This window comes from Gracilibacillus xinjiangensis, assembly GCF_042651765.1.
Classification (GTDB): domain Bacteria; phylum Bacillota; class Bacilli; order Bacillales; family Amphibacillaceae; genus Gracilibacillus; species Gracilibacillus xinjiangensis.
In genome coordinates, this window is the sequence record NZ_JBHSDT010000008.1 from 1 (window position 1) to 57671 (window position 57671).

Sequence of the window (57671 nt, forward strand, 5' to 3'; positions counted from 1 at the left end):
GTAGTTAAGCTCTCCAGCGCCCATGGTAGTTGGGGCTTTGCCCCTGCAAGAGTAGGACGTTGCCAGGCGGAAAATACTTTTTAGAGTTCACTTCTAAAAAGTATTTTTTTTCATATATAATTATAAATCGTTAAAATATACAAATTTATACTTCACAGTGTTTTTTTGTGTTAATATTGCTTAGTAAAACTAGAGAGATAAAATAACAAATACATAAAAGGGGATGAGAAAATGGAGGACAACCTTATTCTTACATATTGGTCTAACTATAAGAAAAAACATCCTCAAGCACCAAATGTTTATGAAGCATGGAGCTTCGGGAGTAATAAACAACATGCAGATGAATTGGGCCAACTCGTATTAGAAGGTAAAAAAACAGCAACTGCATCCAACTATAGGTTATACGAATTACACTCAGAACCTTTACCATACCCGGGATTACATAATATCATTCTAAATGGTAACGGAGAACCTATGGCGATAATTAAAACCACTTCTATTGAGGTAAGACCGTTTGATGAAGTGGGAGAGGAACATGCTTATCTAGAAGGTGAAGGAGACAGGACACTGGCTTACTGGCGAAATGTTCATGAAGACTTTTTTAAAAGAGAGTATGACGAGATAAATGAAGACTTTCATTATAAGATTCCGGTTGTTTGTGAGCGATTTGAATTAATCTATACTAAGTAAGGTTAAAAAGGATAATGCTTTTATTTATCCTTTTTAACCTGCTCTGATATTGGTAGTAGGTTATGACGTTACCCAAGGCTTTCCCACGCAGCATGCATTCCGGCCACTCTGCCAGTTACTAAAGCAGCAGTAATATTATACCCACCTGTATATCCATGTATATCAAGAACTTCTCCACAGAAGTATAAACCATGCATAAGTTTTGATTGCATGGTATTTGGGATAATTTCCTTTATAGAAATCCCTCCACCAGTAACAAATGCTTTCTCTAATGGTAAACTCCCATGTACATAAAAAGAAAATGCTTTGAAATTTTTAACGATTGAGTTAATCTTTTCCCTGGAAATATTTGCACTATTTGTTTGGGAGTCAATTCCGCAGTTTTTTAATATGAAGTCTAAAAATCTTTCTGGAACATATCCTTTAAGTACATTCTTAATACTTTTCTTAGGGTATTGATTAGTACTCTTCAATATTTCTTCTAATAGGTCCTCATGTTTATAATCTGGTTTAGTATCGATCGATACATGGACAGAGTTTTCTCCTTTCATCAGCAGTTTAACAATAAATTGTGAACATCTCAAAACTGCAGGTCCGGAAATGCCGAAGTGAGTGAATAACATGTCCATTTGGTGTGTAACTACTTTTTTATTTTTCTTATCATATACAGACAGGGCAACATTTCTAAGTGCTAAACCTTGAAGTTCTTTATTTCGAATAAATGGTTCATTAGATGTAATAGGTACTTCAGTTGGATATAACTCTGTAACTGTGTGTCCTGCTTTTTTTGCCCACGGGTAGGCATCACCAGTGGAACCCGTATGGGGAACAGAAGCTCCACCAGCAGCAATTATTACAGATCTCGTAATAATTTTCTCCTTGTTTTCTAAAATTACTGTATGTAATTCCTCTCCATAGTCAATTGCTTCCACTTTAGTTTTCGTTCTAATTTCAACATTTAATTTCGTTAACTGATTTAATAATGATTGCACAACATCTTGCGCTTTGTTACTAATTGGAAACATTCTTCCATGGTCTTCTTCTTTTAAACCGACACCCAGCCCTTCAAAAAAATCAATTATATCAAAATTATTAAAAGTAGAGAAAGCACTATATAAGAACTTTCCGTTACCGGGTATATGTTTAATTACTTCGTCCTCTGGTAACCGGTTGGTGACGTTGCATCTGCCACCACCAGATATCGCTAATTTCTTTCCTAGCTTCTTTCCTTTATCGATTAGCAACGTTTTGGCACCCTGTTCAGCTGCAGCAATTGCAGCCATTAAGCCAGATGGTCCTCCACCAATTACTACAACTTGATATGTCATGAAAAACCCTCTTTTCTAAAATTTTTACTTTCCAATCATAAACTATTTTTAATCGTGAGTAAAACTACAATTAACACCTTATTATGACATCTTTCGATAACAATCAATTAGAACTTATGATAAAATAGGTACGTTATATGAATAAGAAGAATATAGGTGAAAATATGTCAAGTTCAAATTTTATTCGTGGAACGATGCTATTAACTGGAGCTAGTTTCTTATCGAAATTTCTCGGGATGATTTATATGATCCCTTTTACAAATCTTGTTGGAGAAGAAGGGATGACGCTGTATGGTTATGCTTATACTCCTTATAATATAATGTTAAGTATTTCGACAGTTGGTGTGCCTTTAGCAGTTTCAAAATTTGTTTCTAAGTATAATTCTATTGATGATTACTATACAAGTATGAGAATTTTCAAAGTAGGAACTCTCATGATGTTTTTTACAGGGATTATAGCATTCGTATTAATGTATTTTGGAGCAGATATTTACGCTAATCTGACATGGGATGATCGTACGGAAAGTTTAGTAACGAAAGAGGATCTCATTAATACAATAAAAATGATCAGTTTTGCGTTAATCATTATTCCAAGTATGTCCATAATGAGAGGATTCTTTCAAGGAAATCAATCAATGGGCCCTACTGCAGTATCCCAAGTTATTGAACAAGTTATTCGTATTCTATTTCTTTTAGTATCAGTTTTTATTGTAATAAAAGTATATGATGGAACGATCTCTACAGCAATAGGATTTGCAACCTTTGCAGCATTTATCGGCGGGATAGCATCTTGGATTGTCCTTGCTGGTTATTGGGTAAAGCGGAAAAGATATCTATCCAGAAAAGTGGGCGAGCAAAAAGACAAAAGAAAGATACCTATCAATAAATTGCTTTTTGAATTGTTTACATATGCCGGTCCGTTTGTTTTAGTAGGTATCGCTACATCTTTATATCAATTTATTGATCAGTTAACGTTTCAATATGCAATGGCAGAAGTAGGGCTGAATGATATTTCCGATGTAGCTTATTCAAGTTTTAATGTCCAAGGTCATAAACTTGTAATTATCCCTGTGACCATTGCAACAGGCTTATCTCTAGCATTAATACCACAAATTACGAGTGCTTATCAAAAGAGTGAACTTAATCATGTTAAAAAACTTATAAATCAGGCGATGCATATAATTATGTTTTTTGTATTACCTGCTGTGTTCGGTTTAGTTATACTTTCACATGAAATTTACACTTCTTTATTTGGGGGAGACCATATTGATATTACTGGTCCGTTATTTGCGTGGTATTCACCTGCCGCGTTAACGTTTGCCTTTTTTACGGTGACAGCAGCGATACTGCAAGGGATTGAGAGACAACAATTTACTATAATTAGCCTTTCAGCTGGTATATTGGTTAAACTGCTTTTAAATTCAGTTTTGATCCAGACATTTGGAGCGAAGGGAGCAATTATAACAACGTTACTTGCAACATTAATAGCTGTGCTAATGAATCTTTGGCAAATTCGTGTGACATTAAAGCTTTCATATAAGAAATTTGTTAAGCTTTCTATACTAATGTTTATATTTACTTTAATAATGTCAGGAATTCTCTTATTGATGAAATGGCTTGCCGGGTACTTCATTACATATGAGGATGGTCGTTTTGAAGCATTGATTATTACATTAGTTGGAGTCGCTTTAGGCGGGGGAGTATATTTGTACCTAGGGTATACCTCTACATTGTTCGAGCGAATAGTAGGTAGACGTATTAAGATACTTGATCGAATATTTAATCGATAGGAGGATGAACTTGCGTTTAGATAAGTTACTCGCAAACACTGGATATGGCAGCAGGAAAGATGTTAAGCAATTGATAAAAAAAAAGCTAGTAAAAGTAAATGATGAAATCGCAAAGAAAGCAGATGTAAATATTAATCCAGAGGAAGATATTATTATTTGCAATGGAGAGAAAGTTAATTATAAGGAATATGTGTATTTTATGCTGAACAAACCACCTGGCTATCTATCCGCAACAGAAGATACAGTTCAGAAGACAGTTTTGGATCTTTTAGATCAAAAGGATAAAGTATTACATCCATTTCCTGTTGGGAGGTTGGATAAAGATACTGAAGGTTTATTATTACTAACTAATGATGGTCAATTAGCACATGATTTGCTATCACCGAAAAAACATATCCAGAAAAAATATTATGCTAAAATTGACGGAATGGTTACTAACTCTGATATTGATTCCTTTAAAAAAGGTGTAGATATAGGAGGATATATAACCAAACCGTCAGAATTAGCTATTTTATCTTCAGATAATGTTTCTGAAATAGAGCTAACAATTACTGAAGGGAAGTTCCATCAAGTAAAACGGATGTTTGAAGCTGTTGGTAAAAAAGTAACTTATTTAAAAAGGCTTTCAATGGGCTCATTAATTCTCGATCCTGATTTATCTATTGGGAAATATAGACAGATCACCCCTGATGAGTTATCCTTATTAAAGGAAAGTAAATCGTAAAAAAACCAGCATGACTATGCTGGTTTATAAATATATTCATTCAATTTTTCATAAGCTTCTTTACCTAAGATATCTTTACCTTTTTCTTTGTGATTTCCCAACTTCCCCGATTTGGGCTATTGACGAGCCCGTTGTAAGCTAACAAATGTAAATCTCGTTGTGCTGTACGGTCTGTAATACCAAATTCTTCTGCTATTTCGCTGGTCGTGACAGCACCATTTTCTTTAATAAATAAATAAACGGCTTTGGCACGAGATAGCATGCGGGTGGTTGATTGACTCAAAGAATCACTCCTTAAAAGTTATCGGTAACCATATAAAAGCATATTCAAGTTGTTACTTCTATTTTACACTTGTTTCTTATATTTATCTAGTTTTAAAATTAAGAATTTACAGACAATTAAAATTGCAGGGGGATCAATTTATGCTAATTCTGAAAATATTAATTAGAAAGGCGATTCATGTTTCAAACTATTTACTATTTACTTCAAGCATTCTACTAGTACTGGTAACATCAGCATTAATTGTATTGGCAGAACCAGAAACTTTTCCAACATTTTTTGACGCTTTCTGGTGGGTAATGACTACTGTGACAACAGTTGGTTATGGTGATCTTTATCCTGTTACGGTCAGTGGTAGAATCATTGCTTTATTTCTATACATATTCGGGATTGGCTTAATTGGGATCGTAATTGGAAAAATTATTGATACATTTGCCGTTTACCGAAAAAAAAGACAGGAGGGCGATATTGTGTTTAATGGAAAAGGGCATTATATTATTATTGGGTGGTCACAAAAGGCTAGTTTTGCGATTAAGGAGATGCTGGCAACAGACGAAACAATTGACATTATTATTATAGATCAATTAGATAAAGCACCAATTCTTGATACGAATATTTTTTATATAAAAGGAAATGCTTCTGAAATAGATACATTGGAAAAAGCGAATATAAAAGAAGCGAAATCTGTGCTGGTTTTTGCAAATGATAAAATTAGTAATGGTCAGTTAGCTGATGGCCAGACCCTATTGATTGTTTCAACTATCGAGTCTATTGCGCCAGAAGTGCATACAATTGTAGAGATTATGGAGGAAAATCATCTGAAAAATTTCCAATATATCAATATCGACGAATTCATCCTTTCTGATGAAACGATATCTTCCTTATTTGTTCGATCAGCATTCAGAAAAGGTGTATCAAGTATTTTCTCACAATTATTAAGACGCTCACAAGGTGATGATTTGTATTATGTTCCGACCAAACCAGAATGGCAAACATATCGAGAAGCGTTTAATGATTTACTCCAAAATGGTGCAACACTCGTTGCAGATAGGGATCAGTTGAACATTAATCGAATGTTAGATAATCCGATTCCAAAAGAGGCAGAATTATATGTGATTTGTGATGTAAATACACATAAGAAGTTACTAAATGGAGGAGAATAAATGAAAAGTGACCCACATTATTTTATTGCGATAAAAATTGACGATACAACGAAAAAATCTATTGCTTCGATCCAAGCAATAGTAAATGCTAAGTCAATCCCATTTAAAATATGGGTTCACGAACAAGATTTACATATTACTTTGCAGTTTCTCGGTGCTGTTAATGAAAAAAAGTTGGAAGTACTACAAGAAAAATTAAGAGTTGTTGAGGAAATACAACCATTTACAACAAAGATCGGTGGTCTCCAAACATTTGGAAAAAAAGCTCAGCCCAGAGTTTTATGGGCAGATGTTGAAAAAAAGTCTGAAATAATGAAGCTGTATAAAAAGGTCACTAATGAATGTAGAGAACTTGAAATACAGACAGATACCAGAAGTTATCAGCCACATATTACATTAGCTAAAAAATGGAACGACAGAAATATACAGTTAGATGAGACGGTTTTCGAAAATGAGCTAAACATAAAACTTGAGATCAGAGAAGTTGCTATTTATAGAATAAATTTGGGTAACAAGGTTAAGTATGAGCCAATAGCCATATACAGACTCCAAGGGGAAAAGAGGGGATAAAAATGGCCCAATTGATTAAATTAAAAAACTATATTTCCCGATATGAAAGAGATATTTATCATTATCCTAGTCAATTTTCACGATTGAAAATAGAGAATTGGAACAGGTTAAAAGCTTTATGGATCAAACAACAAGAAAATGTTGAAATAGTTCATAAAGAAGTGGAAGTTAAAGAAGAGTCCAAATGGCGGAGTATCTTTAAAAGGCAAAAAGAACCGGAATTGGATGAAATAAAAGAAGAACAAAGTCATTTACCAAGCACGGAATTAGAACTTAAACATTTTTTTTTAGATCGGTTACTGATGTTTCAATTGAAGTGGGCATCCACTACTATAAGCGAAATGTCCTTTTTGGATAAGGATTATAAAAGAGATACGTTATTAAAATATTTACTCCAAAGACTACCTGATAACTTTTTATTATTATACTTTCCTATTTTTACACTGAAGAATCATCTGGTTGATGGAGAAGTAATCCTTATCAGTCCGTTAGAGATTGAAGTAATTACAGTATTTGAGAAGCCTGCTGGTAAAGAAATCATAGCAAATGATGATAGAGTTTGGTATATGGAAGAAAATAATATCCAGTCAAAAGTATTAAGCCCAGTTATTTCTTTAAAAAGGACAGAGAAAATCATCCAGTCCATTTTAAAAAAACATGAACTGGACTTTCCGATTATAAGGACAATACTATCCAGAGAGAATAATATCAAATATAAATCAGAGCCGTTTCGGATTAATTATATTGGAAAATCGGAGCATGAGGAATGGATTAAGCAGAAACAGAACTTAAAATCTCCATTAAAACATAGTCAATTAAAAGTAGCTAATGTCATTCTGCAGAATTGCGAAACAACAGCATTTGCAAGACCAGAATGGGAAAGAAAAAGAGAGACAAATGAAGACAATAATAGACACAATTTCTATGAATTTTAGAAAAATATAAATTAATACTTGAAATTATGTCTGGTTTTGCGGTAATCTATTATTACTATTCCCTATTTTAAATATATTAAAATTATAATATTATAGTGATAGAGAAAATGGAATGTTAATTATTAGATTATGTGAGGAATTGAGGGTGACAACTGTGGAACATATTTTAGGAAATGACTGGACAATCGAACCAGCTGGTGGCTCGACAGGTGCAGCATATTATGCACAATCAAATAAAAAACGGTTGTTTTTAAAACGTAACTCTTCCCCTTTCTTAGCAGTGTTATCCGCACAAGGAATTGTACCAAAACTTGTCTGGACGAAACGTTTAGAAAATGGTGATGTCGTGACTGCACAACAATGGCTTGATGGTAAAGCATTAAATGTGGAAGAAATGCAACATCCTAAAGTAGCTTCATTGCTTAGCAAAATTCACCGTTCCTCAGAACTTTTAGATATGCTTTTAAGAATAGAGAAAACTACAGTAACACCTGATAACAGTTTAGCAATGGTTAGAGAAATCTTTGAACATACAGATGAAATGAAAGAATCTTTCTTATTATATAAAGCTTATAAATATTTGGAAAGTCGTATACACCTGATGCCAATTAATGAAACAGTTGTATGTCACTGTGATTTAAATCATCATAATTGGATGCTTTCCCAAAATGGTGAACTATATCTCATTGATTGGGATAACGCTCGTGTAGGAGACCCTGCAATGGACATCGGCAGGATTTTACAGTCCTATATTCCAAAAGATGATTGGAACTTGTGGCTAGGTTATTATGGCATGGAAAACAGTCATCATTTAATGCAAAGAATGCACTGGTATTTAATTATTGATGAAATAGTTGGCATTGCATGGTCTGTCCAACAAAACAGGGAGAAAGAAGCTATTAGTCACTTTAAAGAACTAAATCAGCTTCTTCACCAAGTTAATGATTGGAATCTTTAATTGACTGTAACCATTGATCAAATGATGCTTGGTGACTTAAAATATGTTGTTCGATCTCAGAACTATTCGCACCGTTTACTCCATACTGTCTTATATTTTCCATATGCTCAGCTATTGGGAAATGTAAGGCATTTTGCTGTTGCATGGAATCAATTAGTCTTGCGATTTGTTCGCATTCCGAGTTACTTCCACACCCTTCTTCTGCATGTAAGCTAAGCAAATCATGGAGAAGATCTAATTGGTTCTGTATGTTTAAAGCCATATTTTATCACCTCATTTATAGCTTTGTCATTTTGTTAAAAACTATACCGATTCGTTTTTTTGTAAGAAAAGAATTTTCGAGTATAATGATTGTGTGTAAAAAGTATGTAAAAGGAGAGTACCTTTAATGAGAGCAAGGCATAAACCATGGGCAGATGATTATTTAAAAGAAAATACAGATATAATTGAACAAACACCAACAGAACGAAAAGGAATGTGGAAAGATGTATTTCAAGATAATCAACCCCTTCAGCTAGAAATAGGAACAGGGAAAGGCCAGTTTATTTCTGGAATGGCTAAACAGTCGCCAAACAAAAATTTCATCGGAATGGAAGTTGTAAAAAGTATTATCGTCTCGGCAGTTGAGAAAGTAAAAGAATCCGGGTGTGAAAATATTCGTTTAATTAATGAAGATGCTGAAGATTTATTAGATTTATTTGAGCCAAATGAAGTGGAAACGATATACTTGAATTTTTCTGACCCCTGGCCAAAAAATCGCCACGAAAAAAGACGTCTAACCTACAAGACGTTTTTGGAAAAGTACAAGAAAATTCTTAAAGAAAATGGAAAGCTTGTTTTAAAGACAGATAATCAAGGATTATTTGAATATTCACTAGTAAGTTTTTCACAATTTGGATGCAAATTAGAAGAAGTAACGCTTGATTTACATGCAGTGGATGACCCTGCAAATATTATGACGGAATATGAGGAAAAGTTTTCCGCAAAAGGACAACCTATTTATCGATGTGTAATTAGTTTCACATAAAAAAACTGCCTGATTACTACGGCAGTTTTTTTGTGTGGACACAACCCCTGATTCAGGATGTATTCGATCAAGACTATCTATGGGGAGTTTATATTTCCATAGAAATTTATTTACTCTCCGACAATTTTGTTTTAATTACTGTTCCTGTCTTAGCATCAACAAAAAACTCCAGAGGTATGTGCTCTCCATCAACATGTTTTGTAATGCCCCCATGATATACTTCATAGCTTAAACCATTTTGAAAGAACTGTTCTCTTTTCATATAAATCCATGAGCCACTAACATCGTAGTGTTGCTGAAACTTTTGTTTTGTTAGTTTTAGAGCATTTTCAGGCTTTATCCATAAATCCTCTTGCTTTGTACGCAGTGTATACCCAATTAAAATACCTATACCTAATGCTGATACTAATTGCTTGGTTTTCATAAAATCACCTCAATATGCAAATTTTCAGATATTATGCCTCTAGTGTAAAAATAAACAATCATAAATTGCAAGTATTTTTACTAGTAATAAAAAAGTGTTATAGTAAAAAAAACAATAAAAGTAGGTGTTTAAATGAACCAAGATACATTACAATTATTTAAAAAGTTAACGGAACTTCCTGGTGCACCAGGAAATGAGCATGAAGTGCGTCAATTTATGAGACAGGAATTACATAAATATGCGGACGATGTAATACAAGATCGTCTAGGTGGTGTATTCGGCGTAAAAAATGGTAATGGACCTAAAGTATTAGTTGCAGGCCATATGGATGAAGTAGCATTTATGGTAACACAAATTACTGAGAATGGTATGGTCAGATTCCAACCATTAGGTGGTTGGTGGTCGCAAGTTCTTCTCTCTCAACGGGTTGAAATTCATACAGACACTGGGAAGGTGATTGGTGTTGTTGGATCAATTCCCCCCCATAATTTAACACCGGAAGAGAGAAGAAAACCAATGGAGCAAAAAAATATGTTAATTGACGTTGGAGCAGATGATAAAGCGGATGCTCTGAAGATGGGGATTAAGCCAGGTCAATCAATCATTCCTTTCTCACCATTCACACCAATGGCCAATGATAAAAAAATTTTAGCAAAGGCCTGGGATAATAGATATGGCTGTGGCTTGGCGATTGAATTATTAAAGGAACTGGAAGGTGAAAATTTAAATAACCAATTATTTTCTGGTGCAACTGTCCAAGAAGAAGTAGGTTTACGAGGAGCGAAAGTTGCAGCGAATTTCATCAAACCAGATATATTCTATGCATTAGATGCATCCCCAGCAAATGATATGTCCGGTGATAAAAAAGAATTCGGTCAGTTAGGTAAAGGTGCACTATTACGAATATTTGATCGATCAATGATCACACACAGGGGAGTACGCGAATTCGTTCTGGATACAGCGGAAAGTCATGATATCCCTTACCAATATTTTGTCTCACAGGGTGGAACTGATGCGGGAGCAGTTCACGTAGCAAATCAAGGCATTCCTTCTGCTGTCATTGGCATCTGTTCACGTTACATTCATACACATGCTTCTATTATCCATGTAGACGATTATGCGGCAGCAAAAGAGTTATTAGTCCGGTTAGTAAGAGCGACAGATCAAACAACTGTCAATACAATTTTAGAAAAAGGATAATCTTTTCAATGAAGATAATTATAGGCTCATCTAATAAAGCAAAAGTTCATGCAGTTAAAGCTGTTTTTACAGAAAATGAGGTAACCAGTGCTGAGGTACAGTCTAATATTAATGAACAGCCTATGTCTGATGAAGAAACAATGGAAGGTGCAGTTAACCGTGCCTTGAATTGCCAGTATATGTTTCCCCAAGCCATATGTATAGGGCTGGAAGGCGGAGTAACTCGTATTAAAGATCGGTTATATTTATGTAATTGGGGTGCTCTAGTAACACCTAACGGAGAGATATATGTGGCTAGTGGTGCAAGAATTCCACTACCTGAAACAATTGAAGAGAAAATAAATGCAGGAATAGAACTAGGAAAAATTATGCAGTCAATCACAAAAATGGAGGATATTCGCCACCATTTAGGTGCTATAGGCATCCTGACAAATAGCTATATTTCGAGAGAAGACATGTTTATTCATGTAGTAAGATTGTTGAAAGGTCAAATGGGATACTATAAGGAATAGAGATTATTCCTTGTAGAATTAGAGAAAAAAAAGTATGATATAAAAGGGGGAAAATAGGACTAAAATATCAGGAGGATTACGATGAAACAGGAAAAGGCTGGGCTAGTAGTTATTATAATATTACTAGCAGCATTTATAGGTATCAGCGTATGGAGTATTGTCCCAACTGAGCAAGTCTTAGAGGAAGCTGTGAAGATCGCGGAAGAACAATTTCAGCAAGAGAAAGAAGCTGCTACACATGAAGTGACAGACTTCTCATTATATTTGCCAGAAGGATATGAGATAGAAGAAGAGACATCGAATAATTTGTTATTAAAACAAGAAGATCAGACTTATATTCTTTTTTATAATTCATTTGAGAATGAGACAAGTCAATTAAATTATGAAGCAATTCAGGATTCCGATAACCAATTAAAATTAGAAGCTTTTGAGGACGATAATCGCTTTGCCTATATTAGTATCATTGAGCATGATGGTCACTCCTACCAGTTACAAATCGGTGTTGGCGGGGTAAAGATAACAACAATTAGTGATATGGATAATCTTGTCCATGATGCAGAGCAAATGATGAAGATGGCTAACTCAGTAGCATATGAAAATCATACGTAAAATTACTAGGAGTTGATTAAGATGGAACAATTACAGTCAGAAGAACAATTCGAACAATTGAAAGACTCAGAAAAAGTAGTCTTTCTATTTACGGCGGGATGGTGTCCGGATTGCCGTGTAATCGAGCCAATCTTACCAGAGATAGAGGAACAATTTTCAAGCTATCAGTTCGTGTCGGTTGATCGTGATCAATTTATCGACATCTGTGCTAATTATGGTATCTTCGGTATCCCAAGCTTTTTAGCATTTCATAGAGGAAATGAAGTAGATCGATTTGTTAGTAAAGATCGTAAGACGAAGGAAGAGATAGAAAAATTTTTGACAAATTTATTTTCATGACGGGAAAGAGCTTATCAACAAAGGTAAGCTCTTTTCATGTGAAGTGTCTGCTAGTTTCTTGCTTTACGATAAACGAAAATGATAAAATATATTTTGATTGTTTTCTTCCTAAAAGGAGGACGTAAAAATGAAAATGACGACAATAAAAATGAAAAAGAAATTAGACGAACTTTTTCAGAGAGATGATTGGCGAGTATCATTTATACGAGATAAAGATACTTATCGAGTAGAATGGAAAGATACAAAACAAGGGGTAACAATAAAAATACCTAATGTTATTGCAAAATATGAACACAGAGGGGAAGCTGCTTTAGAAGAGCTTCAATATCATGTCAGTGAATCATTAAAGATGATGAATCAACAACACCATCTAGATGGAAAGGAAAAACATATTTTTCCAGTCATACGTGCAACTTCGTTTCCGAAAAAGACAAAAGCAGGGGTTAAGTTAATTTACACAGAACATACAGCTGAAACTAGTGTCTATTATGCATTAGATCTAGGCTCAACATATCAATTAATTGATGAGACGATGCTTCAGGAACAAGAATGGACGATAGATAGATTAAAGGAAATTTCCCTTTTTAATGTACGCTCTCTACCAATCGATCCAAATAAAGACACTGTTGCCGGTAATGATTTCTACTTTGTATCACCACAAGACGGGTATGATGCAAGTCGTATTTTAAATGAATCATTCTTAGAAGAGATGAAGGCAAATGCTATTGGGGAATTAGTTGTCGCAGTACCACATCAAGATGTATTGATTGTTGCGGACATAAAAAATGAGACAGGCTATGATATAATAGCTCAAATGACGATGAAGTTTTTCGCAGAAGGACGTGTTCCGATCACTTCGTTACCATTTGTTTATGATGAGAAGAAACTGGAACCAGTATTTATACTGGCTAAGAATAGACCAAAAGAATAATAAGTGAAAGGAAGAATCGGATAGATGTATGTATTCTATAATAATAAAGGGGTAGGGGACGTTTTACTTATTCCGATTAAATCGATTGACCATGCTAAGTTTAGTTTTGAAACATTTAATGATGTGGTGAAGATATTCGACAAGGAAACAAATGAAATTATCGGATATAACCTCTTTCATGCTTCCAGCTATTTTTCTACACTAGAGGATGGAAAATTAAAGCTCGATAACCTATTGTTAGACCGGTTAAAACAAGTATTTGAGGAAAATAAGGTTGAAACTGCATTAGATATTGATATATCACCAAAGTTTCTTGTAGGGCATGTAGTAGATATTGCTCCCCATGAGAATGCGGATAAACTCCGTGTATGTCAAGTTGATGTAGGTAATGAAAAATTACAAATCGTATGTGGGGCACCAAATGTCGATAAAGACCAAAAAGTCGTCGTTGCTAAAATTGGTGCAATTATGCCTAGCGGGTTAGAAATTAAACCATCCAATTTACGTGGGGTTGACTCATTTGGTATGATTTGTTCTCAAAAAGAACTTGGATTGCCAAATGCACCTAAAGAAAAAGGTATTTACGTTTTGCCACCAAGTACCCCAATAGGTGAAGAGTTTACAATATAAACCTTTGTCGTCTGACAAAGGTTTTTCTTTTTCATTTGTCAACTATTCATACATGAAGATTCATGATAAAATAAATAAGATGAGAACAAATCGTACCATTTATTAAGTAGGAAGTGAGAGTGAAGTACGATGTGGAAAAATATCAAAAATAAATGGGAACATTTATTTGAGGAAGATTCAGAAGGTACTACCGAAGATGAAAACAACTTAGATTCCAATCGTATATATGGAACAAAGTCTATTGAGACGAAAATAGCTTATCAGTATCCTAAAAACAATCGACCTGTATATCACAAAAAACGTGAGAAGACTGAAGAAAGAAACATTATTCCTGATCGGGAAGATAACTCTGATAAGGAACTGTCTGTAAATAAGCCATTTAAGGTTAGTCATGTTCCTTCACCAATTCATGGTTTTAATCTTAATAATGATAAAATAGATCATAATCGTAATAAAAAGACTGAAACAAAACTAGAAACAAATACAGAGAACGATAGGGTTTATGAAGAGAAAAATACAGAGATAAAAGAAGAAAAGATTGAAAATCCTGCGCCATATTCAGATATTAATCATAATACCGAACCGGAACTTGTTAAACCTTTACATAAGCAAGAGGATGAAACACCTAACTCCCAAGTGAATACAGATAAAAAGAAATTTAGCAGACCAATTAATGTGATGATGACACCACGTGATAAAAGAAAAAGAATGGAAAAAATGCAACAAACTCAAGCTCAACCAGACAACACTGTTGTAACCAAGAAAGTCCCGTATCATTTGCTGAATGATACTCCAAGTCATCCTGTTACTGAGCAAACTAGCTGGGTAAAACAGCAATCAGAAACTTTGCAATTAACATTAAACCATTTTAATATTAAAGCTACTGTGGTTGGAGTAACGCAAGGGCCATCTGTAACTAGATTCGAAATTCAACCAGAACCAGGTGTGAAAGTTAGTAAGATAAAAAATTTAAGTGATGATATAAAATTGAATTTAGCTGCGAAGGATATTCGTATGGAAGCACCAATCCCTGGTAAAAATACGATTGGCATAGAAGTTCCAAATGAGGTAGCCCAACCTGTTTTTTTACAAAAAATGCTTGAATCTGATACCTTTCAGAATCCGGCGTCACCTCTAACTGTAGCATTAGGGGCGGATATTGAAGGCAGCCCAATTGTTACGGATTTACAAAAAATGCCGCATGGACTTATAGCTGGTGCTACTGGGTCAGGGAAAAGTGTTTGTATTAATACTATCCTGGTTAGTTTACTCTATAAAGCCAATTATGAAGAAGTTAAATTCTTATTAATTGATCCAAAGATGGTGGAACTTACACCATATAACGATATTCCTCATTTAGTTGCACCAGTCATAACAGACGTGAAAGCAGCTACGTCTGCATTAAAATGGGCAGTAAATGAAATGGAAGAAAGGTATCAAAAGTTTGTCAAAGAAAGTGTACGTGACTTATCCAGATACAATGAAAAAATGGAACGTTCCCGTCGTTATGAAGATAAACTACCATATTTAGTTATCGTTATAGATGAGCTGGCAGACTTGATGATGACTTCTCCGCAAGATGTTGAGGATGCAATATGTCGTATTGCACAAAAAGCAAGAGCATGTGGGATGCATCTTTTAATTGCAACTCAGCGCCCTTCTGTTGATGTTATTACAGGGCTAATTAAAGCTAACGTTCCAACCAGAATCGCTTTTAGTGTTTCTTCCCAAGTTGATTCAAGGACGATATTAGATACTGCAGGTGCTGAGAAATTACTAGGTAAAGGCGATATGCTCTTCGTGGAAAACGGATCTGGCGAGATGAAGAGGATTCAAGGAGCATTTGTCTCAGATGAAGAAATCGAAAGAATAACGAACTTTGTAAAACAAATTGCTGAGCCAAATTATTTATTTGAACAAGAGCAATTAATAGAACAAGTATCCTCTTCATCAGAGGTTGATGAGTTATACAATGAGGCGATAGAGTTTGTTTTAGAACATAATGGAGCTAGTGCATCTTTATTACAGCGCCGTTTTAAAATTGGCTACAATCGTGCTGCAAGACTTATCGACACAATGGAGCAAGATGGTATTATCTCAGGTCAAAATGGAAGTAGACAAAGAGAGGTATTGATTAATCGACAGGAATTAAATATGTAACCACCATTGGTTGATTTTCATTTTATCTTGTTATATATAAGGTACTATGAATTCCTGATTAGTTAAAATACTTTCTGTATTAGAAACAGCTACTTGTCGATTGATGATTATTGATTTATGATAGACAGAGGAATTTATATCTTTGTACCAATACATGTTAAATATTGGTTAAGAAACGAAGCTTTACTATAATATTTGTGGTAAGCTATGTTTTTCTAGTGATAAGTGAACATATGCTGATATTCTTGAATAGAATGGGATAACTGTTTTGGTCCATTCGATACATGAGAAATCTATTTTTACAACCAATATATATAGAAATTGAATATGTTATTCGTTCATGAATAAATGCTTAAAGTATGACTAAATTACTTAATGATTAGATTTTGGAGGTTCATTTTATGAAAGTTTACCATTTCATTGGTATTAAAGGAACTGGTATGAGTGCATTAGCTCAAATTCTTGCTGATACTGGTATGAGTGTGCAAGGATCAGATATTGATAAATATATATTTACACAACAATCGCTTGAAGAGAAAAATATTCCGATATTTCCCTTCTCGAAGGATAACATTACAGACGACTTGATTATTATAGCTGGGAATGCTTTTAAAGATGATCATGAGGAGATTCAAGAAGCGAAACGTCTGGGTTTACCTTTTTACAGATATCATGAATTTCTTGGTGAGTGGTTAAAACAATATACTAGTATTGCAGTCACAGGTGCCCACGGGAAGACATCAACGACAGGGTTATTAGCACATGTGCTGAAACAGACTTTTCCAATATCTTACTTAATTGGTGACGGGACAGGTAGTGGTAATGCAAATAGTGAGTACTTTATATTCGAAGCATGTGAATATAGAAGACATTTCCTGGCATATCATCCAGATTATGCGATAATGACTAATATCGATTTTGATCATCCGGATTATTTTACAGATATTGACGATGTCTTTTCTTCTTTCCAAGAAATGGCTGATAATGTTAAAAAGGGTATTGTTGCTTGTGGTGATGATGAGTATTTACAATCAATTCAAGCAAAAGTACCTGTTGTTTACTATGGATTAAATGAAAATAATGATTTTCAAGCGAAGAATATTCGAGTGGAAGATCAAAAAACAACTTTTGATGTCCATGTACGCAATGATTATTATGATACCTTCCAAATTAATGGATTTGGTACACATAACATATTAAATGCGCTAGCAGTGATTGCCATTTGTCAGTACGAAGATATGAATCCGGAAGATATTAAAAAAATGGTTTCATTCCAAGGAGTCAAACGCAGGTTCTCGGAAAAAAACTATAATGATCAAATATTAATTGATGATTATGCCCATCACCCTAAAGAGATCGAAGCAACAATAGAAGCAGCTAGTAAAAAGTACCCGGATAAAGAAATTGTAGCTATTTTTCAGCCGCATACGTATACTCGCACCAAAACTTTCTTAAAAGAATTTGGCCAATCTCTATCGCAAGCAGATGCCGTATATTTGTGTGAGATCTTTGGGTCGGCCCGCGAAAAAGAATCAGATTTAACGATTCATGATTTACAAACCCTTATTATAAATAGTGAGATTCTTGAAATAGATGAAGTAGAGGTTCTTAAAAAGCATAAAAATAGTGTTTTAGTATTTATGGGAGCTGGAGATATCCAGAAATATCAAGAAGCATATGAAGGAAATTTTGATTAAACCGAAAAGAAAAAAAGGAAAAATACATCTTCTTGTAGAATTACATTAAAGAAGGGGTCATTTTTCCTTCTTTTATTGTTTAGAAATGGTGAGATCGGGTATACCATAATTATAATCAACTAATATTTAGAATGATACATATTAAGGAGTGATATTGTGGAAATAATAGGATACCTAGCAGCGATAATAGCAGCGATAGCATTTGCAGTATTAGTTGTCTATTTGGTAAAAGTACTGAAAGAAACGCAGCGAACAATGTCTAATGTTGCTGATACTTTAGAAGGATTAGAAAAACAGATGGAGGGTATAACTGTAGAGACAACAGCCCTGCTTCATAAGACAAATACACTAGCAGACGATATCAATGACAAAACAACACGTTTGAATACACTTGTTGACGGTATTAAGAATATTGGGGAAAGTGTGAAAGGCTTTAGCCAGTCCATTAACACTGTTTCACAATCTGTTAACAAAGTTGCAGAAGAGAATAAAGAAGCTACAGCACAAGCGGTAAAATGGAGTACTGTAGTGTTTGAAATGTTTAAAAGAAATAAAAATAAATAATAAACTGGAGGAATGAGAAATGACAAATCAACAAAATAACAATGAGGAAAATCAAAATATTAACAGTAAAGATTTTCTGATTGGTTCACTAATTGGCGGAATTGTAGGAGCTTCTTTAGCCTTAATCTTTGCCCCTAAGTCAGGGAAAGAGCTCCGCGGTGACATCAATCAAGGAGCAAACTATGTAAAAGACCGTGCTTATGAGTGGAAAGATGTTGCCTATGAAAAAGGCAATGAATGGAAAGGATATGCGAAAGATCAGTCTAATCAGTTAGGACAAGTTGTATCTGAAAAATCACAAAACTTAACAAATAAATTAAAAGAAACTACTTCAACTATTCAAGATAAAATGAAAGGTCAACAAGACCCAGAAGAAGCAGCAGAGGAAGTTGCAAAAGCTATTGACGATGCTGCAAAAGCATTTGATGAATCAGATGACGATAGGGTAACAAATATCTAAATTTAAAAAACTGCCCTTAACTTTGGGCAGTTTTTTCATATAAACACTAACAGGAGGCATATCCATGATAAAAGATATAAACGATATAACAACATTTCAGGAGATCGAACAACAATATGAAAATTTCCTATTGCTAAAACACAGCTTAACATGTCCAATAAGTGCAGCGGCGAATCAAGCGTATGAAAACTTTGACAACCAATCAGATAAGTCTTTATTTCGATTATATGTACAAACTTCCCGTGAACTGTCTGATTATATTGCCAAGAGATATAATCATAAGCATGAATCTCCTCAAGTTTTAAAGATTGAAAACACCAAAGTAACTTGGAGCGCAACTCATTATGATATAACAGAGAATGCACTAACGGAGAATAGTTAATTAGCTTTCAATGGATAGTTTAATCGAATCACCTGGCTGTAATTGATCAAAAAATGAAACAGGCTCATTGTTTTTTAGCATGATTACTTTACCTCTAACTTTTGATAGATCGAGAGAAATAAAACGGAAAATATCCTGAAAGATAAATGATTCGTTCTTCAGTTTTTTTATTTGTAATTTATCTTGATGATTAATTGTATCATCAAATTTTAGTTCTACTCCATTTCGAAAAATCTGAACTAATGGTTTAGAAATCTTTAATGGTTGATCATTATAAATGATATCAATGGATGATTCCAAGGACATACTGAGTCTTTCACTTAGATCAAACAATTTTGGAGGGTTTTCGCTAATCATTTCAAGCTTATCCCCATCTTTTAGGAGATAGTGATCAGATACTTCCTTTCCATTTACTACTAATTTTTTTCCGTAATCATTTAATATGACTTTCTGATCATCTACCCACACTGTAAATGGTTGCTTCCATTTGGCGATATGGTCCATTGCTTTTAAATTTAACTTCTGATCAAAGTATATACTGTCCCCATCTTCTAATAAATAATCCATATCAATATTTGTATTGTTATTTACGGTAATAGTTGGTTGGATTACTTTCTCTTCTCCATTAATTATAATTGTAACAGATTTAAAATCCCCGATAAATTCCGCTAATGACATTTTCGGGCTTTTACCATCCTTCCCGTGCATAACCTCTACAGTGTCCCCATTTTTTATTGAGGAGTCAACGGAAGCTTTCTTACCGTTAATTAATATGGTTGGAGCTGTACCGAAACTTCCCGGGATTGTTACATTCTTGCCATTAAACTTGACAATATAAGCCATTCCGGGACGCCCGTACAATTTTTGTATTTTTATTCCTGCAGCAAGAAGAGCATCAGCAATTGTTAATTGTTTCATTTCAAACAAGCGGATCATTCTTTCATTAACAGTAACACTAATATAATGAACAGGGTTTTGTTTTGCTGCAATTGCTATACCAATTGGTGTTACAAATTCGGGGCCAACAGGCATATCTGTATTTGGCCTCAGCAGTTGAATTGCATCGACACCACGAATTGCTACGCGATTTGCTGGCAATTGCAACTTTATTGCTAAACGTTTGGCTAATTCAGGTGTTTGACTTCCTCCACCTACTAACATTACTGCTTTGGGCGCTTCCCCATTTAGTACAAAAATCTCTTCAGCAATTGCTGAAGCTAGGCTATCAACAGATGGTAAGACGACGTCAATTATCTCTTCATAGGTTACAGCTTGTTCAAAACCTAATATATCTTGTACAGTTGCTGTTTTATTTAATGTGATTTCTTTTTTAAATTGTTCGGCCTGATTAAAGTCCAATAAATAATGATCACTTAGCGCCTCTGTAATTTCATCCCCTGCTTTAGGTACCATACCGTAAGCTGTAACTGTTCCTTCAGATGTAATTGCTATATCACTCGTCCCTGCTCCGATATCCACTAATGCGACATTTAACCTCCTCATAGAGGGTGGAATTAGTACATGGATTGCAGCAATAGGTTCTAGTGTTAGCGCTTCTAACTGCAAATCAGCACGATTAAGTGCAGCGAGCAATGATTCAACTACTACTTTAGGTAAGAAAGTAGCTATGATTTCTGCGTCTGCTTTATTTCCCTGCTGATCTATTAATGATCCAATAGGTTCTCCATCAAGTGTATACTTTAAAACAGAATAACCAACACAATAATAGTGAGAACTCTTTTCAAGATTCTCTTCCTTTGCTAATTCATACTGAGCTTTTTGAACTGCTTCTAGTTCTAAAAACAGGATATCTTCGTCATTCATTAATGGCTGCTTTTCTATTTCCTTCGAAGTATGTATTCTTTTTGTTTTTAATGCTCTACCTGCTGCTGCTACACACACTTTATCTAATAAAATTTCATGTTTTCGCTCTAAATGAAGTTTGACTCGCTGGATCACCTTAGAAACAGAGACCACATCATGGATTTGGCCGTCGAGCATGGAACGTTCATCATGCTCGATAACATAGTAGTCTAAAACTTTGTACTTATCGCCATCTTTATCAATCAATAATCCGACAACAGATCTAGTACCAATATCCAGTGCAAACATTTGTTCAGACATAGTCTAATTCCTCTCTCGTGGTAAAAAATTTTAATTTTATATAAAATATTATAACTAACTGGTGACAAGACGAAAAATATTAGCTATAATTATCCCTAATATATAGAAAGTATAACACTTTTGAGTAATTTAAAATAGGAGTAGGGGGATTTATAATGAGTAATGAACAATTAGATCAGCTTCGTGATAAGCTTGACCAGATAAATTTAGAAATTTTAGAGTTAATTAATAAACGCGCTGAGTTAGTAAAAGAAACTGGTCAGGTCAAAGAAAAGCAAGGAGCTAATCGCAGCTATGACCCTGTTAGAGAACGTGATATGTTAAATCTAATCACGAAAAACAATAATGGTCCATTTGAGAATTCTACAATTGTTCATTTGTTCAAAGAAATTTTCAAAGCTGGTCTGGAATTACAAGAAGACGATCATTCAAAAGCATTACTAGTATCTCGGAAGAAGAAAGCGGAAGATACAGTAATTAATATAAATGGAGATAAATTCGGTGACGGAAACCAACATTTCATTTTTGGTCCGTGTGCTGTTGAAAGCTATGAGCAAGTAGCAGAAGTAGCTGGAGCAATCAAAAAAGAAGGCTTAAAACTTATTCGCGGCGGGGCATTTAAACCTAGAACTTCACCATATGATTTCCAAGGGTTAGGTTTTGAAGGATTGGAAATTTTAAAACGCGTATCTGAAGAGTATGGACTAGCAGTTGTAAGTGAAATTGTAAATCCGGCACATATTGAGGAAGCTATTAATTATATTGATGTTATCCAAATTGGTGCGAGAAATATGCAGAACTTCGAACTATTGAAAGCTGCTGGTGAAACGAACAAGCCTGTATTACTAAAACGCGGTATGTCTGCAACAATTTCTGATTTTATCAATGCTGCAGAGTATATTAATTCAAAAGGTAATGGACAGATCATCCTTTGTGAGCGCGGTATTAGAACATACGAGAAGGCAACAAGAAATACATTAGATATTACGGCAGTTCCAATTTTAAAACAAGAAACTCATTTACCTGTAATGGTAGACGTAACTCACTCTACTGGAAGAAGAGATTTGTTACTACCTGCTGCTAAAGCGGCATTGGCAATTGGTGCAGATGGTGTAATGGCAGAAGTACACCCAGACCCAGCTGTTGCTTTATCTGATGCAGCACAGCAAATGGATATTCCAACATTCCACAACTTTATGGATGAGTTATTGAAAAGAAATTAATCTCATTTAATATAAAATTAGTAAAAATCTGCCCCTTGCATTGTTGCAGGGGCGTTTTTCTTTTGATTTTTTATTATAAATGGCTGAATTTCGAGATAAATTATAAAAAAAGTAGAATTTTAATGGTTGTAATGTAAAAATAAACACGATTTTTGTTATAATAGTAATGATATACATATTGATTAAATTATTAAGACAATGAAAAATCGTAATGTATGCTGAAAAAAATAAACTATTTGATTGAAATAATAGATGGAGGTTTTAATAATGAATGTAACAATTTATGATGTAGCAAGGGAAGCAAATGTATCGATGGCTACGGTTTCCCGTGTGGTAAACGGAAATCCCAATGTAAAACCAGCAACACGTAAAAAAGTGTTAAATACGATCGAACGTTTAGGGTACCGCCCCAATGCTGTGGCAAGAGGGTTGGCTAGTAAGAAAACAACAACTGTTGGTGTGATCATCCCTGATATCTCCAGTATTTTCTTCTCAGAATTAGCCAGAGGAATTGATGATATTGCGACAATGTATAAATACAATATTATCTTAAGTAACTCAGATCAAAATAAGGAAAAAGAATTACGTTTAATTAATACAATGTTTGAAAAACAAGTTGATGGACTTATTTATATGGGGGCGAGTATTACAGAGGACCATGTCCAACAGTTAAAGACATCTCCAGTTCCTGTTGCGCTTGCAGCAACGATTGACCCTTCAGAAACAATACCATCTGTTAATATTGATTATGAGCAGGCAGCTTATGAAGCTACGTCATTTCTAATAACTAATGGTACAAAGCAACCAGTTTATGTAACAGGTGTAGAAGACTCTGCTGTTAGTGAAAAGAAATACCAGGGCTACGTACGCGCAATTGAAGAGTCCAATGGCTCTGTAAATGAAGAATATGTTATCAACGTAGACTTTTCTTATGAATCAGGTATAGATGCAGCTAATCAAATCCTTGAAATGAATGAACCTCCTAAAGCTATATTTGCTGCTACAGATGAATTGGCATTAGGCGTAATTCATGGACTGCAAGACAAAGGTGTAAAAGTACCTGAAGATATAGAGGTGTTCGGTTTCGATAATACACGTTTAGCTACTATGGTCCGACCGACCCTGACAACAGTTGTACAACCAATGTATGATATTGGTGCTGTGGCAATGCGTTTATTGACTAAGTTTATGAACAAGGAAAATGTTGAAGAGAAAAATGTCGTTTTACCACATCAAATTGTAAAAAGAAACTCAACAAAAGAGAATTAATGCCGATAATTTAATTGTAGGGTTTTTATACTATATAATATGGTGTTAGTATATTAAAACTAGGTATTTTGGATAAAATTTTCACAAAAGCCCTGGTTTTTACCCATAACAATGAATGTTTTTCATACATTAGGGAGAGAGAACAGATGAAGAAGAGAGATATTTTTACTCCAATCGGTATTACAGTTGGGTTTCTTATGATCATGTTTGGGATCATTTCTAGTGGTGGTATGGGAGGATTTGCTGGCTTCTTACAAGTATCTTCTATATTTATTGTACTTGGTGGTTTAGTGGCAGCATTGCTCGTTAACTTTAATATGCAACAAATAAAATCATTGAAAGATGTCTTCCAAGAAGCTTTCAAAAAAAATGAACATGACCTTCCAGAGTTGATTGCATTATTCGAGAAACTGTCAGAAAGAGCAAGGCGTGAAGGGTTACTTGCATTAGAAAATGAACTGGAAGAAGTAGACGATCCTTTTATCAAGAAAGGTGTACTGCTTGCGATCGATGGTATTGAGCCTGAAGTAATCAATGATATTATGAATGCCGAAATTGAAGCAATGGAAGAAAGGCATTTCCGTGGCAGACAAATTTTGGACAAGTCAGGGGAATATGCCCCAGCATGGGGGATGATTGGTACATTGATTGGTTTAATTTTAATGTTACGAAATTTAGAAGACCCCGCAACGTTAGGACCGAGTATGGCAGTAGCTCTGTTAACTACTTTCTACGGATCTGTTCTGGCTAACTTAGTATTTATTCCTATGTCTGGAAAGCTGGAAGCTAAAACTAATGAAGAGATATTCATAAAACAGGTAATTATTGAAGGAGTTATTGGGGTACAGTCTGGACAAAACCCCCGAATCTTAAAAGAAAAACTTAGTGCCTTTTTATCTAATAAGGTGAAAACGAAACGAAATGAAGAACAAGAAGAATTGGTGGAGGAAACGTTGAATGAGGCGTAGAAAGATAAAACAACGTTCAGAACCGAAGGGTGCGCCAAAATGGATGGTAACATATTCTGATATGATAACATTAATCCTCGTTTTTTTTATTCTGCTTTTCACAATGTCACAAATAGATGCAGAAAAGTTTAAAGAAGTGGCAGTTGCACTAAGAAGTAGTAATATCTTTGATTCAATGCCTGCTATCATGGAAGAGCAGACGATAATCAATGATGAGGCACAAGATGTTACGAAAAACAACCAGAACAACCAAGAAAATCAAAACACCACAGATAACATAGTTACTGAAAGTAGAGAAACGAATAATAATGCGACTGTAAGGGAAGAGCAAGACACACTGGACGAGCTTTTAGCAGAAGTAGATGCATATTTAAATGAAAACAATTTAAATAATGTAATATCAGCAACTAGAACAGATGAGGGAGTAGTTCTTGTGCTGCAGGAAAATGTTCTATTTGATTCAGGTGAAGCGGAAGTCTTGGACCCGGCTAAACCTTTCTTAGATAAAGTAAGTACACTTCTATCAAATATTTCGAATCAAGTCAGGGTGGAGGGACATACAGATAATCGACCGATTTCCAATTATCGTTATCCATCCAACTGGGAGTTATCTGGAGCCAGGGCGAGTAGTGTAATACGATATATACTGGAAACAAATGTATTTGATCAATCCCGTTTTATAGCAACAGGTTTTGGTGATACAAGACCAGTAGTCCCTAATGATACAGCTGAAAATTGGAGTAAAAATAGAAGAGTCGAGATTGTGATTTTAGAAGAAAATTAAATCTAAAGTGCTGATTGTTAATAGTCAGCACTTTTTCATTGTCTGAATTGATTTTTTTTGGCGAGTTTTATAAATTGAAGTACTTGGCTTAGCATTATTTCATTATTTTCTGTAATTTCTTTTCTCCTAGGTATTGGCTTATAATTATCCATAACATCATTCCAACTTTCAGGCAAAGGACAAGGTGAATCATTTTGCCATATATTTTGCCACTGTGAATTAATTATACCAGTAAATGGCTTGTTATCATTCATTATTTGCCATAATTGCGCCCATGCTCTTGGAACAACACGCCAAATATCATACCCGCCACCACCTAATGCTACCCATTTTCCGTAACAATATTGATGTGCTAATTGATGAATCTTCTTAGGAATTTCTTCATAGATTTTAGTGGTACAGTGCATGTGAGTTAGTGGATCTAAATAATGGTTGTCAACCCCATGCTGGCTAATAATAATATCTGGTTGAAAAAAATCGCAAATTTGATCTATAGAAGAGAGAAATATACTTAGAAAAGATTCATCTTCTGTAAAAGCATCAAGAGGAAAATTAAAACTATATCCGAAACCTTCTTTGATTCCTCGTTCATTTACTTTACCTGTCCCGGGATATAAGTATCTTCCAGTTTCATGGAAGGAAACAGTACAAACATTAGGATCATCATAAAAACAATGCTGTACACCATCCCCATGATGAGCATCTGTATCAATGTATAGTATTTTCCAATTATAATTTGTTCGAAGATATTTTATAGCAATAGCAATATCATTAAAGATACAAAATCCTGAAGCATGGCCAGGGAAGCCGTGATGCAGTCCTCCACCTAGATTTAATGCATGGATAACCACCTTATTCGCGACAAGCTCACAAGCTTTAATTGTTCCTTCTACCAGTGACTTTGAAGCAAAAAACATCCCTTCAAAGATCGGCGTATCCGCTGTTCCAACCCCGTATCTCTCTGGATCCTTTATCTCTTTGAGATCACTAGCCTTTTTTACAATATTTATATATTCAGCCGAGTGAACAAGTTCTAGAATTGCTTCATCCATTATGTCTGGTGCAACTATTTTTTCTTTTGGCAGTGCTTCATGGGTTTGTAATAAATCTTTCGTTAACAGAATTCTTTTCTGATTAAATGGGTGATGATCGTGGAAGGAATAGTGTAAATAATGATCTGAATAAACAAAAGCTGTTTTACATAAACTCATTATCTTCCTCCCTGGTTGGAAATATAATCTCATACTCTGTCTTTTCTATGTCTTTCATTATAATAAGTGGATTCATTGTTTGAATTCGAAATACTAACTATCTTGTATTCGCTTTGATTGGGAGAAGGGTATGTGTAAACAGATACAATTTTTATTCTTCTCCTGGAGAACAGGTTACTAACATCAGAGAGAACACCAACACGGTCAGGTACTTTTATTTCTATTTGTGTGCTGGGGCTATGAGTTCCAGTTAATTGAATAAAAGTATAAAGCATATCTTTTTCCGTTATGATTCCAACTAACTTTTTATTGGTGACAGGTAAGCAAGCAATTTCTTTTTCATAGAAAATTGCAGCAACATCCTCAAAATACTCACTTGGGTGTGTCGTTATAACTGGGCTAGTCATAATATTGTCAATTGATTGATTAAATAAGGACTGATCAACTTCTTTATCCAGCACAGAAGGACTGGCATCACGGACATCCCGATCAGAAATAATTCCAATAACATGTTGTGATTTATTAACTACAGGAATATGACGGATATGGTGTTCTTTAAATAATTTTATAGCGTCTGCAATAGAATTATTTTTACGCAAAGTAAAAACTTGTCGTTTCATTATCTCTTTTACTAACATAAGCTATACTCCTTATGAAATCTTAGTCATTTAGAAACCTAAGTTTATCAAAAAGCTGCCGGTCTTCTTCCTTTACATTTTTTCCTATTCTTACCATCAGACAGTTGGCTGGATGTGACATAATCTCTGGATCGTTGGTAGGGGCAGGTTGTAATCCACCGGCATTCATCATTTTCTCCATTATTTTTCTATATTCCCACACACTTAATTTCGTTTCATTAATATCCCAATGCCAATAGTATTCTGTTGAGATAATAATATAATTATCCATAAATGGATCCCTAACCGACAATTCAATGAGTTTAGAGCCAAGGTGTAAACCTCGGTAATCTTTTGCTATTTCAATCGCTCCGAGTTCAATTAAGTTTTTCATTTTAAAGGTTGACCATCTTTCAATTGGATCAGGGTAGAGAAAGGTAACATAACCGATGATGTTATTATCTTTTAATGCAACAATTATTCGTCCTTCATCAAGTGAAGCTATCTCTTTTAATGCTTCTAACTGTTGTAACGGCGGACGAAAAGCATCCAATTGATCATAAATCTCTAATTCATCTAATTGTTCAGGTGTAACAGGACCTTTAAGTAATATAGTACCAAAATCAGTATTCATCCTTAAAGTTAGCGCTTTCTTTTTGTGCAACAAATCGAACTATCACCTCACTTTCTTACAGTATACAATATGTAAGAAGGAAAAGAAAAGGAAGACTTCATTAATCCTGAAGTCTTCCTATCAACCTGCTATGCACTGTCATCATCAGTATTACTGTCATCATTGTCCTGATCATCACTTGGTTGTTCTTGATCATTATTTCCACTGTTATTATCAGGGGTATTGCTGCTTCCGTTATTGCCGCTATTATTACCATTATTACGGCTGTCATTATTACCATTATTACTGTTATTGTTGTTATTACCACTGCTGTTGTTGTCACCAGTATTGCTGTTGTCATTGTTCCTGTCATCATTCGTTTCTTTATTTGACGAGCTTGTCTCATCTTCTTCCACGGGAGAGAAGTTTCCAAAGGTCACTTTCTGAGATGCGGCAGATTCATTGCCATAATAATCAACTGATTTTACAATATAAACCGCATCTCGGTTAGGGACAGTAAAGCCTAGTTCAGCTGTACTGCCTATCCGTTGAAAATTCTCATCATCAGGGTTATTTGCACGATAGATTCTATATCCTACGACATCCGGACTTCCGGACCTGGACCAACTTAATGTTTGATTCGTAATCGATACATTACTAGGTGGTGTAGGAGATTTGCCATCATTAATGATGCTACTGCTGTTGATTGAATTCTGGAATTGGATCTTTAACCAACCACCAGAAGCATTAAATGGGATTAATTGTCTCATATTACTCAATCGATCATATCCCATATCTTTTAGCCATTCAGGATTAAAGATATAGCCATCACCTGCTGTGAATTCTGTTGGAGTATTATCTCCTGCCTGAAGCGCATTATCACCAACCATTACATAATTTCCTCTTAACAAGCTGTAGTCTTGTTTTGTTGGAACAAAGTTAGCATTGTATATATCAGATCTAACTAAACCTAGCTGACTGCATTCCTCAGATGGCAGCAAACCTGATGTTGCACAATAACTTCTTGAAACGATGCCGCCAGGTTGCTGGAACGGTTGTGAAGGGGCTAATAATTCAGGTCTTATCTCTGTTGCTGCATTGACCAGTTGGGCCCAAAACACATTGTTTCTAGCACTATATCCATCATCTAATGTCTGGTTATAATCATAACCCATCCAACTGCCTAATGTTACGTTTGGATTGGTTGCAACAAACCATGTATCTCGCCAATCATTCGATGTACCTGTTTTACCAGCCCAATCTACACTTGGGTTAGTGAGGGCTGATCTTGCTGCAGTAGCAGTGCCTGTTGTTAATACATCGCGCATCATATCAATCATTAAATAACTAGTTTGTGGACTGAACACTTCTACTGGGGTAGATTCGTGTTCGTATAAAACCTCGCCGTCTTTTGTTTCAATTTTTTCAATCATGTAACCATCCACGAATTTACCATTATTACCAAATGTAGCATAGGCATTGGTATTTTCCTCTACTGTCACGCCGTATAACGTACTGCCTAGTGTTACCGACATATTTTCATAATCGCTAGCGCCATCTTCGTGAGATAGTGCTTCAAATCCCATTTTTTCTAGATATTTTTCAACAGGATTTTGGTCGATAATTTTAGAGTATACCTGTAATGCGGATATGTTATGTGATTTGTATAAGGCTTCTCTAACAGATACTAGACCGTAATATCTGCCAGGGACATAGTTGTTTGGAGGAGTATCATAGCCTCGGAATGTCGTCGCCACATCTGCGACAACAGACCCCGGCTGAACAACACCCAGATCCATTGCCGGCGCGTAAGTAACAAGTGGCTTCATCGTACTCCCATTTGGTCTCCTTACATCTGTTGCATGGTTCTTTTGTGAAATAGAGAAATCTCTGCCGCCAACAAAGCTTAGTATCTTACCAGTACTATTTTCTATAAGCACACCACCGACTTGAACAGGTTGATTCCCTAAAGGAACTTCTTCGCCGGTTTCAGGGTCAATTACCATAATTGGTTTGTTATTCCGTTCATTTCTCGCTGGCTTATCGACACCGTAATTGTTATATTCTTTGGATACACGCTGGAACACATCATACAATTCTTTATCAATAGTTGAGTGAATTCTTAATCCGCTGCTTGCCAGTTCTCTAACTGCTCTAATTTCGTATTCTTCTAATAATATAGAACTATTTTTCAAGTCATCTAATGTATAACCATCTTGTTCTGCTAATGTCTCAACTAAAATGTCAGTTGCACGTTTTTTTAATTCATTAACTAAGTATGGATATTCTTCTAGAACAGATTCTTCTGGTGATTTAAAGTCTGCGATTATGTCGTAATTAATTGCTTCATCATATTCAGCTTGTGTTATATATCCTGCTTCTAACATTCTGCCTAAAACAGACTTCATTCTTGTTAAGCCAGGTTCTAACCCTTCTTCATCTTTTAGTCCGCCGCCATTTAAAAAAGGTGTGTAATAGGAGGGACTTTGGGGTAAACCAGCAATATATGCAGCCTGTGCTAAATTCAAGTCAATCGCATTGACACCGAATATCCCCTGAGCTGCTGTTTGAACTCCAGCAATGTTTTGACCGGATGAGTTGCGGCCAAATGGTACAATATTCAAGTATGCTTCTAATATTTCATCTTTTTCAAAAAATTGTTCCAAACGCAAAGCTAGAAGGATTTCTTTCGCTTTTCGTTCAAAAGATACTTCATTTGTTAAAATTTGATTTTTAATAATCTGCTGGGTAAGTGTACTACCACCTGTTTTTGTTGCTGAGTTTGTTACTTCCTGAAACACAGCGCGTAAAATTGCTTTTGGTACAATTCCATTATGTGTTTCAAAATATTCGTCCTCTGTCGCAATAACTGCATCTTGAACATATTTATTAACTTGATCTAAAGATGTTTCATCGCGCAGGAGGTCTGTACTGACTTCAGATAGAAACTGATTGTTTGCAAAATAAAACTCTGAAGTTTCTTCATAGTTATAAATAGCTGAAGTCATTTCATCTTTTGTTTGAACTTGTTCTTCATCAACTAATGATGCAAAATATCCCGCACCCAGACCACCAACAAAGAATGCTCCGATTATTGCAATAGTAATAAATAGTAACGTTATATTCCATATTATATGATAACCAATTCTGGATGTTTTCTGTATTGTCTGCTTTTTCCAAGTTGACTTTATATAATCCCAACATTTTCGCATAAGTTCTTTTATATTCATAGGTAAAACCTCCATTTCCCCAATAGATATTATATCATAACAGTCAATAAGTGGATCAATTTTCTAGCAGAAAATCATTGCATAACCATACATTTTATGTTAATAATGTATTAATAACTGCATAGTAAAATACGTTGATTGATTGAAGTAGTTACATGATTCCCTTTTACAGAGAGCTAGTGGTCGGTGGAAACTAGTAAAAAATCATGGAATGAATTACGGTCAGGAGTTTCTTCATTTGTATGAAGACGGTGTTGGTGCATCGTTAGTTCCTTAAGTGGCAATGTTTACTCATTGCAACAAGGGTGGTACCGCGAGCAATCTCGTCCCTTATTGATATGGGAGGAGTTTTTTTATGTTCTTAAAAAGCTTATATTGATAAAAGGAGTGATTATTGTGCATATTTTAGATGATTTAGCACAACGTGATTTAATACAACAAACAACTGATGATGAAGGATTAAGAAAGCATTTAGAAGATAATGTGGTCACATTGTATTGTGGGTTCGACCCAACTGCAGACAGTTTGCATATCGGTCACCTCTTACCTGTGCTAATGCTGAAAAGATTTCAAAAAGCAGGTCACAGACCAATTGCATTAATTGGCGGTGGCACTGGAATGATAGGAGATCCAAGTGGTCGTTCAACGGAAAGGTCACTCAATAGTGCAGAAGTGGTAAAAGGCTATAGTGATAGTATTAAAAAACAACTAGCGAGCATCTTGTTTTTTGATGATAGCGAAAATGGTGCGGTAGCAAGAAACAATCATGAATGGCTGTCTACCTTAACAATTATTGACTTCTTGCGGGATGTTGGGAAACATTTCAGTATTAATTACATGCTTGCAAAAGATTCGGTTGAATCCCGATTAGAAAATGGCATCTCGTTCACTGAATTTACTTACATGATCTTACAATCTTATGATTTTATGAATTTATATGAGAAAGAAAACTGTACATTACAAATTGGCGGCAGTGACCAATGGGGAAATATTACAGCAGGGATGGAATTGATCCGTCGAACTAGATCAGAACAAGGTGAAGAAGAGGCAGAAGTATATGGACTTACTGTTCCGCTTATTACAAAAAGCGATGGAACAAAATTCGGTAAGACCGCTGGAGGAGCGGTGTGGTTAGATCCTGAAAAAACAACACCATATGAATTTTATCAATTCTGGATTAATACAGATGATCGTGATGTGATCCGCTTTGTCAAATATTTTACATTCCTGGAAATGGAAGAAATTAATGAATTGGAAAAAGAGTTGGAAAGTGCTCCAGAGAAACGTGTTGCACATCGCCGTTTAGCAGAAGAAATGACGAAGCTTGTCCACGGAGAAGAAGCTTTGCAGCAAGCAGAGAAAATTACGGAAGCTTTGTTTAGCGGTGACTTAAAACGTTTAAATGCTGCAGAAATGGAGCAAGGATTTAAAGATGTGCCTTCAACAACGATGGAGGAAAAAGATATAGCTTTAGTAGATTTACTTGTTAATGCAGGAATTTCACCATCTAAACGCCAGGCACGTGAAGATATTAAAAATGGTGCAGTTTATATTAATGGGGAAAGAAACACAGAAATCAGTTATCAGATGCAAGAGACAGATCGAGTCGAAGACAGATTTACAATTATCCGCCGTGGTAAGAAAAAATACTACTTAATCCGTTACAAATAAAAAGAGAGAGGGTACAGTGATAATTGTACCCCCTCTCTTCTTTTCATTCATCAAAAGTATCATTTTGCAGGACAAACCAAAAGCAGAATATAATGGATATGATAACGACAAGAAATGGTGCGTAGAAATAAATAAACTGTTCCAAATGGTGTCCTCCTTTCTTTATTACGAAGATACCGTCCCCTAAATATCTTCTGTGATGAAATACTCACTTCATTTTATCCTTCCTTGCACATATTCTTTATTAAATAAAAACAGCTTCAGTATTAAAAACAAAGATGGAATTAATAAACAAAAACCAGCAATGAATGCAATAATTAAAGCAATTGCCATCGCTTCACTTGTAAAGCCTTCTGTAATCGTTAAGTGCGGATATAGTAAAAAAGGGTAATGGGAAATTCCATAAGCAAAGAAGGCGATCAAAAATTGACAGACTAAAACAATGAAAGCTATGCCGTAACTTTTCCTTAACCAAATAAGCAGTAATGTAATCAGGAAAAGAACAAACGAGATGGCAAACATCCACCAAAGATCCAGTAATCTGTCAAAGTGAACAGGATTATGCAGCCTTAGCTCAACGATAATCCCTGATGCTGTTATGATCGCTGGTAAGGACCAGCTTAGAGCATATCTGCGCATCAATTCTGTTGCTGGTTTATCTTGAGCCATATTCGCATACCATGTCAAAAATACTGCTGATATATACAGCACGCTTGTCAAACTTAAAATAACAATACTCCATGTTAGAGGACTTGTAAATAATGCTAGATAGTCTAAAATAATCCGTGAATCTTCTATATAAATAAATCCGCCTTCAGATATAGTCAGGACAATAGACAGGGAGGCTGGGATAAATAAACCGGAGAAGCCGTACAGGTATGTCCAGAAATTACTTTTTAACTTTCCGTAAGTTGTAAAAGCATAATAAGCACCACGAATAGCCAATAAAACAATGGAAATACTCGCTGGAACCAATAAAATCGTACCATAGTAATAGGCTGTGCTTGGGAAAAAACCAACAATCCCTACAAAGAAGAAGACAAGAAAAACATTGGTCACTTCCCATACAGGGGACAGATAGCGTTGAATGATCTTACTGATAATATGCTGCTTATTTGTTAAAACACTGTATGCATTGAAGAAGCCTGCACCAAAGTCGATTGATGCGATAATAATATAACCAAATAAGAATAGCCATAGCACAGAGATACCAATTAATTCATATGACATCATTATCCCCCACCTTTCTGGTCAGCTAATTCTCTTTCCACTGGGTTTGAGCGGAACATTCTTATTAAAACAATGGCACTTGCAATCCCAAGGATTAAATAGAGGCCAATAAATAAATACAGCATTAAATCCACTTGATTGCTTGTCGTAGCAGCATCTTCTGTTCGTAATATTCCACGTAAAACCCATGGTTGTCTGCCTACTTCAGCTAACCACCAGCCAGCTTCAATTGCGATGATACATAAAGGCCCTGATGTGACAATCAGCCACAGGAAAAATTTGCTGTGAATAAATTTCTTTCGCAAGAATTTACCGATTAAATAGACAAGTCCCAAAACAGTTACACCCATGCCTACAAGTACCATAATATTAAATAAATAGTGGATATATAGTGGTGGAATGTTTTCAGATGGGAATTGGTCTAAACCAATTACTTCTGCATTTGGGTTTCCATGCGCTAAAATACTTAAGGCATATGGAAGTTCTATTGAGTATTTCACTTCATCCCCATTTTGGAGTATGCCGAAGAGAGTAAGGGATGCTGCTTCTTCTGTTTCAAAATGCCATTCCATTGCGGCAAGTTTCTCAGGCTGGTATGCAGCCAGAAATTTCCCTGCAAAGTCTCCAATAATTGCTGCAGCAACCGAAAAAATTAACCCAACTTTTAATGTAAGCAGCAATGCTTTTTTATGGTAAATGTGATTGGAGCCTTTTAGAATTCGATAGGCACCAATTGATGCTAATACAAACGCTGCTGTCATATAGGCAGTGGCTAGAACGTGAGCAACCTTTGTTGGCATAGCAGGATTAAACATGGCAAGAATCGGATTAACATTGACCATATAACCATTTGCAAATTCAAAGCCTTGTGGCGTGTTCATAAATGAATTAACCATTGTAATGAAAATGGCAGAGAATGAGGCGCCGATTGCCACAGGAATGAGAAGAAGCATGTGTTTCCGTTGATTTTCAAAACGGTCCCATGTATATAAATAAATCCCTAAGAAAATTGCCTCAAAGAAAAACGCGAACGTCTCCATAAATAGTGGAAGGGCAATCGCGTTTCCCGCTATTTCCATAAATGTCGGCCATAGCAGATTTAATTGCAGCCCAATTGCTGTTCCTGTAACTACACCAACCGCAACGGTAATTATATATCCCCTCGTCCAACGTCTGGCTAGTAATATGTAATGCTCGTCCTGTTTTTTTATTCCTAGCCACTGTGCAAGAAAGATCATTAAAGGTACCCCGACGCCGATAGTTGCATAAATAATATGGAAAGTTAAGGTAAGTTCTGTTAGTATTCTGCTGTATAAGACTGCTTGTTCATTATCCATTAATATAATCTCCTTTATCCAAAAAACATTCTTCTAAACAGTGCTAACCCTAACAATAATGCAATAATTAACAATAAGATGACTAGCCTTTTTTCATGTTTTCGATACATAGGAAACCTCACTTTTCCCAGTTTTAAATCCTTTTAATATCTTCAACATTTCAGCTGAATTTATACCTGGATGGCCTATCTGTTTTCATTCATAGTCTTGGATAGAGCAAGATATACCAATTATTTTGTGCATTTATTTGTTTATAATTTCTACAGTACATAGTATAATCAAATTTCAGGTTTTTTTTAACATCATCCTATTGAAACGAATTTTCTTAAAACAAAAGGATAAATGATTCGGTAAACGGGTATAAGATTGTCAGAAGGGAAGTGAGAGAATGGAAGCCATAGAGAAATCTTTGATGGATATTATTGGATGGGGAAACACCATTCTATGGGATTATTTACTTATTTACTTATTATTAGGTGCAGGTATTTATTTTACTATCAGTTCAAAATTTGTTCAGTTCCGATTGTTTGGTGAAATGTTTAAAGTAATTAGAGGTGAGGCTGTTGAACAAAGTGGAAAGAGAGGGACAAATGCCTTTCAAGCTTTTAGCATTACAATTGCCTCAAGAGTTGGAACAGGGAACCTTGCTGGTGTAGCATTAGCTGTAGCAGTTGGTGGACCTGGTGCTGTCTTTTGGATGTGGGTAGTAGCATTAATCGGGATGGCAACAGCTTTTATTGAAAGCATGTTAGCACAAGTGTATAAAGAAACTGAGAAAGACGGTTTTCGAGGCGGACCAGCCTATTATATGGAAAAAGCTTTAGGCCAAAAATGGTTAGGGATTTTATTTTCGATTTTAATAACGATTTCATTCGGATTTGTTTTTAATGCATTGCAAGCAAATACTATTTCGAGTGCTGTGGAAGAAGCCTTTGATATACCTCCAATGTGGACAGGTATTGCAATAGTAATATTAGCAGGCTTAGTTGTTTTTGGCGGAATTAAACGGATTGCATCTGTTGCAGGCTTCATTGTTCCAATTATGGCTATCATTTATATGCTTGTTGCATTTTATGTGATAATTACAAATTTATCAGCAATTCCTGATGTCTTTATGTTAATTTTTAAAAATGCATTTGGTGGAATGGAAACAGTGTATGGTGGTGGAGCAGGTGCTGCCATGATGTATGGTATTCAGCGCGGATTGTTCTCAAATGAAGCTGGTATGGGGAGTGCGCCGAACGCTGCAGCAACTGCCGGTGTTAATCACCCGGTAAAACAAGGGCTTGTTCAATCATTGGCTGTATTCTTCGATACGATTGTTATCTGTAGTTTAACAGCGTTTATTGTTATTTTATATGACAACTTTTACCAATCCTCTCAGGACGGTATCCAACTGACACAAGTAGCACTAAGCCAGCATGTTGGAGATTGGGCCTCCATATTTATAGCGATAACGATTTTCTTTTTTGCATTTAGTTCAGTTATCGGAAATTACTATTATGGGGAAACAAATATTAGTTTCTTAAATCATAAAGGTATATGGTTGACAGTTTATCGTGTTTTTGTTTTAGGAATGGTTATGTTTGGATCACTGGCATCGATTCAGTTAGTGTGGGATATGGCAGATTTATTTATGGCCATGATGGCCATTGTCAACTTAATTGCAATCTTACTACTTAGCAAAATTGCTATACAAGTACTACAAGATTATACGAGACAGAAGAAACAAGGGATAGACCCTGCTTTCCATTATAAAAACGTAAAAGGACTAAAAAATATTGCGTGGTGGGGAGCGCAGGACGAGAAAAAGGAAGTAAATAAAAATTAAGCGAATTAGAAAGTGCATCTATTGACGGGTGCATTTTTTTTCGCTCTAAATAATTCCTTTACATAAGGTGGAATTAGCGCTTAGAAAAATGTTATGGTTTATCTTTCCACATTTAGGGTTATAGTTTTATATGTTGATCATACGAAGGAGGTCATTAATAAGTGATTGTCTATATTCTGCTAATTCTTATTCTTGGTATCATTTCCTTTGTGCTGACATATAGAGAGCTCGGAAGAAGTGACCCGAATTACAGGGAAAAAAGCAGATCCCATTTGAAATTCTTAACAGTGATCTATGTTATCGCAATTATTGGTTCTATAATTGCACTCATAGTTTTCGGTAGTACAACGTAATGAGCGAAACCCATTAAAAAGGAGGGAGAAGAATAATGAGTAAAGAGAATATGAGTGAAGAGATGAAAAATAAAGAGAAGATAGACAATAACGAAAGAAAAAGTGTACATGACGAAAAACGAACGGAATTGGATAAGTTTAAAAAACAACAACTGGTTGATGATATCCCGCTTGAAGATTTAAAAATCGAAGAGAGAAACAATGATGATAAAACAAATAGTCAAAGTACTTCCCAGTCAGAAAGGAAATATAAGGAGTAGAAATGACGAGATAATCAGCTGTGCTGTAAAGGGTAATAACTCTAACAGCACAGTTTTTTATTGATTTTATCTTTCTTTGATGGATATTAGTAAAGGTGGTAATGATCAAATGTATGGTGAAATATAGATGAAATTGTAACCAAAGTTTAATGGGCGAATATACTTGTTGTAGAGGGTTCAGCATTTTAAGTTTCGAAGATTACACAAAAAAGGTGGATGCATATGCCAATACAAATACATCAGGGGAGAAACAGGAATAGGGAAAAAGTGAACATTACTATCGTGATTGATGTGATTAGAGCATTTACTGTTGCTCATTATGCTTTTATAAAGGGGGCAAATCGAATCTATCTGGTAGAGACGGTAGAGCAAGCGTTTCAACTGAAGAATAATAACCCTGATTATTTACTCGCCGGAGAAGTGAACGGTTATCCCATTGAAGGATTTGATCTTGATAACTCACCATTTCATATTGCTCAAAAAGACTTAACAGGAAATATAATTGTCCAGAGAACAACAAATGGGGTCAGAGCGACATTAAATTGGCTAGATTCTGAGCATCTATTTGTGACAGGATTTTCGAATGCGAGAAAAACCGCTGAATTTATCAAAGAGAACCACATGAAAGAAGATATAGAGATAAACATTGTTGCTTCCCATCCTACTGGTGATGACGATTATGCTTGTGCGGTATACATTAAACATATCTTAGAAGAAAATGCTGACCAAATTTCAATTCATGAGGTTAAACAAAGAATACTAACATCACACGTTGCAGAAAGATTTTTTGATGAAGAGAATCATGAATTTATAAAAGAAGATGTATTATACTGTGTGAAAGAATTGGACACCGATTTTGTCATGAAAGTTAATTCTATTAGTGAAATTCCTATGATTGAGAGGGTTCAAGTATGTTAGAGACAGGATTAACGCTTCCAGTGAGGGAGGAGAAACCGAGACACAACGGATTAACCATTTTAATTGATAATGGTACTCCCTTAAATTTATTTAAAGATACAATCCAAAGTTCTAATCAATTTATTGATATGGTCAAATTTGGCTGGGGAACATCACTTGTAACCCGTTTTTTACCACAAAAAGTTAACTGGTTAAGGGAGCAGGGGATTGATTTCTTTTTTGGCGGAACATTATTCGAAAAATTTCTTAGTCAAGACAAAGTAGAAGAGTACCATGATTTTTGTAAGGAAATGGAATGTAGATATGTAGAAATATCTAATGGAACATTAGCTATTCCTAACAGTGAAAAGGCAATATTTATTAAGTACTTTTCCGAAGATTTTACTGTTTTAAGCGAGGTAGGAAACAAAGATATATCGCAAGCGAACCAGCAGGATTCAACGGAATGGCTGGAGAATATTCGAGAAGATATAGATGCTGGAGCATTTAAAGTGATGACAGAAGCCAGGGAGAGCGGTACGAGCGGAATTTGTGGTGGAGATGGTGAAATAAGAATGGATATTTTTGAACTAATTAAATCATCCGAAATTCCTCTTGAACGGTTAATCTTTGAAGCACCAAATAAAAAGATGCAAGCTTTTTTTATCGAACATGTTGGTACCAATGTAAATTTGGCAAACATTGCTTTCTCGGATGTAATTTCACTGGAAACACTACGCCTGGGATTGCGCTCTGATACTTTTAATTTGTAATATTATGGCCATCATTTTAAGGAGGGAAACTTGTGCGAAAAACAAATAAAGTATTTCACTTAGCTATTCCATGTAAAGATTTAGAAGAAACGGCTGATTTTTATAAAAAACTTGGCTGTCAATTGGCTAGAAGATATGATGATCGCGTTACATTCGACTTTTTTGGTGATCAGGTGGTATGCCATCTAAGCCCGGAAGATGTTGATGAAAAACCAAAAATGTATCCACGTCATTATGGTATAACTTTTTTAGATAAAGAGGAATATGACAAAACATTAGAATATGCAGTAAAGGAAGAGCTTCCTTTCTTTCATGAGCCAATGGTACGATTTAAAGGAAGACAAGAGGAACATATGACCTTCTTTTTAATTGATCCAGCGAACAACTTACTGGAATTTAAGTACTATCATGATCCTTTTATGGTCTATTAAAACACACACGGTTTGTCACTTGTCTGTTCTTTAGCCAAGTGACAAACATTTTCGGTTCTTTTTATCTTTCTGAATTAATAGGTTGTGTAGTAGGTATCCGAATAGTTACGCTTAAGGAGCATTATTATGAGATTAAGGCCTATATTGAAAAAAAGTGGACTAGTTATACTTGGGGGAATATGTCAGGGATTTGGTATGGGGTTATTCTTGTTCCCGAACGCTATTCCTTCTGGTGGTGCTGGAGGAATAGCCATCTTATTAAACTATTGGTTTTCAATGAATGTGGGGTTTGCTCTTTGGATTGTAAACTTCACCTTAATGATGGCAGGGATAAGTTATCTTGGCAAACGATTTACTTTGTGGACATTTATCAGTATTACAATTACTTCCGCCGCAATTGATTTTTTTGAAAACTTTCTATATGTACCTGATCGGTATCTTATCATTGATCTTATAGTAGGATCCTTTTTTCTGGGGATCGGTATTGGAATATTAATGCGCAATAATGTTTCTAATGGCGGGGTAGGAGTTATTGCAGTAATGATCTCACATTGGAAAGGTATCCTCCCAGGAAAGCCGCTCTTTTACATAAATGTGTTTATTTTTATTTTCACCTCTGTAGTTATTAGTTTACACATAATAGTCCTGGCATTAATCAGCCAATGGATTTCAACAACAGTAGTTGATTTGGTTTGCCGTTTACAAGTTGAACGGCCTTATAGCCTTGCTTTAAGAAAGAAACGCTGATATCTTGGAAAAACGGTCAGTATTAGGTAAATGGTTATTAAAAGAAAGAAGAGAAATGTTCAAGCTTTTCTCAAAACTTTACTTATTTCTCTTGGTAAATGATTAATTAAACATATTTGTAGCGAACTTTCGTCTCTTTATTCTTCTTCCCGTCTTTGCCTTTAACATGTACTAGAAGGAGGACAAGCAAACCAACGAGTAATGTCAATGTTGCAATGGAGACAAACATTCCGGTTCTGCTCCAATCCATTAGACGTGAAAAGATTGGCGGGCCTAACGCAACTCCCAGAAATCGGACAGAGCCATATAGTGAAGTGACAAAACCCCTTCTTTCCTTGCCGACAGCCCCAGTAATTAAACTATTGACACCAGGCAAAATTAATCCTGCACCGATACTGCTAAGAGCCAAAACTAAGAGAAAAGGAACAATCTTTTCTAAAAATACTAGTGACACATAGGATAATGTCATAAGACCGAATCCAATAATTTGCAATCTCTTTATTTTTTCAAAATTCTTTCCGATTTTGCTCCCGGTTATATAGGAAGTTGTTACCATAATAAGTAATGGAATTGCCAGGATTAATCCTTTCCAGACTCCGTCAATCGAATATTTGGATTCTAATGTATCTGATAGAAAAAATAATATTCCAAACAAGGTGAATAAGCATGTTCCACCAGCTAAATAAACAGTGAACAACCATCTTCCTTCATGTTTAAATACACTGAATAATCCCCTTACATATTTTCTGAAAGGGGGTGGAGCCTGACGGTTGCTTTTTTCTTTGATAAAAAATATAACAAGTAATAGTGAAACGAGACATATTGCCGGAAATGCGAAGAATACAGAGTGCCATACGATAAGTCCAAGAAGTGCTCCTATTATTGGCGAAAGTACTTTTCCAAGGCCATTTGATGCTTCAAAAATACCTAATACCCGGCTTTGTTCTCCGCCCTTGAACAGATCTCCAGTTAATGCCATCGCAACAGGAGCCGTACCTGCCGCACCAATCCCTTGTATTGTTCGACCAACAAGTATCCAAGTATAGGCATTGGAAAAGAAAGCTGCAGCTGATCCTGCTAGTAATCCACCAAGGCCAAATAAAATTAACGATGGAATGATAATGACCTTTCGCGAAAATCGATCAGACAGATAACCGACAATCGGAATAAAGATTGCTCCGGCTATAGAAAAAACGGTTATTGTCAAACTTACTTGCATTTGTGAAATCTTTAATGCAGACTTCATGGCAGGGAATACCGGGATTAGCATGGAATTTCCGAGTGTCATAATAAGGGGAATAGACCCAATTGCAGCAATAATTTTGCCTTTATTTTTCGAATTCAACAGTCTTCTACTCCTTACTCTAGCAAAGTTAAATTATTTGATATTTAATGGTGGCAATGTAAGCCAGCCTTTTTCTTTCATTATTTGCAGCAATTTTACTTCGTTTTCTTCTTTTTGTGTATGGAAATCCCCGAACATTGACCGAATGTCTTCACGAATAGCCACTCCCATAATGTAGCTGCACAAAACCTTTCCTGTCATTAGTTCCTTTTGAACAAGAATGGCAAGCTCTGGATCATTAAAGCGAGCACCTGCGGGGATATCTTGTAATTCTACATTTGGGCGATCAGGCGGGGCTGGTGGTAAACGAATACCAGTTTCTTTTAATAATGTTTCTACCTGTTGTACTTCTTGAGTAAAACCACTTTCAAGAAGGTCTTCAAAGAATGCTTTTAAATCATTATCTCCGGTATGATTGATAAATACTTGCATTGTAACTAATGATCCCTTTGTACTATATAAGTAGGACCATAGATGATAAATTTCACCTGAATGGAGTGGTTCCTCTTCTGGTTTGCCATTTAACATTGCCATAATAAAGCCTCCTCTTCATTTTTCAATATATCTTTAACAAATTCGGGAAAAAATATGTTATCAAACAATATAATTTTTAGGGAAGAGGAAGAATTACGGGAGAAAAACGGCCCATAAAAAAAACCACTCTGCCTCTGATAGAACACGAGGCAGGAGTGGTTTTAAATTTTAATATAAAAAGGTATCTAGTTAGATCGTATTTTTGTCTAACTGCTTTTTACCCCATACAGGATACATCCAACACCAAAAAAGATCCAAAAAAACTTTTTTACCGAAAGTTGGTCAGCAATCCCAAACAAACCTATCGCTGTTGTCAAAAGAAGTACAAGTGGGCCAATAAAAGCGAGAGAACTATTAATAATGATTGCTTTTTCTACATCATTAAATCGAATCATCATAAACGCGGCAAAGAGTTCAATACAACCAGACAGTATTCTTAAGAAAGCCATTCCGAGAACGATTTTTTCTAATAGAACAAACATAATTTTCCTCCATATATATTTATTGTTCTTTTATTTATATGCACGGCTTGTACAAGTAAGGACTAGAGAGGTGTAAAATATAGGATTGATTTATTAAAAAAATGACGGTGAATATTTTGAAATATTGATCTTCTTACATGAATTTACAGAATTTTAACATAGCCATTATATTTGTTTAATATAACTTTTCTATACTGAAAATTAGTGTGAAATAAGTACTCTATTTTTTAAACCTTTTCTAAGAGATTCAATAGAAGGAGAAGATGATTAGTTGGAATGTAAATTGCATTTTTAATTTGTGGCGCAGAATGCTTTACTGTCAGTTCGGTTTGCGGATAACGGCACTGGTAAGTGGAGCGTGTAAAATGATATTGTGCAATAGACCATGATTTGAATAAAAGTTAGGGGGCAAAGTGATATTCCACAATATATTTGTAATTTACCTTCTCCTTAATAGAGTAATAAACACATGATCAAACCGTACATATAATCATTACTGATTGAACTTTCAGTATAATATTAAAGTAGAAATTTATCTAAATGTGCGGAATTAATTTGAAAAGGGAGAAAAAGTATGAATTTTATCAGAAGACAATTAATAAGGTCAATAGCAATACTTTTAATGCTGACAATGATTTGTTCTATGCTTCCTGTTCAGGCAGCCAGTCAACTTTCTGATTTGGAGGGGAACTTTGCAGAAGATCAAATTCAAACATGGATTGATAAAGACTTAATTAAAGGATACCCTGATGGTTCTTTCAAACCTAATAAATTAATTACCAGAGCGGAATTTATGAGTCTGGTTAACAGGGCTTTTGGGTATACCAAAGAGTCTGAAGTAAGTTTTAAAGATGTTTCTAAAGATGCTTGGTATTACAAAGACATATCCAAAGCTTTAGAAGCGGGATATTTGCATGGTTATCAGGATAATACTATCAAGCCTCAAAATGCCATTACACGGCAGGAAGCGGCAAAAATCATAGCAGTAATTACCAACTTGAGTGAGGATGAAGAATCAGCTGATTTATTTAAAGATTCATCATCTATATCAGCTTGGAGTAAGGGGTTTGTAGGTGGTGTTTTAGCTGAAAATCTAATGATCGGGTATCCAGATGGAAGTTTTAAACCTCTTAATAATATTACTCGTGCAGAAGTAGTTGTTGCATTAAATACTGCTTTAGAAACATATGGGGTTTCGAAACCATCTAAACCAGTGGGAACTACTAATATACTTAATGTGGATATTCCTGAAGTGGAACAGCCTTTACCAGTAGTGGAAAATGGTGAAAATGCTGCTGATCCTGCCTTAAAGAATATTGCTGCGACTAATCCTTTTATCAAAGTTTTAGACGGGTTCGATCAAATATGGTCATTGAATCAGCCAGATTGGAGAGACGGAACAGCGTTAACTGAACCAGGTGCAAATGATGAGGTTGCGAATTATGGTGACGGACCTACTGTTTATTTTGACGGATATAAGAATGATGAAACAAAAGTTGTAGCAGATAAGAAAACATATGCTAACGAGGAAATCAGAGATAAAGAGACCTGGGTGGCAAACATTAAATATGTAGAAAATGTTACCAAAAACAGAACAGATGAAGAGGCATTAGCAGCCTATTATGATGACCAAAGAGATAAGATATATAGTGTGATGGATGCTTACGGGCCTTTAGCTAATACTTACGTAGAGGCAGTTAACCCAATAACAAGTGTTGTAAGATCAACGGAGGATATGAATAAGGTACTGGAAGAAATGACTGTTGAAGATCAAAGTCAGGGAATGGGAGAATGGAAGGAATCAGAACTTTCCGATGCGATGGATTTAGTTCATTTAATAAGATTTAGAAATCCTTCCTCGTCAAGCCCTTCTAAGTACTTTTTCTCTTCTCCAAGACCGTACAGAATGAATTCCAATGGAGAAGTGAAAGAAGTTGTTGATGAGAATGGTTTACCTGTTTGGGAAACAATCGGCAGTGGAGAAAGTGTAGTAGAAGAATTACCTTCAGGTGGAAAAAAAGAAACAGGGGAAAAACATTTCCAACAATATGAAACAAATGTTGAAGTAATTCCAGCACTAGAATATGTAAGAAGAAAAGCTGAAGATGGAAGAGGAAAAGACGGAGCATTCCCAAGTGGCCACACAAGTGCAGCCTATTTATCATCATTTGGTTTTGCATACGCCACTCCGGAAAGATATTCCGAATTTTTAACCAGAGCAGCTCAAATGGGAGAAAATCGTATAGTAACTGGTATGCACTCGCCACTTGATGTAATTGGTGGCAGAATCCAGTCTACAGCAATGACAGCATATGCATTTAATAAAGCAGAAAACAAGGAAGTATTAGAGAAGGCTTATGAAAATGCTGGAGAGGTATTCGGTGAATTAGCTGAATCTAATAACATGAGCTTGTACGAATATGCACATACAGTAACAGAGGATTATACGTTTGAAAGTGCGTATGATGAACAAAAATGGGAAGATCATGACGCAAATAAAGCCTTTTATCGAGAAAAACTTACTTATGGATTGCCTCAAACAGGTACAAAAGGATTAGAACCAGTAGTGCCTGAAGGAGCAGAAGTTTTATTAGAAACCCGCCAACCTTATTTGACCGATCAACAACGAAGAGAAGTATTATATACTACAGAAATTGAATCAGGCTACCCTGTTATTGATGCATCAAACGGTTGGGGCAGAATCGATTTGGTTACAGCAGCAGATGGATATGGTGCGTTTTTAAGCAATGTAACAGTAAATATGGATGCTTCAAAAGGAAGATTTAATGCTCATGATTGGTGGAGAAATGATATCACAGGCAGTGGTATGCTTACGAAACAAGGCACTGGAATGCTGACATTAACTGGAGATAATAGTTATACAGGAGGAACATTGCTGCAAGAAGGAACGTTAGAAGCTGCATCGACGACTGCTTTTGGTAAAGGTGATCTTTATTTAGAAAACGGGACAGTTTTAGTTAATGTAGATGGAACACTACATTTAAATGGCAATTTTACGGTCGAAGCAGGAAATTTAGATATTACAATGGATGATGACAGCAGTCAACTAAATGTGGATGGACTGGTATACCTTGATGGTGGGAATTTGAATTTAGACCTTTCTAATTTCGAAGTAGAAGATGTGAAAGACTTTACTTTAATTACTGCCAATAAGGTGAAAGGTAAATTTGATAATGTAACTGCTAATGGTTACAATGTAAGTGTTACTTATGAAGATAACAGTGTGATTGCACATATTGAAGCAAAATAATGAGTAATTGATATACCATAATAATAGGCTGTCGACTTTGGTCGGCAGCCTTTCTTGCTAGCCAGACATGGATACTTTTAATAGATGAAAGTTTAAGTGCTGATTAGATAGTTAAATAATGGCATTTGGTTAACATGCAACCAATCACTCCACCCATGCTATTATTGGGTTAGTTCCGGTTTGGTCCCAAATGGCAATAAAATTAAGAAAATGAAAAAATCCCTTAAAACGTTGACATAGCAACATTTTAAGGGATTTGCCTGCATTAATCTGCAAAATGCATAGATTAACGAGAGTAGAACTCAACGATAAGTGCTTCGTTAATCTCAGCAGGTAACTCAGAACGCTCTGGTAAGCGAGTGAATGTACCTTCTAATTTGTCAGCATCGAAAGTAACGTATTCTGGTGTGAAAGTGTTAGCCTCAACTGCTTCCGCTATAATATCAAGCTTTTGAGATTTTTCACGAACACCGATCACTTGACCTGGTTTTACTTCGTATGAAGGAATATCTACACGACTTCCATCAACAGTAATGTGACCATGGTTTACTAACTGACGTGCTTGACGACGAGTTCTTGCAAGACCTAGACGGTAAACAAGGTTATCAAGACGAGATTCAAGAAGGATCATGAAGTTCTCACCATGGATACCTTTGATTTTACCAGCACGATCAAATAAGTTACGGAATTGACGTTCGTTAACTCCGTACATGAAACGTAGTTTTTGTTTTTCTTGTAATTGTAAACCATATTCAGATAGTTTACGACGTTGATTAGGTCCGTGTTGACCTGGTGCGTAAGGACGTTTGTCTAACTCCTTACCAGTACCTGTTAATGAGATACCAAGACGACGAGACTTTTTCCATACAGAACCTGTATAGCGAGCCATAGTGCATCTTCTCCTTTATATATGAATTTTGCATAAAATAAGACAGTGTGTTCCCAATTCGTCAGCCATTTTGTTTTTCATGCATCCTCGCCCTAGTAGCAGAGAGTTACGCGATGCACCTCCATGGAGGAACAAAATGGTCAGCCGGTGGTCCACATAGGCTACCTTTTTTACACAAACTCCATTATATGATGTTCAAAGAGTGAAGTCAATAGGTTTATATATATTTCTCTAGAGTTTCAACAAATTGCTCTAAATATCTCTTGTCAGTTTCATCAAAACGATCCTTAATAGGACTATCAATATCCAGCACCCCAAATATTTCGCCATCCTTCAATACAGGGACAACAATTTCTGATTGGCTTGCTGCATCACATGCAATATGACCTGGAAATTGATGGACATCGGCAACTAGTTGTGTTTTCTTTTCAGAAACTGCTGTACCGCAAACACCTTTGCCGCTTTTGATTCGGACACATGCAGGTAGACCTTGAAATGGTCCAAGAACTAATTCGTTGTCTTTCCAGAGATAAAAGCCGACCCAATTCACTTTGTCTAAAAACTGATTTAATAATGCCGAAGCATTGGACAGGTTTGCAATGACATCAGGTTCATCCTGCAGCAATGCATCTAGCTGTTTGATTACGATAGGGTAATCTTTCTCTTTACTACCATTATATGTTGAAGTTTCGAACATTCTAACTTGTCCCCTTTTGTAAAATTATCTCGCAATTTGCTGCATATATCATATACCAAACAAGGAATCGTGACAAATATATCGTTTTTCCGAAGAATTTCGTATTCATATTTAATAAATATATATAAATCATAGCAAAAAAGGCGTGAAACATGATATTATAACTTTACATACAAAAGTCGCATAAATTTTTACAAAATGACAAGGTTGAATATATAGTTGTTTTAGTAGGAGGATAAGAAATGGAATTTGTGATCGGCGGAATTTTACTCGTTATTGCACTTATGATAGTTGGACTTATTCTAAGGCGGAAAGTCTACGATCATGTAGATCGGCTTGAAGAATGGAAAATGAACATCATGAGTCGAAACGTGACAGCGGAACTAGGAAAAATAAAACAACTAAATTTATTAGGCGAAACCCAAGAGAAATTCGAAACGTGGAAAGAAAATTGGGATACCATTGTCACAAAAACTTTACCTGATATGGAAGAAGATTTGCTAGATGTAGAGGAGTTGGCGAATCGTTTTAATATTCCAGCAGCTAAAAAACGGCTCTCACTAATTGAACAAACATTACAAAGCATTGATGAAAACATTGATCAGATCTTTCAGGATGTTGACAACCTGTTAGACTCCGAAAAATATACGAAAGAACAAATAGACATAGTTGGCCCGCAATTGAAAGAATTGAAGAAATATCTTTTACATAATCGAACACAGTTTGGGAAAGCAGAACTATATTTTGAAGCGGAGTTAACAAAATTAGAGAAGAAATTAGAATCCCATCATGAGCTTGAGGAAGGTGGCAACTACTTAGCTGCACAACAAATGATCAATGAATTAAAGGAAGAAGTCGAAATTTTAGATGATAAGATTAATGTTTTTCCTGAACTTTATCGTAATTGTAAAAAGAACATTCCAGAACAAATGAATGAATTAATTCGTGAAATGGCTGGAATGGCAGATGAAGGCCTTCGAATTGAACAATTTGGATTTGAAAAAGAATTGAAGCAGTATGAGAAGGTTTTAAAAGATACCATTATAAACTTAGAAAATGGTGAATTGGATGACGCAAAAGAAACCTTAGATCAAATGGAACTTCGCTTAAATGAAATGGTAGTATTGTTGGAAAAAGAGGAAACATCCAAATCAATTGTGGAAAATGAACTCCCGAGATTGAAAAGTAAAACAGATGAATTAAACGATGCATACATAGGCTTAAAACAGGAAATAACGGAACTGCAAAAAACGTATTATATTGAATCAGCAGACCTCGAGATATTCTTAAACTTAGAGAAATGGTTAGATAAGCTAGATAACCAATTCGAACAGATCGAAAAAGATTATGAAATGAGATTAAGCCATCATGTGGAAATTAAAGAAAGGTTGGAGCATCTTTCGGAAGATGTGGGCAAACTGGAAAAAGCACAATTAGAATTCCATGACAAAGTCCGTGATCTAAGAAAAGATGAATTGGAAGCGAAAGAAAAGATAACTGATTTAAAGTCGAAATTATTATACACAAATAAACAACTTATGAAGAGTAATATTCCAGGTGTCCCATCATCTTTAATTAATTTATTGGAGGAGTCGACGGATAAATGTGAGGTAGTTTTAAAGAACCTTCAAAAACATCCATTAGATATGGCAAAAGTCCAACATAGTTTAGATGAGGCTAATAAATCTGTATCTAATTTTGTTAATCAGACTGCAATGTTGCTCGATCAGGCAAGACTTGTGGAAATTGCGATTCAATATGGTAATCGATTCAGACGAAATCATCCAATCCTTGCTGCGCAATTAATAGAGGCTGAGACATTATTCCGTAATTACAAATATGAATCAGCATTAGAAGTAGCTGTGAAGGCAATCGAAGAGATCGATGAACAAGCAATGAAGAAAATTGAACAACTTGATGAACGCTATCAGGAAATGTTGAGTTAAAGGAAGGTATATGGCATCATGAAATGGTTGGCAGGTATATTATTCGTTGTTACCCTATCGGTATGGGGGGCTGTTATTTGGACATTTGCTGGAATAAAATCAAATGATTATGAAATGGCGTTAAAGCACACTTCCATTGGTTCGGAAATGATGGAAAAGGTAAGGGTGAATAATTACTTCAAATTCGTTCAATTACCCCAGCCTTTTGAGGAAGAAATTGATGAAACTGCAAAGGGCCAAACGAATGACGAGAAGGATCAGTCTAATGGGAGAGCATTGGAGCAATATATCGGACAAGTGGATCCCGATGAGTCAGTTTCCATTGATACTCTTTTAATAGAATTAGGTATCCAAACTGTTGTGAGCAGGTAATAAGATAATTAGAAAGACAACCCATTATTTAATTTTAATTAAGTATGGTGTTGTCTTTTTTATTAAAAAGTTTCCAGTCGAATTGAGTGAATGAGTGAAAATAAGGACTTTCCAATATGTTCAGTTTATGTAAAATTAATAAACATGTTTGCAGTATGTTAAAAATATGGTACGATATTTCGGATGGTAAACGAAAAAGAGGGATAGAATGATTTATTTAGATAATAGTGCAACAACGAAGCCCGACTTAGAAGTCTTGCAAAGTTTCCAACAAGTTGCCACTCAATATTTTGGTAACCCGTCTTCTATTCATGGATTGGGTATGGAGACGGAACGTTTATTACGAAAAGCTCGTGAGCAAGCTGGTACAATTTTGCAAGTTGATTCTTCAGAAATTATTTTTACATCAGGCGGGACAGAGGGAAATAATTTAGCAATTAAGGGCATTGCATTAGCCCATCAAAATAGAGGAAAGCACATCATAACAACAACTGTTGAACATCCATCAGTGATAGAAGCGTGTGAAGGATTGCAGCGATTAGGATTCCAAATTACCTATATACCTGTTGATCAGGATGGGAAAGTCAATGTTGATGATGTCAAAGCTGCCATAACAAATGAAACGATCTTAGTTACGATTATGCATGTAAATAACGAAATAGGCACGATTCAGCCAATTGAAGAGATTGGTCAGTTACTAAGCAGTTATCCGAAAATATTTTTTCATGTAGACCATGTACAGGGGTTTTCTAAGGTACCTTTGCATTTCAAAAACGCGCAGATTGATTTATGTACGATTTCCGGTCACAAAATTCATGGGCTAAAAGGGACAGGCATACTGTATGTAAAAAATGGTGTGAGACTGTTTTCATTAGCACATGGGGGCGGGCAAGAAGCGAATGTTCGTGCAGGTACAGAAAACGTTCCGGGAATTGTTGGATTAGTAAAAGCAATGCGTTTAGCAAAAGATATGCAACAAAAAGCAGATGAATTAATAAACCTTAAATATTATTTAATGGAAAAACTTCATGAGATGGATCATATCGTTTTAAATACTCCCAAAAATGATAGTGCACCACATATTGTGCATTTTTCTGCACCTGGTTTAAAACCGGAAGTAGTGATTCACGCATTAGAAGAAAAAGATATCTATATATCCACAAAATCTGCTTGTTCATCTAAAAGTGCTGATGAGAGTCAAGTGTTAGCCGCATGTGGCAAAAGCTATGAGGTATCCGCGTCTGGTTTAAGAATAAGTATGTCTTATAATACAACGAAAGATGAAATAGATATATTCCTGACAGAACTAGTCAAAGTATTAGCTAAATTAAGTAAAGTAATGAGGTAGATAGATATGCAATATGATCATATAGTTATTCGCTATGGAGAGTTATCATTAAAAGGGAGAAACCGAAAGCTCTTTACAACACAATTACAGAATAATGTAATTACAGCCATCCGGGATTATCCAAATACTCGAGTTCAGAAGAAACGCGATCGAATGTATATTGTGCTAAATGGTGAAGACCCTAATCCAATCATCGAGAGATGTCGCCATATATTTGGGATTCAGAGCTTAAGCCTTGCGGTTAAAGTGGAGAATGAAGAACAGGCAATAAAGGAAAGTGCACTGGAATTGTTAAAGGAGGCCAAACCATCTACTTTTAAAGTGACAACGAAACGATCTTATAAAGAGTTTCCAATTGGTTCCCAACAATTTAATCAAGTGCTGGGTGGTTATTTATTAGTCAATACGGAGAATATAACGGTAGATTTACACAATCCTGATCTTGAGATAGTGGTAGATATCCGGGATGACGCAACTTACTTGACATCAGCAAAAGTGTTAGGTGCTGGAGGATTACCTGTTGGTTCATCAGGTAAATCTCTACTATTGCTTTCCGGTGGAATTGACAGCCCTGTAGCTGGATACCAGGCAATGAAACGTGGTGTCGAATTAGAGGCTATACATTTTCACTCGCCACCATATACAAGTGAAAGGGCGAAGGAAAAGGTATTAGACCTTGCTGAGAAGTTAGCATATTACGGAAAAAGTATAAAAGTACATGTCATTCCATTTACAGCACTGCAACAGAAAATTCATCGCGAAGTTCCTCATGGCTATTCTATGACAGTAATGAGAAGAATGATGATGAGAATAAGTGAAGCAGTTGCTAAAAAAGAGAATATCCTTTCATTAATTACTGGTGAAAGTCTTGGGCAAGTAGCAAGCCAGACAATGGAGAGTATGCATGCAATTAATGCTGTAACGAATTATCCGATTATCCGACCACTAATTGCAATGGATAAGGATGAGATCATCTCAATTTCTGAAAGAATCGATATGTACTCCATATCCATTCGTCCATATGAAGATTGTTGTACTGTTTTTGTGCCAAAATCACCAAAAACAAAACCAAGACTGGAGAAAGTAGAACAGTTTGAAAGTGGAATAGACTTTAGTCAGGACATCGAAGATATATTAAATAACGTGGAAACAATTACGATTTCCGCAGATAAAAAAGTATCAAATCAATTTGATGATTTGCTATAAAGAAAGTTTAGCTTTTATAGTCTAGTCAATCGCTTATTAGAAACATATTGTAATTGGTTTTATTAACAAGAACTACCATTGTTTTATGTGCATGTTATCCCTGACTTTCGTGCAAGATACTATTGTACGAAGAGGAGGTGAATATCATGGCAAATAACAACAGCTCAAACTCAAATCAATTATTAGTTCCTGGAGCAAACCAAGCATTAGATCAAATGAAAATTGAGATCGCACAAGAATTTGGCGTAAACTTAGGTGCTGACACTACTTCTCGTGCTAATGGTTCAGTAGGTGGAGAGATTACTAAACGTCTTGTTCAAGTGGCACAGCAACAACTTAGTGGTACACAAGCAACTGGTACACAAATAACTCAATAATTATGAAATAAACAGAAAGGATAGTGTTAAAAACACTATCCTTTTCTTTCGGATTTGTTTCTGCTATCGTTATATCAAATTAATTTTTATTTGCTAGAGGGTGGAAACATATGGGTATATTGTGGTATGGCGGTAAAATTTATACGATGAAAAGTGCTTCTGATATGGTAGAAGCAGTTTATACAGATAATGGCAAAATAATAGCAACAGGAAGCTTAAAAGAATTAAAGGAAACCTATAATGGTTTGATTGATGAAGTATTTGATTTAGAGGGCAATGTAATGTATCCAGGGTTTGTTGATAGTCACCTACATATTATTGGTCATGGTGAAAAGCTGTTACATGTTGATTTATCGATGATGGAATCTGCTGAACAAGTATTAGAAGCTATAGCGGAGAAAATAAAGGGACTTCATAACGGTGAATGGCTGGTTGCTGAAGGTTGGAACGAGAATCAATGGATTGATAAACGGATTATTGATAAACATGAATTAGATCAATTGTCGAGAGAAACACCAATTATTTTAACAAGAATTTGCCGTCATGCAGTAATTGTTAATTCCAAAGCGTTAGAATTAGCCAATTTAACTTCAGCGACAGAAGACCCTCAAGGTGGAAGAATTGTTCGTGACAAAAATGGTGAGCCAACTGGATATTTATTAGACCAAGCTCAGGAATTAGTAAAGGATGTCATGCCATCTGTATCACAAGAATTACTAGAAAAAACAACAGAAACAGCAATAAAGGATTTGTTGAGTAAAGGATTGGTTGGTGGTCATACGGAAGATTTAGCATATTATAGCGGGTTTGAACCAACTCTAAAAGCATACCAATCCATTTTGCCGAAAAAATATAAGTTTCGCGCACATTTATTAGTCCATCACCTTGTTTTTGATGAAATGAGGGAAGCTGGTTATACTTACGGTGATGGCGGTGAGTATACAACATTAGGTGCAATGAAAATCTTTTCAGATGGAGCTTTAGGAGGAAGAACTGCTTGGTTAAGTGAACCGTATGCAGATGATCCTGCTAATGTTGGTATTCCTATTCATTCGGAAGAAAGATTAGAAGCATTAGTCAAATATGCGAGAGAATTCGGACACCCAATAGCAGTACATGCGATTGGGGATCAGGCTGTCCTGCAAGTTGCAAAACTGCTTAAAAAATATCCGCTTGAGAATAATCGTCGTGATCGCATCATTCATGCACAAATTGTTAATGATCAAGTAATACAACTTCTAAAAGAAATGGATGTAGTGCTTGATATCCAACCAACATTTGTTTCATCTGATTTTCCATGGGTGATTGAACGGATAGGTGAAAAACGGGCAGAAAGATCTTATCCTTGGAAGACATTTCTGCGTGAAAATATAGTGTGTGCTGCAGGGTCTGATGCTCCAATTGAAGAAGCAGGCCCATTAAATGGGATCAAAGCTTTTGTTACAAGACAATCTTCTATTGACGGAAAGGTTTATGGACACGGTGAGCAATTGTCTGTTTACGAGGCGATTTCATTATATACTAAAGGCAGTGCCTATGTGATAAATCATGAACATGACCGAGGCATCATTAATAAAGGGTATGTAGCAGATTTTACGATACTTGAGGAAGATCTTTTCACAGTAGCTCACAGTCGGATTGATCAAGTTAAAGTCACTGGAACAATCGTTGCGGGAGAATGGATGTACAGGAGCAGGCAGAAAAACTAGAGAAAAAACCGGATTACTGTGAGTCGACCCCCAAAAGTTTAGAAGAATGGTCTAACATTTGGGAGTCTCCTTACCGTCCGGTTTTTTTATATAAATTGGATGATGAACCGCCAAGTTTAATTATAATTTTATCAAAAGACCGTCAGTAAACGGTCCATATTTATCTCATATCATCAAATCCTGCAGTATATTTAGTTATTTTATAAAAATGTACGTTTCACTCGATCCCAGAAAGAGTTATTCTTCAATTTTACTGTTTTTATACGTTTATCACTAAGTTTAATTGTAATTGTTTTAATGTTTCTAATCGAATAAGCCTCGTTATCGAAACCTACAATAGGATAGTCATTCCCGTCCTGAATTACTTCGATTCGCAAAGTTCTGTCTTGATTTAATATAAAGGATGAACCTAGAGTACGATATCGATTGTTATTGATGGAGGCTAATTCAGATACTTGGAAACAAGGAATTTTTGGATCAATAACAGCACCTGTAGTTGACTTATTATAGCCAGTACTTCCTGTTGGTGTTGCTACAATTAATCCATCGCCACGGAATCGCTCAAAATGGTTGTCATCTATGTATACATCCATTACCATCGTTTTAATGATCGCAGAACGGATTGCAGCTTCATTTAGACAGTGAAAGGTAGACTCGCCATTGATTGTCGCATCAATGACAGGAAAACGGCGAACTTCTATTGCTTCATCTTGCATTGCATGAACCATATCGACATAGCGATCTAATTGAAAGTCACAATATAAACCTGCTTCATTCTTTTTTGTCATCCCAACATAAAGACAATCTTGTCTGAATTCTGTATGGCGGACAGCTTGCAAAAACTCTCCATCACCGCCAACGCTTATAACAATGCTGGCATCTTTTGAATTATCAACAATATGGAAGCCGCTTTTCTCAAGATGCTCAAACACTGGGCTCAATTTCTCTTCTAATTGGTCACTTTTTCCATAATAAAAAAACACATTTTTTCGATTTTCCATAATTAGTCCCTCCTTAACGCTATTTCTTTCATCTTATCATGGTTTGCTCTTTTGTCATATTGGAATGTTTTCAACAAATTACTTCCATTGATTAATATAACCATTCTTAGTAAATAATAAAGATGGTGGTGATCAATATGTTAATCATTGGAGTTATTTTCTTCATTTTTATTATTCTGCTTTTATTGTTTTTAGGTCTTCTGCGAGTTTATGCGACTATTAAGTGGAATTTTACTGATGAAGATCAGCAAATCATTATTATGATAACTATTCTAGGCTTTACTATATTAAAAAAAGATGTAGGGATAATGAAAGAAGATGGAACTGCATTTCCTAATGGCATGAAAATGAAGGATCTAAATATTTTAAGAAATTTTGTTATAGAGAACGTTAGATGTGAATTGCTCAAAACGAAAACCATTATCGGAACAGGCGAACCAGACACAACCGCTATATTATACAGTATGCTTCAATCACTCTTTACAATGGTAAGTGCACGGTTGCGAGAGAATGCTGTTGTTGATTGTCAACTATCGGCACACTTTGATGAGACTATCATTCAAAGTAATGGTCGATGTATGATTTCATGGAAACTGCGAAAAACTATGCGTGTATGGAAAAGTTGGAAAACGAAAGGAGAATAATGATGGAAGAGAATGTACATCCACTAGAAGCATTTATGTCCTTAACAATGGAGAACATAAAACAAATGGTAGAAGTCGACACAGCAATTGGAAAACCCATCGATGCACCAGACGGCAGCATAATTATCCCATTATCAAAGGTGAGATTTGGTTTCGCATCAGGTGGAAGTGAATTTCTAGGGAAGAACCAGAAATCATCACAAGATCAAGGATCTGATATGATTATCCCATTTGGCGGGGGCAGCGGTGGTGGTGTTTCAATAACTCCTGCAGCATTTTTGGTTGCGAATAAATCGGGTGTAGAACTAATTACATTAAATGAATCAACACATGTTTATGAGAAATTGTTAGATAAAGGTCCTCAATTTCTTGATCAAATCATGGGAATGATGAATCGTGATAGCAACAAGGATTCAGAAAAGAATGATCAAGATGAGGAAAAAAGTAGAAGCAAACGATGAAAACTTGGAAGTAGACATTGAAATCCACTGCCTTCATAATATAATAGGCAGTGGATTTCATTTGCTGAAGAAAGAGCAAGGAAAAGGTGGAGGAGAAACGATGGAATTTTCAATAGAAAAAGCTTTTGAACAATTAGATACACTAACAACAGATGTCCAAAAAACGCTTGATTTGCCGTATTTAGAAAGTTTAGCAGAAGTACTGCATCAGGTTAATGGAGGGCAAAATGAGCATATAACGGATGAACAAAAAGGTAAGATCGATAGTTTGTCAGAACAATTTGACAATAAAAATGTGTCAAACGAACAAATCCGTAAAACGATTCAACTGGCATTAATTAAAGGAATGAAAGGATCCACACAGGCTCAGCATACAATCACACCAGATTCTGTTGCAATGTTTATCGGATATTTTATTCAAAAATTGATGGGAAACACAAAGAAATT

General features: G+C 35.5%; 60 protein-coding genes and 1 other annotated feature (1 of these 61 running past the window's edge). Of the genes, 42 read left to right on the top strand and 18 right to left on the bottom strand.

The genetic code is table 11. From position 1 onward, the window contains the following. The first annotated feature begins 231 nt into the window (after positions 1–231). Positions 232–690, top strand: a complete 459-nt coding sequence (locus ACFOY7_RS11050) for an ASCH domain-containing protein (RefSeq protein WP_390252137.1) — start codon at positions 232–234, stop codon at positions 688–690. Between the two features lie 68 nt (positions 691–758). Here the strand turns inward: ACFOY7_RS11050 and ACFOY7_RS11055 are convergent, their stop codons facing one another. Continuing rightward, the gene (locus ACFOY7_RS11055; RefSeq protein WP_390252138.1) at positions 759–2018 is read right to left on the bottom strand and encodes a BaiN/RdsA family NAD(P)/FAD-dependent oxidoreductase; all 1260 of its coding nucleotides are present in this window, start codon (positions 2016–2018) and stop codon (positions 759–761) included. 137 nt (positions 2019–2155) lie between these two features. Between ACFOY7_RS11055 and ACFOY7_RS11060 the strand changes: the two genes are divergently transcribed. After that, the gene (locus ACFOY7_RS11060) at positions 2156–3808 is read left to right on the top strand and encodes a putative polysaccharide biosynthesis protein (RefSeq protein WP_390252139.1); all 1653 of its coding nucleotides are present in this window, start codon (positions 2156–2158) and stop codon (positions 3806–3808) included. 10 nt (positions 3809–3818) lie between these two features. Next, positions 3819–4532 carry a pseudouridine synthase gene (locus ACFOY7_RS11065; RefSeq protein ID WP_390252140.1) on the top strand — a complete coding sequence of 238 codons (714 nt, stop codon included), beginning with the start codon at positions 3819–3821 and terminating at the stop codon, positions 4530–4532. 64 nt (positions 4533–4596) lie between these two features. On the opposite strand, the gene ACFOY7_RS11070 is transcribed toward ACFOY7_RS11065, so the two are convergent. After that, positions 4597–4815: an HTH domain-containing protein gene (locus ACFOY7_RS11070; RefSeq protein ID WP_390252141.1), complete on the bottom strand. Its 219-nt coding sequence runs from the start codon at positions 4813–4815 to the stop codon at positions 4597–4599. Between ACFOY7_RS11070 and ACFOY7_RS11075 the strand changes: the two genes are divergently transcribed. The 4 genes from ACFOY7_RS11075 to ACFOY7_RS11090 all read left to right on the top strand — a co-directional run bounded on the left by ACFOY7_RS11075 (position 4803) and on the right by ACFOY7_RS11090 (position 8438). Further along, a complete protein-coding gene (locus tag ACFOY7_RS11075; RefSeq protein WP_390252142.1) occupies positions 4803–5975 on the top strand; it encodes an ion channel in 1173 nt (390 codons plus the stop codon). The two genes, ACFOY7_RS11070 and ACFOY7_RS11075, sit on opposite strands and share 13 nt — an antisense overlap. Then, on the top strand, positions 5976–6545 hold the full coding sequence (gene thpR, locus ACFOY7_RS11080; protein WP_390252143.1) for an RNA 2',3'-cyclic phosphodiesterase: 570 nt from the start codon (positions 5976–5978) through the stop codon (positions 6543–6545). A gap of 2 nt (positions 6546–6547) precedes the next feature. Beyond that, complete coding sequence (locus ACFOY7_RS11085) at positions 6548–7480, top strand: NERD domain-containing protein (RefSeq protein ID WP_390252144.1); 933 nt, start codon at positions 6548–6550, stop codon at positions 7478–7480. Positions 7481–7592: 112 nt separating this feature from the next. After that, positions 7593–8438: a phosphotransferase gene (locus ACFOY7_RS11090; RefSeq protein WP_390252145.1), complete on the top strand. Its 846-nt coding sequence runs from the start codon at positions 7593–7595 to the stop codon at positions 8436–8438. On the opposite strand, the gene ACFOY7_RS11095 is transcribed toward ACFOY7_RS11090, so the two are convergent. Next, positions 8419–8700 (bottom strand): YtzH-like family protein, encoded by a 282-nt coding sequence (locus ACFOY7_RS11095; protein ID WP_390252146.1) that lies wholly within the window; start codon positions 8698–8700, stop codon positions 8419–8421. The genes ACFOY7_RS11090 and ACFOY7_RS11095 overlap by 20 nt on opposite strands. 126 nt (positions 8701–8826) lie before the next feature. Here ACFOY7_RS11095 and trmB point away from each other — a divergent pair, with 126 nt between their 5' ends. Continuing rightward, on the top strand, positions 8827–9465 hold the full coding sequence (gene trmB / locus ACFOY7_RS11100) for a tRNA (guanosine(46)-N7)-methyltransferase TrmB (RefSeq protein WP_390252147.1): 639 nt from the start codon (positions 8827–8829) through the stop codon (positions 9463–9465). Positions 9466–9571: 106 nt separating this feature from the next. Here trmB and ACFOY7_RS11105 read toward each other — a convergent pair whose 3' ends face one another. Further along, positions 9572–9889 carry a PepSY domain-containing protein gene (locus tag ACFOY7_RS11105; RefSeq protein WP_390252148.1) on the bottom strand — a complete coding sequence of 106 codons (318 nt, stop codon included), beginning with the start codon at positions 9887–9889 and terminating at the stop codon, positions 9572–9574. A gap of 132 nt (positions 9890–10021) precedes the next feature. Here ACFOY7_RS11105 and ACFOY7_RS11110 point away from each other — a divergent pair, with 132 nt between their 5' ends. From ACFOY7_RS11110 to ytxJ, 11 genes are all read left to right on the top strand, one after another. Continuing rightward, positions 10022–11089 (top strand): M42 family metallopeptidase, encoded by a 1068-nt coding sequence (locus ACFOY7_RS11110; RefSeq protein WP_390252149.1) that lies wholly within the window; start codon positions 10022–10024, stop codon positions 11087–11089. Positions 11090–11097: 8 nt separating this feature from the next. Next, positions 11098–11601: a DUF84 family protein gene (locus ACFOY7_RS11115; RefSeq protein WP_390252150.1), complete on the top strand. Its 504-nt coding sequence runs from the start codon at positions 11098–11100 to the stop codon at positions 11599–11601. A gap of 81 nt (positions 11602–11682) precedes the next feature. After that, a complete protein-coding gene (locus tag ACFOY7_RS11120; RefSeq protein ID WP_390252151.1) occupies positions 11683–12210 on the top strand; it encodes a hypothetical protein in 528 nt (175 codons plus the stop codon). Positions 12211–12231: 21 nt separating this feature from the next. Beyond that, positions 12232–12549, top strand: a complete 318-nt coding sequence (locus ACFOY7_RS11125; protein ID WP_390252152.1) for a thioredoxin family protein — start codon at positions 12232–12234, stop codon at positions 12547–12549. Between the two features lie 127 nt (positions 12550–12676). Beyond that, entirely contained in the window at positions 12677–13480 is an 804-nt protein-coding gene (locus ACFOY7_RS11130; RefSeq protein ID WP_390252153.1) for a DUF1444 domain-containing protein, read from the top strand. 24 nt (positions 13481–13504) lie between these two features. Beyond that, complete coding sequence (gene ytpR / locus ACFOY7_RS11135; RefSeq protein ID WP_390252154.1) at positions 13505–14110, top strand: YtpR family tRNA-binding protein; 606 nt, start codon at positions 13505–13507, stop codon at positions 14108–14110. Between the two features lie 129 nt (positions 14111–14239). After that, complete coding sequence (locus ACFOY7_RS11140) at positions 14240–16270, top strand: DNA translocase FtsK (protein ID WP_390252155.1); 2031 nt, start codon at positions 14240–14242, stop codon at positions 16268–16270. 401 nt (positions 16271–16671) lie between these two features. Further along, positions 16672–17967, top strand: a complete 1296-nt coding sequence (murC, locus tag ACFOY7_RS11145; protein ID WP_390252156.1) for a UDP-N-acetylmuramate--L-alanine ligase — start codon at positions 16672–16674, stop codon at positions 17965–17967. Between the two features lie 156 nt (positions 17968–18123). Next, positions 18124–18531: a DUF948 domain-containing protein gene (locus ACFOY7_RS11150; protein WP_390252157.1), complete on the top strand. Its 408-nt coding sequence runs from the start codon at positions 18124–18126 to the stop codon at positions 18529–18531. A 19-nt stretch (positions 18532–18550) separates the two neighbouring features. Next, positions 18551–18991 carry a YtxH domain-containing protein gene (locus ACFOY7_RS11155; protein WP_390252158.1) on the top strand — a complete coding sequence of 147 codons (441 nt, stop codon included), beginning with the start codon at positions 18551–18553 and terminating at the stop codon, positions 18989–18991. Between the two features lie 64 nt (positions 18992–19055). Further along, complete coding sequence (ytxJ, locus tag ACFOY7_RS11160) at positions 19056–19373, top strand: bacillithiol system redox-active protein YtxJ (protein ID WP_390252159.1); 318 nt, start codon at positions 19056–19058, stop codon at positions 19371–19373. Here ytxJ and pilM read toward each other — a convergent pair whose 3' ends face one another. Further along, the gene (gene pilM, locus ACFOY7_RS11165) at positions 19374–21497 is read right to left on the bottom strand and encodes a pilus assembly protein PilM (protein ID WP_390252160.1); all 2124 of its coding nucleotides are present in this window, start codon (positions 21495–21497) and stop codon (positions 19374–19376) included. It abuts the gene before it with no gap. A gap of 155 nt (positions 21498–21652) precedes the next feature. Between pilM and ACFOY7_RS11170 the strand changes: the two genes are divergently transcribed. The 4 genes from ACFOY7_RS11170 to motS all read left to right on the top strand — a co-directional run bounded on the left by ACFOY7_RS11170 (position 21653) and on the right by motS (position 25741). Then, the gene (locus ACFOY7_RS11170; RefSeq protein WP_390252161.1) at positions 21653–22720 is read left to right on the top strand and encodes a bifunctional 3-deoxy-7-phosphoheptulonate synthase/chorismate mutase; all 1068 of its coding nucleotides are present in this window, start codon (positions 21653–21655) and stop codon (positions 22718–22720) included. A gap of 267 nt (positions 22721–22987) precedes the next feature. Further along, on the top strand, positions 22988–23989 hold the full coding sequence (gene ccpA, locus ACFOY7_RS11175; RefSeq protein WP_390252162.1) for a catabolite control protein A: 1002 nt from the start codon (positions 22988–22990) through the stop codon (positions 23987–23989). Between the two features lie 146 nt (positions 23990–24135). Continuing rightward, entirely contained in the window at positions 24136–24957 is an 822-nt protein-coding gene (motP, locus tag ACFOY7_RS11180; protein ID WP_390252163.1) for a flagellar motor protein MotP, read from the top strand. After that, positions 24947–25741: a flagellar motor protein MotS gene (gene motS, locus ACFOY7_RS11185; protein WP_390252164.1), complete on the top strand. Its 795-nt coding sequence runs from the start codon at positions 24947–24949 to the stop codon at positions 25739–25741. Before motP ends, motS begins: the two co-directional genes overlap by 11 nt. Before the next feature lie 35 nt (positions 25742–25776). Here motS and ACFOY7_RS11190 read toward each other — a convergent pair whose 3' ends face one another. The 4 genes from ACFOY7_RS11190 to ACFOY7_RS11205 all read right to left on the bottom strand — a co-directional run bounded on the left by ACFOY7_RS11190 (position 25777) and on the right by ACFOY7_RS11205 (position 31412). Further along, positions 25777–26952, bottom strand: a complete 1176-nt coding sequence (locus ACFOY7_RS11190; RefSeq protein ID WP_390252165.1) for an acetoin utilization protein AcuC — start codon at positions 26950–26952, stop codon at positions 25777–25779. Positions 26953–26981: 29 nt separating this feature from the next. Then, positions 26982–27590, bottom strand: coding sequence for a CBS and ACT domain-containing protein (locus tag ACFOY7_RS11195; RefSeq protein ID WP_390252166.1), 609 nt, complete (start codon positions 27588–27590; stop codon positions 26982–26984). A gap of 22 nt (positions 27591–27612) precedes the next feature. Continuing rightward, positions 27613–28236, bottom strand: a complete 624-nt coding sequence (locus ACFOY7_RS11200; protein WP_390252167.1) for a GNAT family N-acetyltransferase — start codon at positions 28234–28236, stop codon at positions 27613–27615. A gap of 95 nt (positions 28237–28331) precedes the next feature. Further along, a complete protein-coding gene (locus ACFOY7_RS11205) occupies positions 28332–31412 on the bottom strand; it encodes a transglycosylase domain-containing protein (RefSeq protein WP_390252168.1) in 3081 nt (1026 codons plus the stop codon). A 125-nt stretch (positions 31413–31537) separates the two neighbouring features. Beyond that, positions 31538–31746 (top strand) — a binding site (T-box leader). Positions 31747–31808: 62 nt separating this feature from the next. On the opposite strand from ACFOY7_RS11205, the gene tyrS reads away from it, so the two are divergent. After that, a complete protein-coding gene (gene tyrS / locus ACFOY7_RS11210; RefSeq protein ID WP_390252169.1) occupies positions 31809–33083 on the top strand; it encodes a tyrosine--tRNA ligase in 1275 nt (424 codons plus the stop codon). Between the two features lie 43 nt (positions 33084–33126). Here the strand turns inward: tyrS and cydS are convergent, their stop codons facing one another. The 3 genes from cydS to ACFOY7_RS11225 form a co-directional block, all read right to left on the bottom strand. Continuing rightward, positions 33127–33228 (bottom strand): cytochrome bd oxidase small subunit CydS family protein, encoded by a 102-nt coding sequence (gene cydS, locus ACFOY7_RS11215; protein WP_390252170.1) that lies wholly within the window; start codon positions 33226–33228, stop codon positions 33127–33129. A gap of 68 nt (positions 33229–33296) precedes the next feature. Next, positions 33297–34313, bottom strand: a complete 1017-nt coding sequence (locus ACFOY7_RS11220; RefSeq protein ID WP_390252171.1) for a cytochrome d ubiquinol oxidase subunit II — start codon at positions 34311–34313, stop codon at positions 33297–33299. A gap of 2 nt (positions 34314–34315) precedes the next feature. After that, positions 34316–35650, bottom strand: coding sequence for a cytochrome ubiquinol oxidase subunit I (locus tag ACFOY7_RS11225; RefSeq protein WP_390252172.1), 1335 nt, complete (start codon positions 35648–35650; stop codon positions 34316–34318). Positions 35651–36038: 388 nt separating this feature from the next. Between ACFOY7_RS11225 and ACFOY7_RS11230 the strand changes: the two genes are divergently transcribed. The 7 genes from ACFOY7_RS11230 to ACFOY7_RS11260 all read left to right on the top strand — a co-directional run bounded on the left by ACFOY7_RS11230 (position 36039) and on the right by ACFOY7_RS11260 (position 40942). Continuing rightward, positions 36039–37481 carry an alanine/glycine:cation symporter family protein gene (locus tag ACFOY7_RS11230; RefSeq protein ID WP_390252173.1) on the top strand — a complete coding sequence of 481 codons (1443 nt, stop codon included), beginning with the start codon at positions 36039–36041 and terminating at the stop codon, positions 37479–37481. 161 nt (positions 37482–37642) lie between these two features. After that, positions 37643–37834 (top strand): hypothetical protein, encoded by a 192-nt coding sequence (locus ACFOY7_RS11235; RefSeq protein WP_390252174.1) that lies wholly within the window; start codon positions 37643–37645, stop codon positions 37832–37834. A 35-nt stretch (positions 37835–37869) separates the two neighbouring features. Further along, on the top strand, positions 37870–38094 hold the full coding sequence (locus ACFOY7_RS11240; protein WP_390252175.1) for a hypothetical protein: 225 nt from the start codon (positions 37870–37872) through the stop codon (positions 38092–38094). 222 nt (positions 38095–38316) lie between these two features. Further along, positions 38317–39012, top strand: coding sequence for a 2-phosphosulfolactate phosphatase (locus ACFOY7_RS11245; protein ID WP_390252176.1), 696 nt, complete (start codon positions 38317–38319; stop codon positions 39010–39012). Continuing rightward, positions 39006–39764: a phosphosulfolactate synthase gene (locus tag ACFOY7_RS11250; protein WP_390252177.1), complete on the top strand. Its 759-nt coding sequence runs from the start codon at positions 39006–39008 to the stop codon at positions 39762–39764. Before ACFOY7_RS11245 ends, ACFOY7_RS11250 begins: the two co-directional genes overlap by 7 nt. 32 nt (positions 39765–39796) lie before the next feature. Beyond that, positions 39797–40195, top strand: a complete 399-nt coding sequence (locus ACFOY7_RS11255) for a VOC family protein (RefSeq protein ID WP_390252178.1) — start codon at positions 39797–39799, stop codon at positions 40193–40195. 126 nt (positions 40196–40321) lie between these two features. Then, positions 40322–40942: a YitT family protein gene (locus ACFOY7_RS11260; RefSeq protein WP_390252179.1), complete on the top strand. Its 621-nt coding sequence runs from the start codon at positions 40322–40324 to the stop codon at positions 40940–40942. Between the two features lie 106 nt (positions 40943–41048). Here ACFOY7_RS11260 and ACFOY7_RS11265 read toward each other — a convergent pair whose 3' ends face one another. The 3 genes from ACFOY7_RS11265 to ACFOY7_RS11275 all read right to left on the bottom strand — a co-directional run bounded on the left by ACFOY7_RS11265 (position 41049) and on the right by ACFOY7_RS11275 (position 43303). Then, the gene (locus ACFOY7_RS11265; protein WP_390254063.1) at positions 41049–42230 is read right to left on the bottom strand and encodes an MFS transporter; all 1182 of its coding nucleotides are present in this window, start codon (positions 42228–42230) and stop codon (positions 41049–41051) included. Positions 42231–42320: 90 nt separating this feature from the next. Continuing rightward, entirely contained in the window at positions 42321–42821 is a 501-nt protein-coding gene (locus ACFOY7_RS11270) for a DUF3231 family protein (protein ID WP_390252180.1), read from the bottom strand. A gap of 206 nt (positions 42822–43027) precedes the next feature. Next, on the bottom strand, positions 43028–43303 hold the full coding sequence (locus ACFOY7_RS11275) for a YqhV family protein (RefSeq protein WP_390252181.1): 276 nt from the start codon (positions 43301–43303) through the stop codon (positions 43028–43030). 574 nt (positions 43304–43877) lie between these two features. Between ACFOY7_RS11275 and ACFOY7_RS11280 the strand changes: the two genes are divergently transcribed. Then, entirely contained in the window at positions 43878–46574 is a 2697-nt protein-coding gene (locus ACFOY7_RS11280; protein WP_390252182.1) for an S-layer homology domain-containing protein, read from the top strand. 286 nt (positions 46575–46860) lie between these two features. Here ACFOY7_RS11280 and rpsD read toward each other — a convergent pair whose 3' ends face one another. Together rpsD and ACFOY7_RS11290 are read right to left on the bottom strand one after the other, a co-directional pair. Then, the gene (rpsD, locus tag ACFOY7_RS11285) at positions 46861–47463 is read right to left on the bottom strand and encodes a 30S ribosomal protein S4 (protein ID WP_390252183.1); all 603 of its coding nucleotides are present in this window, start codon (positions 47461–47463) and stop codon (positions 46861–46863) included. A 217-nt stretch (positions 47464–47680) separates the two neighbouring features. Beyond that, positions 47681–48160: a GAF domain-containing protein gene (locus ACFOY7_RS11290; protein ID WP_390252184.1), complete on the bottom strand. Its 480-nt coding sequence runs from the start codon at positions 48158–48160 to the stop codon at positions 47681–47683. A 242-nt stretch (positions 48161–48402) separates the two neighbouring features. On the opposite strand from ACFOY7_RS11290, the gene ACFOY7_RS11295 reads away from it, so the two are divergent. The 7 genes from ACFOY7_RS11295 to ACFOY7_RS11325 all read left to right on the top strand — a co-directional run bounded on the left by ACFOY7_RS11295 (position 48403) and on the right by ACFOY7_RS11325 (position 55267). Then, positions 48403–50106, top strand: a complete 1704-nt coding sequence (locus tag ACFOY7_RS11295) for a septation ring formation regulator EzrA (protein ID WP_390252185.1) — start codon at positions 48403–48405, stop codon at positions 50104–50106. Positions 50107–50124: 18 nt separating this feature from the next. Continuing rightward, the gene (locus ACFOY7_RS11300; RefSeq protein WP_390252186.1) at positions 50125–50478 is read left to right on the top strand and encodes a hypothetical protein; all 354 of its coding nucleotides are present in this window, start codon (positions 50125–50127) and stop codon (positions 50476–50478) included. Positions 50479–50686: 208 nt separating this feature from the next. After that, positions 50687–51826: a cysteine desulfurase family protein gene (locus ACFOY7_RS11305; RefSeq protein WP_390252187.1), complete on the top strand. Its 1140-nt coding sequence runs from the start codon at positions 50687–50689 to the stop codon at positions 51824–51826. Positions 51827–51832: 6 nt separating this feature from the next. Beyond that, positions 51833–53032: a tRNA uracil 4-sulfurtransferase ThiI gene (gene thiI, locus ACFOY7_RS11310; RefSeq protein ID WP_390252188.1), complete on the top strand. Its 1200-nt coding sequence runs from the start codon at positions 51833–51835 to the stop codon at positions 53030–53032. A 146-nt stretch (positions 53033–53178) separates the two neighbouring features. Next, positions 53179–53409: a small, acid-soluble spore protein, alpha/beta type gene (locus tag ACFOY7_RS11315; protein ID WP_390252189.1), complete on the top strand. Its 231-nt coding sequence runs from the start codon at positions 53179–53181 to the stop codon at positions 53407–53409. Positions 53410–53519: 110 nt separating this feature from the next. After that, the gene (locus ACFOY7_RS11320) at positions 53520–55118 is read left to right on the top strand and encodes an amidohydrolase (protein WP_390252190.1); all 1599 of its coding nucleotides are present in this window, start codon (positions 53520–53522) and stop codon (positions 55116–55118) included. After that, on the top strand, positions 55088–55267 hold the full coding sequence (locus ACFOY7_RS11325; RefSeq protein WP_390252191.1) for a hypothetical protein: 180 nt from the start codon (positions 55088–55090) through the stop codon (positions 55265–55267). The genes ACFOY7_RS11320 and ACFOY7_RS11325 overlap by 31 nt, the downstream gene beginning before the upstream one ends. A 51-nt stretch (positions 55268–55318) precedes the next feature. Here the strand turns inward: ACFOY7_RS11325 and ACFOY7_RS11330 are convergent, their stop codons facing one another. Then, positions 55319–56122: an NAD kinase gene (locus ACFOY7_RS11330; RefSeq protein WP_390254065.1), complete on the bottom strand. Its 804-nt coding sequence runs from the start codon at positions 56120–56122 to the stop codon at positions 55319–55321. Between the two features lie 134 nt (positions 56123–56256). Between ACFOY7_RS11330 and ACFOY7_RS11335 the strand changes: the two genes are divergently transcribed. The 3 genes in view from ACFOY7_RS11335 to ACFOY7_RS11345 are tightly spaced (at most 2 nt apart) and all read left to right on the top strand, a layout consistent with a single transcriptional unit that may run on beyond the window. Further along, positions 56257–56763 carry a hypothetical protein gene (locus ACFOY7_RS11335; protein ID WP_390252192.1) on the top strand — a complete coding sequence of 169 codons (507 nt, stop codon included), beginning with the start codon at positions 56257–56259 and terminating at the stop codon, positions 56761–56763. A gap of 2 nt (positions 56764–56765) precedes the next feature. Continuing rightward, positions 56766–57224, top strand: a complete 459-nt coding sequence (gene ytfJ / locus ACFOY7_RS11340) for a GerW family sporulation protein (RefSeq protein ID WP_390252193.1) — start codon at positions 56766–56768, stop codon at positions 57222–57224. After that, positions 57196–57671, top strand: partial view of a class I SAM-dependent methyltransferase gene (locus ACFOY7_RS11345; protein WP_390252194.1) — the 5' end (the start) only. It continues 634 nt past the right edge of the window; 476 of the gene's 1110 nt are visible here — the first part of the coding sequence; its start codon is at positions 57196–57198; its stop codon lies off the right edge, out of view. The genes ytfJ and ACFOY7_RS11345 overlap by 29 nt, the downstream gene beginning before the upstream one ends.

Coding starts and splice junctions, on each gene's coding strand:
- ACFOY7_RS11050 (WP_390252137.1), top strand. CDS start 232: ATGGAGGACAACCTTATTCTTACATATTGGTCTAACTATAAGAAAAAA.
- ACFOY7_RS11055 (WP_390252138.1), bottom strand. CDS start 2,018: ATGACATATCAAGTTGTAGTAATTGGTGGAGGACCATCTGGCTTAATG.
- ACFOY7_RS11060 (WP_390252139.1), top strand. CDS start 2,156: ATGAATAAGAAGAATATAGGTGAAAATATGTCAAGTTCAAATTTTATT.
- thpR (WP_390252143.1), top strand. CDS start 5,976: ATGAAAAGTGACCCACATTATTTTATTGCGATAAAAATTGACGATACA.
- ACFOY7_RS11085 (WP_390252144.1), top strand. CDS start 6,548: ATGGCCCAATTGATTAAATTAAAAAACTATATTTCCCGATATGAAAGA.
- ACFOY7_RS11090 (WP_390252145.1), top strand. CDS start 7,593: ATGTTAATTATTAGATTATGTGAGGAATTGAGGGTGACAACTGTGGAA.
- ACFOY7_RS11095 (WP_390252146.1), bottom strand. CDS start 8,700: ATGGCTTTAAACATACAGAACCAATTAGATCTTCTCCATGATTTGCTT.
- trmB (WP_390252147.1), top strand. CDS start 8,827: ATGAGAGCAAGGCATAAACCATGGGCAGATGATTATTTAAAAGAAAAT.
- ACFOY7_RS11105 (WP_390252148.1), bottom strand. CDS start 9,889: ATGAAAACCAAGCAATTAGTATCAGCATTAGGTATAGGTATTTTAATT.
- ACFOY7_RS11110 (WP_390252149.1), top strand. CDS start 10,022: ATGAACCAAGATACATTACAATTATTTAAAAAGTTAACGGAACTTCCT.
- ACFOY7_RS11115 (WP_390252150.1), top strand. CDS start 11,098: ATGAAGATAATTATAGGCTCATCTAATAAAGCAAAAGTTCATGCAGTT.
- ACFOY7_RS11120 (WP_390252151.1), top strand. CDS start 11,683: ATGAAACAGGAAAAGGCTGGGCTAGTAGTTATTATAATATTACTAGCA.
- ACFOY7_RS11125 (WP_390252152.1), top strand. CDS start 12,232: ATGGAACAATTACAGTCAGAAGAACAATTCGAACAATTGAAAGACTCA.
- ACFOY7_RS11130 (WP_390252153.1), top strand. CDS start 12,677: ATGAAAATGACGACAATAAAAATGAAAAAGAAATTAGACGAACTTTTT.
- ytpR (WP_390252154.1), top strand. CDS start 13,505: ATGTATGTATTCTATAATAATAAAGGGGTAGGGGACGTTTTACTTATT.
- ACFOY7_RS11140 (WP_390252155.1), top strand. CDS start 14,240: ATGTGGAAAAATATCAAAAATAAATGGGAACATTTATTTGAGGAAGAT.
- murC (WP_390252156.1), top strand. CDS start 16,672: ATGAAAGTTTACCATTTCATTGGTATTAAAGGAACTGGTATGAGTGCA.
- ACFOY7_RS11155 (WP_390252158.1), top strand. CDS start 18,551: ATGACAAATCAACAAAATAACAATGAGGAAAATCAAAATATTAACAGT.
- ytxJ (WP_390252159.1), top strand. CDS start 19,056: ATGATAAAAGATATAAACGATATAACAACATTTCAGGAGATCGAACAA.
- pilM (WP_390252160.1), bottom strand. CDS start 21,497: ATGTCTGAACAAATGTTTGCACTGGATATTGGTACTAGATCTGTTGTC.
- ACFOY7_RS11170 (WP_390252161.1), top strand. CDS start 21,653: ATGAGTAATGAACAATTAGATCAGCTTCGTGATAAGCTTGACCAGATA.
- ccpA (WP_390252162.1), top strand. CDS start 22,988: ATGAATGTAACAATTTATGATGTAGCAAGGGAAGCAAATGTATCGATG.
- motP (WP_390252163.1), top strand. CDS start 24,136: ATGAAGAAGAGAGATATTTTTACTCCAATCGGTATTACAGTTGGGTTT.
- motS (WP_390252164.1), top strand. CDS start 24,947: ATGAGGCGTAGAAAGATAAAACAACGTTCAGAACCGAAGGGTGCGCCA.
- ACFOY7_RS11190 (WP_390252165.1), bottom strand. CDS start 26,952: ATGAGTTTATGTAAAACAGCTTTTGTTTATTCAGATCATTATTTACAC.
- ACFOY7_RS11195 (WP_390252166.1), bottom strand. CDS start 27,590: ATGTTAGTAAAAGAGATAATGAAACGACAAGTTTTTACTTTGCGTAAA.
- ACFOY7_RS11205 (WP_390252168.1), bottom strand. CDS start 31,412: ATGAATATAAAAGAACTTATGCGAAAATGTTGGGATTATATAAAGTCA.
- ACFOY7_RS11220 (WP_390252171.1), bottom strand. CDS start 34,313: ATGTCATATGAATTAATTGGTATCTCTGTGCTATGGCTATTCTTATTT.
- ACFOY7_RS11225 (WP_390252172.1), bottom strand. CDS start 35,650: ATGGATAATGAACAAGCAGTCTTATACAGCAGAATACTAACAGAACTT.
- ACFOY7_RS11230 (WP_390252173.1), top strand. CDS start 36,039: ATGGAAGCCATAGAGAAATCTTTGATGGATATTATTGGATGGGGAAAC.
- ACFOY7_RS11240 (WP_390252175.1), top strand. CDS start 37,870: ATGAGTAAAGAGAATATGAGTGAAGAGATGAAAAATAAAGAGAAGATA.
- ACFOY7_RS11245 (WP_390252176.1), top strand. CDS start 38,317: ATGCCAATACAAATACATCAGGGGAGAAACAGGAATAGGGAAAAAGTG.
- ACFOY7_RS11250 (WP_390252177.1), top strand. CDS start 39,006: ATGTTAGAGACAGGATTAACGCTTCCAGTGAGGGAGGAGAAACCGAGA.
- ACFOY7_RS11260 (WP_390252179.1), top strand. CDS start 40,322: ATGAGATTAAGGCCTATATTGAAAAAAAGTGGACTAGTTATACTTGGG.
- ACFOY7_RS11265 (WP_390254063.1), bottom strand. CDS start 42,230: ATGACACTCGGAAATTCCATGCTAATCCCGGTATTCCCTGCCATGAAG.
- ACFOY7_RS11270 (WP_390252180.1), bottom strand. CDS start 42,821: ATGGCAATGTTAAATGGCAAACCAGAAGAGGAACCACTCCATTCAGGT.
- ACFOY7_RS11275 (WP_390252181.1), bottom strand. CDS start 43,303: ATGTTTGTTCTATTAGAAAAAATCGTTCTCGGAATGGCTTTCTTAAGA.
- ACFOY7_RS11280 (WP_390252182.1), top strand. CDS start 43,878: ATGAATTTTATCAGAAGACAATTAATAAGGTCAATAGCAATACTTTTA.
- rpsD (WP_390252183.1), bottom strand. CDS start 47,463: ATGGCTCGCTATACAGGTTCTGTATGGAAAAAGTCTCGTCGTCTTGGT.
- ACFOY7_RS11290 (WP_390252184.1), bottom strand. CDS start 48,160: ATGTTCGAAACTTCAACATATAATGGTAGTAAAGAGAAAGATTACCCT.
- ACFOY7_RS11295 (WP_390252185.1), top strand. CDS start 48,403: ATGGAATTTGTGATCGGCGGAATTTTACTCGTTATTGCACTTATGATA.
- ACFOY7_RS11300 (WP_390252186.1), top strand. CDS start 50,125: ATGAAATGGTTGGCAGGTATATTATTCGTTGTTACCCTATCGGTATGG.
- ACFOY7_RS11305 (WP_390252187.1), top strand. CDS start 50,687: ATGATTTATTTAGATAATAGTGCAACAACGAAGCCCGACTTAGAAGTC.
- thiI (WP_390252188.1), top strand. CDS start 51,833: ATGCAATATGATCATATAGTTATTCGCTATGGAGAGTTATCATTAAAA.
- ACFOY7_RS11315 (WP_390252189.1), top strand. CDS start 53,179: ATGGCAAATAACAACAGCTCAAACTCAAATCAATTATTAGTTCCTGGA.
- ACFOY7_RS11320 (WP_390252190.1), top strand. CDS start 53,520: ATGGGTATATTGTGGTATGGCGGTAAAATTTATACGATGAAAAGTGCT.
- ACFOY7_RS11325 (WP_390252191.1), top strand. CDS start 55,088: ATGGATGTACAGGAGCAGGCAGAAAAACTAGAGAAAAAACCGGATTAC.
- ACFOY7_RS11335 (WP_390252192.1), top strand. CDS start 56,257: ATGTTAATCATTGGAGTTATTTTCTTCATTTTTATTATTCTGCTTTTA.
- ytfJ (WP_390252193.1), top strand. CDS start 56,766: ATGGAAGAGAATGTACATCCACTAGAAGCATTTATGTCCTTAACAATG.